Source organism: Gottfriedia sp. NPDC057948 (assembly GCF_042887255.1).
In the GTDB taxonomy this organism is placed as follows: Bacteria; Bacillota; Bacilli; order Bacillales; family Bacillaceae_G; genus Gottfriedia.
In genome coordinates this window covers 88,512-142,977 of the sequence record NZ_JBHVPN010000013.1, presented here as the reverse complement: position 1 = coordinate 142,977, position 54,466 = coordinate 88,512, and the positions used below count along the sequence as shown (strand labels likewise).

Sequence of the window (54,466 nt, the reverse complement as noted above, 5' to 3'; positions counted from 1 at the left end):
GTATACGCTGCTACTCCATCCGTCACGTAACCGATAACGGTACCAGCTTCATTTACCGGCGGAAATAAATTATTTTTTAGTCCGCACATTTTTACAACATCACTTTCCCAATTCCTTTTCCCAATATCAAATATCCCTGTAGTACAGCCATTTGAAGGATCCACTTGTAGTTTCCCTGACAATTTATAAAGAATCCAATCATTAATCATCGTCATGTAAGTGGCTTTTTCATAAATCCCCGGTAAATTATTTTTTATCCACAAAAGCCTAGGCAGTGCCCCTAATGCAAACATTTGACCTGATAACCTATAAATCTTGTATTCTAATTCAGGATCCAATTCCTTTAATGCTTTGACTTCATCCGAAGCTCGAGCATCTACATTTGCACAAGCCCAAATCTCCTTACCCGTTTCATCATAAAGGACAATTCCTTCCCTCATACTCGTGGCACTTATCGCTTTTATATTTTTTGCGTCAACTCCTGTTTCTTCAATAACAGACTTTACACACTGAACGACTAGCGCCCAGTTTGTTTCCCAATCAAAATCCATAGATCCTGGATACTTTTCATTTGATAAATGGTTCCATTCTATTTGTGAAAACCCAACTTGATTTCCTAATTGATCAAACAAAACAACGCGAATACTACCGGTACCAGCATCAAATGCCAGAATATACGCCATTAATTTATTTCACCTCCATATTGAGTAATGAAATAGATGTAGCTTCATCTGTTATTAACGTCGTAATATACTTTCCTTTTAAAGCTCCATAGATAGAATCAATTTTTTTCTCTCCACCATCCACGGCTATAACATTTAAGGCTCTTAGACTCTTCAAGTCTGTTCCGATTAATCTTTTATGGTGTGGCATATCAATAAATTTGCCATTTCGATCGTAAAATTGACCTAAAATATCGCCGACTGCATTCTGATGTATTATAAAAGTCTTCCTGAATAATCGTGGCATCGGGATATATACCGCCAATACCAACAATGATATATTTTATGAATTTAGCCAGCTCGAGAATGTCCTTTATTGAAGGTTCAGATAAGAATTTTTCTGCCATTTCTTCGGTTGAAGCTAAAAATGGAGCAGGAATTACATGTATATCCTGGAGCTTTACCAAACCACCATCTTTTTGTGGACGATTATGGAGATAGTAATGAATTATTACTAATGGTATGAATACAGTAGTTGGCTTGAAATTCTAAATGACTGATACAGATAGAAATTTTTATCTTTAGTAAAGAATGCTTCTCTTTTTACTTTACTCTTAGTGATATAATCATATTCTTGAAAATTAGCGAGAGTTTCAATTGGGTGTAAGTTAATATCCTCAACGTTTACAACTTCATTTTCGATACAATATTAACAAATTCACCAAGTAACCTTTGATAATTTTTAATGTTTGTCTCCGTAGTGTTGTTAAAACGTCTGTCATCCAAAAAATTTTATACCAAAAATTCAACAGCATAAAAAGACTACCTCCTATTTTTTAGGAAGTAGTCTATTCTTTAGAAATAATTCATTAACGTGACTAGTTCTCACATTAACTCAAAAATATCTTTAACTATTTCACAAAATTTATGCAAAAAAGTCTTACATCATGCCGCCCATATAGTTTTAAGATGTAACATTTTTAACGACGGTAGAAGAAAGACCCGTCTAATTAGCATTCTTCAGGCATCATGTGTAATATCTTTAACCCTAATTTACTTCGTTTTATTGGACTTCGTTAGTAAAATGTTAGCATGTTGTTAGGAGTCAATGATTTGCAATTAACTTTATGTCTCTTATAACAGAAGCGGTGCAAATTCCGTTTGCATCGCTTTTAAATCGCAGTTATACAATCCACATGCGCAGAGTGTATGTGGCAACACATGAGATGCTGGTAGGATTCATAAAAAACAATGTTTATATGCTTGGAAATTACTATCATAATCCTAGACCATTGTCTTATTTTTTCCATAGCATACGTATTTTCTTTTTTCACTTAAGGATAAGTTAATGATAACTTTAACATACACCCACTTTTACTTTTAGGAGACTTGATTTTACATTGATTTTAGAGTTCGACTTTTTTGTAGAGTTACTTACATTACTTTGCAATATGAAAAAAGAGGCTTCCAACAAGTTTGCGCAACTCATGAGAAACCTCTAATTTTAGGAGATAAATGATAGAAAAATGTTAGCATTTCGCTCCCCACTTACATAAAAACCCTCATATATCAAGGGGTTTGGGCAATGATTACATCATGCCGCCATATGTATAGTGTAATTAACAATACTTGAAATGTTGATGAGTTTTACTCATGAAGATATCAAGTATAACATCATGGAATAATTAGTTTTTTTATTTTACTAATTATATTACTTTCCAATTCATTCATATAAATTAATAAATTATCATAATCTTTTTCAGCCTTTTTATACTCTGGCATTTCTTTTAATACCATAATTATCTTTTTCTCATATGGTGCAAAATCTGAAATAAAATCTAGATCGTAATAGGAAGAGCGTTTTAATTCAAAGTACTTTTCAAATATATAAGTTAATGTCACTTGATGTTTTACATCAAAACCTTCATATTCAAAGCCTTCTGGAGATACCGCCGTATAGTTTTGACCTACATCACACCATAAATAGGGAGTATTTGTTTCTAAACAAATACTCAAATCACTATTTAGTAAAAGGTCATATAAATTGTCATCTTTATTATTATTTAAAGGTCCATTTTTATTTCCTATTTGCACGTTACAAACAACTTCTTTAATATTTCTTTCTTGAAGTTCTGCATTAATCACTATAGCAATAGCGGTGCTAGCATATCTATTTACCTTCTCTTTATAAGAGTTTATATTTTTTTGAAGTTCCAATATTAAAAGAATTAATTCTCGATCTTTTTCCTCGAAGGCTAAAAATAAATAACTTGTGCTTATTTGATGCAGTTGATCAAAATTCATTTTCTTAGAAGTATTAAATTTTATTTTCTGATTGTGCTTAATATCATTTAAAATAGGTTCATAACTTTCTTTAATAAGCATTGAACGTTGGCTAAAGACCAATGAATTTTTTGCAACCCTAACAGAAATAACCGAAACAATAATTGCAATTAAAGATAAAATATTAGAGAAAGATAAAATATCAGAGATGTCACTCATTTCAAACAAACTTTACTCCCCCACTTTATTAACATATTTAGATTATGTAAATTATAAGATTGAAATCAGTAAGTGTTTCATTTATTTAGCAAGAATCAAGGGAAAACAATTATAGATTTTTTATTATATTTTTTTCATAAATTCAAACAACTGATTTCTGTATACTAAAATTCTATCTTTTTCCTTTAAAAAATCCTTGGAATTTAGCAAACCTTTTTCTTCAGTTAATCGGATAAGCTTCGCCTGAACTTTTCTATCATGCATTTCAGTGGTAGAAATAATCAATTGAGAACCGGATGGTTGATTATCTCATACAAAATCCCAAATTGTATTAATTTTATTTTTTGCTGGTTCCTGCTGGAAAATTGCATCTAAAACAATTGGAGCACCTACTGCCTCAGGGTTCTCAGACAAAACTGAATACAATGAAAAAACCTGTGCTAAAATTACGCATGGTAAATCATTTCCACCGCTATCAAAGTGAGTGTTAAACTACCATTGAGGAATTAGAAGAACAAGAAATCCCTAAATATACGGTAAAGGAAGAGCTAGCAGTACTGTTGCAAACATCCGCTCATAAAGGATTGGATTTGGATTACTTAAACTTGCATGTAACAAAGGAAATGAAAAAAGAGTCTTCTCATAAATTTGCTCAATTAATGAGAAGACTCTAATCGGGCGAGAAATGTTAGCAAAATGTTAGTATTGCTCTTTACCCTTATTAAAAAACCTTGTATATCAAGGGTTTTGGGGCCGCCCATTCCACCCATACCCATGTCATTGCTGGAGCATTTTTCTCAGAGATGTCTGCTACTACTGCTTCAGTTGTTAAGACTGAAAACCAAACTACTGAGAATTATCACGTAAATTCATTGTCTAAAGTAATAGACTACTTCACTATGTAATGTTTACTTTTCAAGTATAAAGTAGTGATAAAAATATGTAAAGCTGTGATAATGAAATGAGTATTATCATACTAATATAATTATGTAATAAAAAACTTTCTTCTTATTATATACTTTGATGATTTAAAAACTTAGTATTTCTATGGGGACTATATTTTTATCTTTATATGTATATTTATCTACTGTTCATCAATGAAATTGGTAAAAAACAGAAATCAGTTTCCTACTATTTACAGTAGGTGGGTTAATATAGTAGAACTTTTCTAATATTACTGAAATTACAACTACAGACAGACTAAGTGATAACTTTCAAAATTTATTCCCTTTGTGATAACATTTCTTTTTGCTCTCTACGTAACCATTCGATGTATTCTCTACCATATTCATGCAAATACTCTTTACCATAGTCGCACTTCAATTTTATAAATGTCTTTTTTCTTTTTTTTCCCTTAAGGTATATTTCTCTTCTGCCAATTGCAGTTTCTAGGATTTTATAGGAGTTCTTTTCATTTAACGAATCATCTTTAAAATCCTGATAAGACCGACCCACTTCATCTTCCAGTGATTTCCGTTCATCTTCAACTTCTTCCCAAACCCCTTGATAAGCCTTATTATACTTTAATAAAGATATCATATTTTCTCCTCGTATTTTACCTTTCCTAACTCCAGGTAAATTTGTTCGAGTATTGACTTGGATAAGCTGTTTACTCCTATCAAAAGAAAAATAAAGTAAGTTTTCTATATGATCGTAATAGGGATGTAAAATTGGTATATACCAATTTTTATTCTTAACTAAAATTCCATTACAGATAGAGCAAGATACAATAAGATTAGCCCAATGTATACTTAAAAATGGAAAATTGGATATCGGTAAAAAATGGTCCATATTACTCTTAATATCAGCACTTATATATTGTTGATCACAATAAGGACATACTTTATTTCTTCCTTGTTCTTCTCTCACCTCTTGTCTACTTTTATATAATTGATTAGGATTATATACTTTCCAAAAAAATTTACTATTCAAAATTGATTTATAAAGGTATTCAAAAGCACCTTCAATCTCATCTATCGTTGTCTCAGAAAGCAGTTTTGGTGGTCTAACTTTACCTTGAAGAATTAAATGGTATTTCTTAGAATAGACATGAAAACTACTTAGAACACTGCCGATTCGTTTACAGCGTGAAAGTGCTAACATACAGTCTTTGAATTTATTTTTGTATTTTTTATAACTTGCTAACGCTCTCAATTTATCACTCATTTGACTTTTTAATATCTCATCATGAGTACTTATTCCCCTATTTCGAATTGCCCAAAGTAATAGATCCTTTACAAATTTATCTGTAAACTTGTATACTTGATATTCTCTTGAAACGCCAATTTTCCACATTTTTACTCTCCTAAAAACTTCTTATACTTCTGGTATAATCTATATTTTTCAGTAGTTGTACTTAAATCGTTATATAATTGTCGTGCCTCATCTATTTGTTTTGAATTAGGTCGTGGTCGATCTAACAACTTTGTTATTTGGTTTATTATTTTTAATGCACTAAGACTGGATAAATCTTTTAATTCAAATACATCCTGTAACATCTGACTTGAATGACCTCCAAGTGTTCTATCCTTTGGTTTGTACTGCTGTATACGCCCTTCTTGATTCCTTAATCCAACTATACATTTCATAGGGACATCGGAAGCAATTGCAGGTGAGTGCGTAGCTATTAAAACGTGTACTTTATAATCACTAAACAGTGATGTCAAGTATGATATAAACTCCCTTGTCCACCGTGGGTGTAAGTGTGTTTCTGGTTCATCAATTAAAATTATAGAATTATCCTCTATCTCCATTACTAGCGGAAGAAAACGAAATAGCATAGTGATTTCACCAGAACTCATTTCAGATAATAATACGGGATTTCCGCTTTCACTTTCAAAAATGATGTCTTTGATAAAAGGTCCAATAGCGTCGAGGCTTAAAAGTTCTCTGTACAATTCAAATAGTTCATGACTAAAATGTTCTACGGCTATCGCAAAACCACGCCCCCGATAATTCGGAAACAAATGACGACAAATTTTATTCAGTTCTTTCAATCTTCCATTTATTTCTTCGTATAACTCAACAAGCCTATCCATATTAATATTATGAGGGCGTCTATAGTTAGGATTTTTTATAATTCTAGGTATTTCTCTAAGCTTATCAATATTAATTATTAATCCAATAGCTCTTCGATACTTAATCTTATGTAGAAGTTCATAATAACAATCGAGTTTCTTTTTTTCATTTGAGGTAATAAAAAGTGATTTAATAATCGCTTCAATTACATTATCAAGGCTCGAATATCCTCTATTACTAGGTCCGAGGAGTATATATTTCGAATTATTTTCCATCTCTTCTCTTTCTGCATCCCCCCAACCACCTGGGGAATATGCTAACCATTGATCATAAGGATCAAATGCAGAGAACGAAGATACAATCATCTTTGATGGATATTTCGTAGGATACGCCCCACTTGAATCATATAATACATAATCATCATTGATTTCATATTCTACTGAACAAATAGGTCTCTCCATGCTTTTCTTAAATTGTGTAGGACTAAATATACTAGTTAACAATTGAAATATAGAACTCTTGCCCACTCCATTCTCACCGACTAATATAGAAAGGTTTAATTCTTCAAAATAATTATGAGATGGTTGTGAGAAATTGATTTCCAAATCCCCAATACTTCGAAATGAATCTATTTGTATCTTACGTATAAACACTGAATAATCCTCCTCCTATAAATTACTTAATGGCATAATCTTTTTAGTTTATTATATAAACCACCTCTATTTTACTAATACTCATAGTTTCATTGGATTTAAGATTAGTTCTACCTTACGCAAACTTCATAAATACCCTACTCTTGGGTGATTCTCCAGGAAAATCATACCATAGCAATACGAAATAAAGCAGCACTCTTTGAATACTACTCTCATTGAAAAATTTTGACGTGTGTATAGACCTACTATGTACTATTTCCTTTAATGTAAGTCAAAATAATGTGGGAAATCCCCCCCTCTTGCATATTCATACTCAAATTATTGGATGAAAATGAAGGACAGTATTCACCATATGAAATTATTAGTTTCTAAAATCGTACTAATTTAGGGATTGTTTTCCTTTAACCAATTCTAATTGTCCTTCTAGTTAATATTTGATAGTACTTAACTTCTTTAAACAAATAGAATCCATCTATGAAAACTGCCAGTGTTTATAGACTGTTAATATGCTTTATGAACATCAGTAAGCTGCATTCATCCGGTGGCTTGTAATCATTCAAATTAAATTCGGTTGGCACCTTGAATCGGTCTTCAAGAATGGTAAGCCCGGTCATCCTTGACAACCGAAAATGACGAATTTCCTCACGAAGATCACAATGTGCAATTAGTATCCATGATCCTTTAACAAGCACAAGTCCATAAGGAGCCACTACACGAAAACTATGTCGATTTCCATCCGCTTCGGGTATTTTTACCTGCAACAGATATATTAGTTGTACTATGCAGCAATTTTCAGAAATTAGTTAAAAGCTTATTAAAAAGATTATATACTGATATACATAAGGGGGAATATTATGAGCAATTTATTCATTATTGGAAATGGATTTGATTTAGCACACGGTATAAAAACGACATACGAAGACTTCAAAAACTTTTTACTACTTAAAAATCCTAATCTGTTATCTATAAGTGAAGAAGAACTCGATTTCTACACAGATATATCTGAGGATAGTGACAAAATTTTTAGATTACTAATCGAAGCAATAGATGAAACCGAAGGTGGATTATGGTCTAATTTAGAAGAAACGTTAGGCACATTAGATTATAATGCATTTCTAAGTTACAACGATTACAAGAACCAAGAAATTTTGTTAGAAAACTTAGAAACACGCGCTGATGTATTTAAGGACCTATTTTATAGCTGGGTTCATGAGATTAATATGGATGGGGTTAAACTAAAACAAGCATTTAATTCTTTAATTATAACAGGTGACCAATTCCTTACTTTTAATTACACAAGGACTTTAGAAGATATTTATAAAGTTCCGGAAGATGTTGTATTTCACATACATGGAGAGGCTGGGGATCCGGTAGAGTTCGGTCATGGAGCAGATTACAGATCTAATTCCTCAGAAGAAGAGCAAATGATTCATGAAAAATTAAGGAAAAACACTGGTAAAATAATAGAAGACTACTATTATTTTTTTGAAGATCTTCCGAACCATCAAATAAAAAAAATATACTCATTTGGGTTTTCCTATAGTGGTGTAGACCAGATTTATTTAAGCGAAATAATCAATAATCTTAATGATACTAGTGGTATCACTTGGTTATTTAACAGTTACGATGCAGAGCGTATAGAAGATTATAAGTTGATACTAGAAGAGTGTGGATTCCAAGGGAATTATGACACTTTCAGCGTTTAATCACAACACGAATCATTTAAAGTTCTAACGGTATATCCTTTAGAATGTTCAATACTTACTGCAACTAGTGAATGGCTAGTTCTTACTCGACGGGAATCCCACCCGTTATATGATACGACCTAGGCTCGGCCGCACATGCACGCGTTAGTTATATAAAGAAAAGCTAAGACCACATTTTAGTGGTCTTTTTCTTTTGCTCAAAAATCAACATTTAAATTTAACAGAGCCAATTATAAATAAGTAGAAAAAATTATCTAACAACAATTATTTTATAGTTGATAATTTATAATAATTCTTTCCGCCAGGCGTTTTTTAGAGAACCAATCTGAATTTATTAATTGTTTAACATCCTGAATCGTGGCATGTAATTGAAATTTGGGATGGGAAAGTTTGTTTCCCAGAATAGGCATAGAGTGATTGAATATAATTAGTAATCTTGCTCTATTGAGCAAGATTTTTTGTGATTTTTCATTAACTTCCGGAAGACCATTTACTAACTTTTCCTGTTAACAGAAAAGGGACTACTAACAAGTAGCCTATCTTTTTTTACTATCAATCTATAATTCTCCGGAGTTGCAACTCAGTTATTAATAATATCCAATTTCTTTTACTCGTATATTAGGAAATATTAACAATTCATTTGATCCACTTTATGTATTAGGTCAATTTTTAAAACAAGCCTTACAATGTCTCCAACTATACGGTTTACTAATTTCATCCGCATTAAAAGTAATTGCTTCTAAATTGTCTGAACAGTATTTTATATATCTAGTAGTGTATGTCCCTTTACGAGTTGGAACAGTTAAATGACGACATCCAACTAAATGCAGTACATTCCCTGTTTTTCCTCCTGCATTGTTAAATACAAATCCCTTTATATTCTGTTCACACCAGTTTTCATAAGCTTTTTCTTGATTTTTAAAGGAAATAACCATAATCGTCACCTCTTATTAACTTTTATTACAGCCATTCTAAATTCAATCCCAAAGAATAAAACCACCATTTTGCAATTTCCCTTTTTTACATTTTGGACAATCATACTTGAGTAATTCTTCTTCACTAACTACATTCAATTGTTTCTTACATTTGTAACATTGGTAAGGTACTTCATAGAAAATCCCATCAGAAAATTTAATTTTAACGTATAGTTTATTTTGAATTGAACAGCCTTTTTAACATGCAAATAATTCTTCAAATGTTTGTTCTTCAATAATCTCTTTACCATCAATTTCCCTTAACAATCTTTTTCTTAAAGGTAACCTTTTATAAAACTATCTGCAATATCTATCATCCAAGCCCCTAAAAAAAATTCTTTTTTAAATTCACAGGATCCACATGATAATACAAAGCCATGTCCCATAATGTCACATCCTTTTCTACAAATAATTCTTTATTACTTTAATTGAATTTGCACCACTAGGTGTATAAATAATTTCAAATTTATAGCGCACTTAGTTACATCATCTGTTTTTTAAATATCAATTAGGATCTTATTACTTAAGCCCTTGAGTTTTTGTTCTTATACTTATTTTGAAGCGAACAGGAACTTCAAGGGCTTTTTTGCGTTTTGAGGGGGTGGAAAAGATAATTTACAGTGATGACAGGTTTTATTTTTAGTTTACCTTTTTTGAATTTTTATCGCTTTAGTATCAAAGCACCGATAAACTTTCAGTTAGTTTCTGAAACAGTGTATATATTGGATAATCCATTAGATTTTTTTGTTGAGATTGATCAAACCGTTTAAAAAACCAATCTGCCTCTGTTTTATTCCCTAATAATACATTTGCACAAAATTGAAGATTGTAATTTCCTGTATTAGATAACTTCATTTCTATTAATCTATCTTTATCTTGTTCTGTAAGAGTACCATCTAATCTAATACTAACTTGCAACTTATTTATAAGTAGTATCTGTTCGCTTTCCTTACTTAAACCTGACTTATAATGTTGTAAAATAAAATTAGCAAGCATAAGCAATTCTTTCTTTTGAGTTAAGTCATACGCACTCAAACACATTAAACAAAAATGATTAGTATTCCCGAATATATTTTCATTAATAAATGGATCGAAATGTTTAAAACTTTCTGTTATAACATCAAAATTAATATTTTCGCTATTGGCTAGACTATGAACGCTTAGTTTCGCAAATATACTATACGGGTACATGACATTATCAACCTGAATTTGTGTATCTATATTTAAAATATCTTTACTATAACCATCGATTAATGATTTATCTGAAGGATCATAGAAGAAGTTAAAATAATTCCCACCTAACTCATACCCAATAAAACCAAGAATTTTATCATTAAAGTTTAATTTACTAAAATCTTTCTTTAATACTAAATCTGTAAACACCTCAATATTATCTATTAAATTTTGTTCATCCATAAATACAAGTGAATCTTCTACGTCTAACATCTTATAGACTTTTTGAAGGTTAATAAAAAGTTTATATAGTTCATCAATTCTATTTACCCAATTTTTATCCTTTATTTTACCATCTTCGATTACTGCCCGAAGTTCAAAAAAATGTATTTTTTCTCCTAATAAGATAGCTTTTAATATTGGGAGGACTTTCAATTGTGTAGAAACTGAAATAAATTTATCAATTTTAAATTTAAATTTTCCATTTTCCAATATTATTAATTCGATAGAGTTTTCTATAAGCACGGAAACTTGTTCAGGTTCTTTTGTTATTTCAATATTAGTCTTAATTTCATTACCATTGATTATTATTGTTTCCTCATAAGATTGCATTTCTGAAGTTACTCGTGCAATGCCTATAGGAATAGTCAATGTACCCATGACACCATACATAGTAAAGTCATGTTCATATATATAACTAGTTTCTCTATTTGCGGGATTAAAAGTTAAGCTAGTAAATTTAAATGAATCGAACTGTTCAGGGTTAAATGAATTGTTTTCTAGTATGACTCTTGGTTGTTTCTTAGATTCATCTAGGAATAAACTACAAACTCTATACAAAGTAGTTTCGTTTAAAGGACGTAGTACAATGTTTCGTTTGCCTTGATTTCCATATTCATTAAGTAAGTATCTTAATTCAGTTGGAAGTAATTGTTTAAAGTATACTTTAGCTTCTCGACTTCGATTAATTTCAACTACAAAGTATACTACACCATTTGAATTATAATAATTTTGTAAATCCGCAATCTCTACAGGGAAAGTACGATTACCTTCAGTAAATTTTGGGGTATAAGTACCTTTTACTTGAACTGGTACATGACCCTTTAATGACTCTTTTTTTTCAGAATCATCTAAAAAAACATCTATTTTCCCGTCAAACGAAATACCTTTATCGCCAATAGGAATATCAGCTCTTAGATCAAATTTAAGTGCTTCACTAATTATAGCATGTACACTAATTACTTCTAATTTAGAATTTGAGATGGGGGATTTTCTTGTTTTCATCTACTACCTCCAAACGATCTATTTGAAATCAAAATCTCTTTTAAATTTTCTTATTACTACCCTTTCACATAAACCTGCCTGAACAAATTTATTATATATTATAAGTAATATATCATTCTTTATTGAACTATACTTCCATTTAGGACAATAAAAAAATCGACTATTCGGCCGATTTTTTATACAACATATGCATGCGTTAGCCATCCATGAATCCTCAGATTCACAACAGTAAAAGGAAGTTTATATCATACTCCCATGGTAGTTGAATAAGTTTTAAATAAAACTGCCTTTTCCACTGAAAAAGAGTAGAAGGTGCAGAAATGTTAAAAATTGCAGCTGTTTCTCTGATTGATGTTCCTTGTTCGTTCATATAGTTAAGTACATCTAGTTTAAACTGAAAATTATATAGGTATAGCTTTTTTGAAAAGCTCTTTCACCATGATACCTATACTTTTGTAACCATGTTTGAAATACAGAATAGTCTACTCCGATAGAATCTGAAATCTCTTTTTGAGCCTCGTTCCCTTCTAAGTAACGTTATACGGCCATTAATTTCTGATCATTTGTAAATTTAGTCATAAAAAATGCACCTCCAAAAGTTAGACTGTGTCTAACTTTGGGGGTGCACTTCAATCGGACTCCCTGTTTTTTGTCTAACTATCCTATTTTCATCCTTACAGATAAAAAACTTTATTATAGCAATGTCACTGCAAATGAAACTATAGTTAGCCCTGCAAAAATATAAGCCGATACGTACCATTCTTTTTTTTCTTTGACTCCAGCTACTTCTTTTAAAATTTTAAGAGATTCTTCTATATCATTAATTTCTTCTTCTAAATCGATAATATGTTTTTTTGATTCTTGAATATCTTCTTTTGAAAATTGAACTACTTGTTTATTTTCTTCATCCGAACTTTTAGATTTCCATTGTTCTAACTTATGAGGAAAAACCTTCGGCAGTACCATCCCCAATATAGAGATTGCTACAAGTGCCATTAGTATCAATGTGATTGGATGCCACCACTGCTTAGAATGAAGAAAATATATAATCATAAATATTGCACCAAAAAATGTACAAAAACATGCTGATATATTAGAAACTTTTTCGAATTTTTCCCAGCCTTTAAATGTTCCACCATTTATAGTAATAGCAACCCCATAAATAGTTATAAGAACACCTGCCCCAAAACTGCACCATACTAAAACGTCAAAAAAACTACTAATCGTTTGATTATTTAAATTTTGCGCTTGCAGTTTATCATCTTTTATAATTTCTTGTACAGATTCTTTTACAGCTTCCTTTAAATTTCCCCTTGTTATTACTTCGATCATTAATTTCTTCCCCTATTTCCAAAATTCTCACAACTTCTTTTTATTTTCTACACTTGAAGCAGCTTCTTTTTTATGTTCCAGCTCTAATTGCCCCTGTTCTCACCATTCACCGTTCAATTATTAAAGCCTTTCACTCAGGTGAAGGCCTTGTTTTGGGTAGTATATTGTTGGTATCAAATCCAACAAAGCTTGTAAATAATTAAAATATGAATATCCTCAATTCAAAATATTTTCTAAAACAATAGTAAAATATGAGGGGTATTGTAAAAGTCTTTCACGAAATTCCTTTTCTTCATTCTTAATCGCATTTTTTAGAACTTTTTTACTCATTGGTATATCTTTGTAATTTAATACTAAACATAATTCTAAAGAAATAACTCGATCAGCAAAACCTAATTCATAAAACATTATGCTTAATAAATTAGGCAAACCATACTTTAATTGTTTTTGCAACATCCTAAGGTTGTCAATAATATCTTTATTTTGACTACCTGTTAAGGATTCAATAAATTCTGCAACAGCCCCAATAAGAAGCATACCTTCAAATGAAAGTACATTTTCACAAATTTCTACAAGATGATCTATTTTAAACATTCTTTTCTGTTTTTTAGTGATGAGTCTAATATCTTTTTCTTTTAGAATATTAAGTAACTCAAAGTATGGTTCTCCGTTAATCCACCCTAAAGCTATATCCTTTAAGATTTCTGGTTTTTCACATTTATTAAAAATATCATTTTTAATATTCGCTGATAATAATGGCCATAGAACATTAAGAAATTCTTCCATGGTATTACAGCCCCTCAGTTCTTCTAAATGCATTGTAGACCATTTTTCAATTAACAATGCAGTTTTTACTCCATACAACATCTTACCAAAAATTTTCTTTTTTGAATTTTGAGGAACATTTACAGAAATGCTATGAGCAAGTAATTTAAATAGGGAAATAATCTGTTCTTTTAACTGTTCGTTAGCTAACGAATAAGCGAGTGTTCCTTTAGCCAGTGTGCTTATTCTATTTTCATCTACATCATGTATAATATCTTCCCAATTGGCCATCAAAAAACTCTCAATTGATGAAATAGCTTCTATCTTAGATATAACTTGTCGAGTCAGTCCCTCCGTTGTGAACCCATCATTTGCATATACTGTTGCAATTCTATCCAACCCTTTGAAAACTTTGTCAGGATCCTCTAAATATGATTTAAAGAACTTTAAGTAATCAATTTCGTATATAAACTTTCTGTCATCGCTAAACAGTGGATCAAATATTTTTAACAGTGAACTTCCAATAGGTTCTGAGTTTTCAGGATCTAATAACTCCTTTACTTGTTTCCAACGCCATTTATCTCTACTACTATTTCGTTTATCATAAATACCAGGATCCGCAAAAAGTATACTCCCCTCTGTATGCATACCCGAACGACCGACACGTCCAATTAAATTATGAAAATCACGAACTTGTATCTTTTCAGTACCTTGATAAAGACTTGTTACAATAAGGTATCTAATTGGAAGATTAACTCCTTGAGCTAAAGTTGAAGTACATATAACAAATTTGGCAGATCCTTCTTTCATTGAATGTTCAACAGCAAGACGAATTCCAGAAGGTATATTTCCATGATGTGTTAAAATCCCAAGTTCAGCACTTTTAGTAACTGCCTCTGCTAAACCAAGATGACACTTATATAAAAAATGTAGTTTCTTTATTTCATTTATTTCTGAATATTCACTGGGTTTTTTTATGTCTAAACCACGATCATAAGCATCTACAACTTTTTCACAAAGACTAGATACACTATTTTTCTTTCCACAAAATATGGCTACACTTCCATTTAAAATAAGTTTTAACCCTAAAAATAAAGAAACAGTATTACCGTCATTTTTTTCAGGAAAGATTCTTTTATTTTTTTCTCTCCCTTTTAGCCTCAGTTGTTGCTGTTCAATTATTCTTGGTACAAAAAACTCATCTTCATCGGGATTTTCTTTATTTACAAATTCAAGCTTCCCAAGACGATCAAGCCAACTTGTAAAAGCTACTGTACGATAAGTAGGAGAAAGATTAATACCAGAAACTACTTTGCTTTTTTCTCCATTAAGCCAAGAACCCACAACTTCAGCATTACTTATTACGGCTGATATTAATACTTTTTGTACTCTTGCTGGCACCATATCTTTTAATGATGTAAGAAGTAATTCATAATTAATTCCACGTGCCCCACTATCAAACTGATGACCTTCATCATAAATTAATACCCCAACTCTTTGAGCCAATTCCGGAAAATTGCGAAGTATGTAAATAAGCTTTTCTGGAGTTACAACCAGGATTAGTTCATCTCTAAGTATTGAGGTAAGATCGAAATCAATTTGAAGTATATCAGACAATTGATCTATATTAATAGAATCATTTTGAAAAGAGTTTTTAAGACTATCACTAATTTCATGACATAAAGCTTTAAAAGGAGCTACAATTATAGCTAATGATGTTCGATTTGATAAAAAGGCGCTACGTATTATTATTTCTGTTGCTTTAGTCTTTCCTGCACTAGTCGGTAATTGAACTACTGCCGATTCACCTCTAAAAACACCATTTCTTCCCAAGAGATGTTGAGCAGGCCAGAACTCTTGTATAATACTCCTATTCCTTAAGATAACTTCCCATCTCTTAACATCAAGGTCTGAATATTTAGGTAAACATTTCCAACTGGAGTTTTCTATTCTTTTTTTTACTACAGCGCTAACTACATCAGCAAAAAGTAACTCTCTTGGAGTACCGTACTGGTAAGCTTTATCTCTTAGCAGATCAATCACTTTATCAATCTCTTCCTCACCATATCCTGAGTCATAAAAATTACTTAGCAATTTTGAAATTTCTACTATTTCACTGTTGAATTGTCCTTTCGCTGATTCTAGATACCTTGAGTAATCTCCAATAAGAAGCCAAACTAGTAAAATATCTAAATTAGAACACCCTAAGTTAAGATTATCCTTATTAACACGATTAACTAAAACAAAGGCGCTTCCTGGCAGGTCGCATAAATAATATGAAGCTGCTCCTAACAGTAAAACATATGTATCCAAATCAGATCTAAGATTAGTTTGTAAATATGCATCAAAAAAATGTGCAGAAAATTGAAGGTTATCACGTAATTCATTCACATACTGTTCATTGGTATGTTCTAAATTTAAATGAGAAGAAATATCTCCTAGTAAACCTATTGCTAAAGTGAAAAGATTTGATGGGTCATTAGTAAGATTGATATGGTATTTTTCTTCAACACCGTATTCATTCATTTTTGCTTTTGATCGAGTAGCACCTAGTAGTTGTTTTGAGCGTTTTTCAGGCTTCATCAGCTGCCCTCCTATATAACTCATGAACGAGATCCATCATATCTTTACCATGAATAACCAATAACTTTAGATTGTTTTGATTTGGATGATTGTTAGTAGATGTATTAGAAATTTTTAAAGGCTCAAAAAGGTTTGAAGAAAATAATGCAACTGCTCCAGAAACCTCATTATATGGACGATCTATCGGATTTTGAAACCTGTCTATTTTAATAGCCTCTTGAAGTTTGTTTTTATAAAATAGTTGTTGTTTAATTGCATTTAAAGATTCAGCTTTTCTAGTTTGATCCTTAGCCGAATCAATAACTGCATCTTGAAGTCTTGTCTTAGCTGTTTTTCCTGAGAATTGCGCTTTGGCCTCAAAGATTGCTAGTGTATCTTCTGGCGTATCTTCTCCGTCTTTAATAATTTTAAAAGCTAAGGTATCGCAACCTTTGGTGGATTCATTACTAACTGTTTTTGAGCCATATCGAGTACGGGGTACCCAGAAATTAAGAATAAACTCAAGATAATCAGCTACTAATATTTCACTAAAATCCCCAGCACGTGTACTAGGGCCTGGAGCACGATTGGGATCAGGAAATTTAATTTTATTTAAGAATTCAGTTTTTGAGTAACCATAGCCTTGTCTATAAAAATCAATTTCTTCATCTAAACAATAGTGTTGTCTAAAGTGCTTTGCCCAAATTGATAAAACTTCTTCATCACTTTCATGTTTAAATTCAAAAACTTCAATACTCTCACCTGTAGAAGTTGTAATATTTTTACCCGTATTTGCAAACCACCTAATGTGTTCTGGTATAGTTGAAATCATATTTTTCTATTTCCTTCAAACTCCAGATACGATTTATTTTCGGTTATATTTACAATTACTGTATATTCATTGACCTTCTCAACAGATCCTTTTATTCCATTCTTAAAAAGGATATGATTACCTAATTTTGCGATTTTTTTTGTCTTGAGAATCATTTTATTTCCTCCAATATAAAAAGTATATTTAGGCTTTTTTCTTTATCGAAAAACTCTATAAATATATTTAATAATCCCATTTTACGGGTAATAATAACTAGTTGAAAAATATCAATAATGACGAACCATAAGTAATCAAACTAATTTTCATACTTTTTCAAATTAGCTTCTATAAATAGATTATCAAATTTGGAAATATACGGAAATAGAAAAAGAAGTATTTTTTGGATGAATAAAATGTGTGGAGTAGCACTTTTAATTTTTTAGTAGTAAATCAATAAGTAGTAAAATTTCCCATTAACCTTTTAGCAACTCCTGCTTTAATCCTTTTTCAATGGTTTATTTTCCAGTTCACAAAACTTTACAAATGATAATAACGATAAAAACATTGATACAAACAATAAAAACAACAAAAATATCATATAAAATAAAACATATGTTAATAATGACAATGATGTTGTTGTTAACATTAATTTTGAATATGATGATTTCCTTCAACATCTTGCTTCTGCATACTTAAGATTGAACGCTTCTCATTTCCTTAAGTTTTTACCAGGTTCTTGTTTAAGATTGATAATACCAAAGTCTTCTCTTTGAGCTAGATTTAGTCTAGAACAAACAAATGGTAACTTAAGGTCTCTTGTTATCTTTGTTGAGATGATCTTTTATATGTTAAAAATGATTTCGTGCATCTATTTAAAAAATGTTAAATTAAATAAAGCAATTTTTTGTAGAATATAAAAAAATCATAACCACCAGTTAAACTAATGGTTATGACTTATCAGAGTCATGTCATTCTATTGTCTTGTTAGAAATTAGATTTTTTAGCTTACTTTACTTTCATCTACAGCATGTTGCCAACTTGGGTAATAATGCAAAGCACTCCGCATTAAATCAGGGTAATATTGTTTTACCTCTTTTTTTCGTAGAGAATTCCCTTCGTTATGTAACTTCTTGATCTGAGTAATGACTTCCTTTGATGTAAATTTGACATCCATTCTTCATTCCTCCCTTTCAAAGTTATCATGATTATCTTTCCCTTTGGCTTACAAATTTAAACGATAAACATAGTCTCAAATACTTTATAACTATATTTCTGAAAATTCTAACATGTAGAATACTTATTGTGAAGTAATTTGCTCCTGTCAGATAGTAAATAAAACAAACTACCTAGCCTAGAACTCTTTTTAGTATTACTTCCGTCCTGTCAACTGCCCGACATACTCAACATCATCTATCTTCCAGCCTTGATCCTTTACATAAATCAAGGACGTTTTGACAATGACCGTTTCCGTATTACTGACATTATTAAACTCTGTACTTAACTTAAATTCATTAAAAAATTCAGCATCAGTCTTTGTAGATTGGTATTCAAATGGCTTTAATCCTACTAACGTGGATTCTACTGATTGATCTCCACTCGGAATATTCAAACCTGAAGGGTGTGTTGCTTTATATCCCTGATCAGTCATAAATGGTTTAATTTTTTGATATCGCTCAGCTGTTGTTTGATAGGTGAAAAAGTTTTTTAGAAACGCTCGGTTTACCTCTAATGCATCCGTGTTCTGGATCGAGGATAAAGTCATAATTTTCTCCACATAGTTTTTTTGGTTGGTCCTGACCTCTTGTAACTGTGTGCGTAAACTGAATACATACACGATTACGATAACTGCAGAGATAAATCCTATCATTAGCAAGATGCCGTTTTTCTTTTGAGTTGGATCCATAAACCTCTCACCTCCCTTAAGGAATCCTTCTAAAACCCAAGAAAGGGTATAATTTCTTCCATTCTTCAACGGAAGAATAAGAAGTACCGTTGCTTCCATTTGCATTAATGAACTTTCCATCTCCTACATACATTCCAACATGGGACGGTCCTGACTTATACGTAGAGAAGAAAACTAGATCCCCTGGTTTAATTTGATTTTCAGGAACTGGTATGGTTTTGTTGTATTGTGACTCGGCTGTCCCGTAAAGATTGATTCCAACTTGAGCAAAAGCATATTCTAGTAAACCTGAGCAATCGAAACCTCCTGATGCTGGTGTTCTACCTCCCCATACATAAGGAAAACCAAGAAATTTTTTCATTATATTATGGACTTCCTCCACATCAAATCGTTGGGTACCATCACCTACGACCACGATACTTCCATTTTCAGTATTGTAATAGCGAAGCACATGCTCTACATAATTGACATCACCGTAACTTGACCACCCCAACTTCTCAGACATTATTTGACTAAATTGGGAGGCAACTTCTTCGGAATAACCACCTCGCTCTAACGCGTACTGGATAAAGCTATTTCCAAAGTTGTAAGCTTGCAAAGCAAGGCGAATATCACCTTTAGCTTGCTTCATTACTTCCGAAAAATATTTCACTCCGATTTTTATGGAATAGTCAGGGTCTGTAATGCCCCCAGGAGGAAGTCCAATTGACTCCGAAGATTGCATCACATCTAACTGTCTTCCCCCTGATTCTTGTTGAATCAGAGCCATGATAAGTCCCACATACTCACCAATTCCATATTCCTCTGCATATTTCCGAATAAGTGGTTCATATCGCAATACTTCTGCTGAGACTTGTGCAGTTCCTCCGGCTCCTTCTCCTGACATGCCTGATTCAAATTGGTTCTCTCCACCTAAACTAATAGAAAGAAATAAAGCGACTCCGAAAATGGATGTGAGAAGAAAAAGGATACCTGTGAGTATCCACGTAAGAGGGTTTTTAAGAACGGCAATAGTGCCAGCAACTTTAGCACCTTTCTTCAAAACACCTTGCATATGCTCTCCTTTCTAAAAAGCAATTCTGGCGCAAAAATAAACAATTTACTCCGCATGAAACAAGATGTAAATACTTCAAAATGTTTTTCTCCAACATTACTTTCGTTGTTTCGGTTTTCTACTTTTTGATCGCTTGACCGTTTGGGTAGACGGATTCGCCTTTCTATTTTTGATCTGTTGATCGGCTTCCCACCTTGTGAGATATTTGTCCGGTTCTCTTGAAGCTGCTACCTCATTTTGACTTTCTATTCTGCCTGTCTGTTTACGATATAGAGCAGGCTTCTTTTGATCGATTCCTGCTGTTCGTTTGGTTGATGTTCCAGCTACCGATATTGTGGATGTATTTTTCGAATCTTTATTAGTCTTTTGTTGCATTTGATTATTAAATGACTCTTGTTTTTGTAGGACATTTTCCCCTACTGCTTTTCGATATTCCGATCGTTCATCATTTGCTATAGCACCATTTGTATAAGTTTTTCGCCCTGCACTTCCCGACAATAGCTCATCATGACGTTTTTTGCTTTGATGGTTTCTATATGCCTTACCCACCATTCTTTTAACACTCTTGAAACCTGTTTCACCAGCATCACCCATTTTGTTAAATGAGTTAGTTGTAACTCTTTCGACTACATGCTGACCTTGAACCATTCCGGTAGAGACAACCTCAAATATTTCAGTCCGATATTTGAATAAGCCCCAAATCGTAATACAGATCAGGAAGACGACGAATGCATAGCCTTCTACTCCATTAGTGACTTTGACCGATTCATAAAGCAATGTAACAATCCCAGTTATAACAGCTATTAAAAGTACTAGTCCTGCTTTCATCATTAGCACACCTACTAACTTTTTACCGTGATTGAATGCACTTTCACTGTAAGAAGGTATTAATGAAAGAACAAGTGGAATTGCCGTAAAAATCACTAATGCTAAAAACCATACTTGAAGCAAAAACTTAAAAATCCCTAATAACAACACTGGAATTGAAAGGGCAATGGTAGAAATAATCGTGATGATCAGATATCCAAATCGCTCTCCACTAAAATCTGGTGACATTTGTTTATTGTCAAAGTTTGATACCTCTTTACTAACAATCCTTTTTCTTTCCTCTTTTCCCTCTTCCGAATAAGGCTTAATTTGAAGGAGATTATCTACTCGATTAGGATTATCAATATTTACCTCAGTTTCTTTAGTTGTCCCGTAGTTTAAAAGTAAATATGGACGTTTAACCATCAGGTTAAACAATTGATTTTCTAAAACTGCTATTCCTTCTTTCGGATTGTAGGCTGCGTTGCTATCAAATTCATCGGAACTGATAAGAACGTTTGCTGAGCTAGCAATCCCTTCAAGTTCAGCCCCTCTATCATTTAGCCACTTGATATTACCTGTTGTATTAGAGTAAAACCAAAAGGTGAGAACCATAATAGCCAACGCACCAATGATTGCCTTTACTGCATAACCAACTTGTTGATTTACAAAATAACGCCATGCTGCAACTCCCCCTACCAAAACAACAAACAGCGATAAGAAAGTCCCTGACATGATTTCATAGATTCGTTCACTCATAATACCTGCTTCACTAGCAATAGTACTAATTAAATCGAATGACATTAGTTGATTAATAGAATAAAGGGTAAAACTAGCAATCGTTTTATTTAATCCCCACATTCCTTGATTAATGGCATGTAAGGCATTATCACCAGTGTCTTTAAGACCATCACCAATGTCTGCTTCCATTTTATAGTGATCAAGAGGATATTCCTTGCTTTCTAGGGTCACTCGCCCCACAGATAATTCCTTTTTTTGAACAATCGATGAAGAATCCTCGGCAAGTGAACCTGTTGGCATTAGGAGAAACAATAACATTAAACATATCCCTAATCCCCGTTTCAGGAAGAGCATCTAATCCCTCCTTATTTACAGTTAATACAAGCTTTTTGTTCAAATTTTTGTTTTATTTCATCACGGCTAATATCCAAACTTTTACTTGTATCGACTTTCCATACATCAGATTTTTTACGAAATAAAATATTGTCTTCTACCGCATTATCACCATTCGGATTATCAAAATCTGAAAAGACATAATATTGGTCTAGTTTATCGTCGTAGTATATTTCAAAGCTAATATCATTATATTTCAGACCTGAATTAATTTTTTTATCTCCTTTGTAGGCTTCGTATGAACCCTTCTCATAAATAAACTCCTGCTGTTTTGCATAATCTCTGTCAAAGTTTGCTTTTTCCCATTCATAAGCTACTTTTGTAATCTCTTTAGGGGAAGTACTAGCACTCTGACTGCACCCTGCTAAAAGTGCAATCAAAGTAGTAATAGAGATTAATAATTTTTTCATCAGATAAACGCCTCCTCTGTTTCTGCTCTGCCTCGATCGTTTTCTTTTGTGTTGAAGGCATGAATCCATTCGTCAAACAATACATCCGTTTGAATTTTGGCAGTACGACCATACATATCCTCTACAATACATTGACCTTCTGTCAGATTTTTTAGCATATCTCGATTTGCTTTGTTATCTTCCATACCAAGAAATTCAATGATATTCCCTGCTTCTTCTGTCGTCTTTGCCTTAAAAGCAAATTTAGTTCCAATATTTTCTTTGATTTGTGGTTTGTTATATTCATAGGTCGATTGTGTGATGATATATACAGCTGATCGTAAGGAACGACCTGTACGTAACAATTCATTTATAAGCCGGTCACCAGCACCCGTATTCATAAGCATCCACGCTTCTTCAAAAATCGTTAATTTCACGACCGAATCATCACGAGCAAACTTTGTTGCGAATTTCGCTAATGGCTGCATGAGAGCAACAGCAATGTGTTCATCCCGCGTGACAGCCTTTTCTCCTTCGTCTGGAAGGTTTAAATTTTGTATCTGTAAGATATTGACTTGTTCACTTAGACTAATCCCTTCCACGTTACCTTCTGAAAACATAAGTTTCGCTATCCCATTTGTGCCAATCTCGTAAAGCAAATCACCTACATTTTTAACGTCTTGATCATCAGATGATTGCAGGTAGCGAACGACTTTTAAAAGCCCTGGCTTACTCTCCTGTTGCATAATATATCGAACACTTTTATAGATGGCGGTCTTCACATTTCGTTCATTGGACTGTAGTTCAGATAAATATTCAAGAACACCTACTGCTGCATCCTGTGCTTCCTCTCCTTCGAGGAAAGTAAGAGGGTCCAGCTTCCCTGCATCCTCCTTTTCACCCGATAGCGTGATATAGTTAAAACTTTCAATTAACTCTTTGAAAAATGGAGCTGTGTAGTTCATTTCTGGTGTTAGTGCCTGCTTAAATTTCTTTTCGACCTCATTTTTTGGATCCGTCATGAGCACTTTGGCTCCAAAGAAGACCGAATTTAGTAAGATATCTTTCAAAAGATACGATTTTCCCATCCCTGTTGGTCCTGAAATGGTAACATGTGGGGAAGAATATTTAGACCCTTTCAACCCTAAATGAGCTAGGAATGGATGATAAAATACGAGAGATTGAGAGCTTTCAAGGCTTTCTCCCGCGTGTGATATGTTTTTCCCTAAATAAAAACCGACTGTATTCCCAATTTTCCTTGTAAGAGAGAACAAAGATTCTGCAAATGATTCTGGTGTTAAAATCTGTTCCCAATCCTCTGCTACAATTTTTGCTGCTGGTATGGATTGATGGAATAAAAGGAGCTGATCGGCTAAAGGCTGTACAAGTTCAATTTGTTGGTCTTTAAAATCCATTCTCAATCTTCTGGCTCTTTTTCGCACCTCTTCCTTTGTCTTACCATAGACGACAAAATGGACGTGTGTTCGAAGAAGAGGTTTTCCTTGATTTTTAATTTGATTTTCTAACTCATGTAACAGCTCTCTTCCGGTATTAATTAAACTATCATCGTCTTCATTTGCTTCAATAAGTTGAGCGTCTTGATCACGAAATCGTTTTTTGATGGTAATGGTTTGACTTACATCATCTTTCATTTGCTTATAGACGGTTCGCATATTTAATTCGACTGGAAATTCGTAGGACTGAAAAAAATACGCCCACTCTTTATAAGTACAATCAATGGGAAATTCGGAAACGGGAAGAAACGCACACCAAGATTCCCCATCTAATTGTTTAATCTGCACATATCCAGGCTTACCTGGGTCAAGTATTCCTTCTGTAAGGCTATACATACTGCCCTCTATAGTGGTTGGTTTCTGACCTCTCACAAACTGATGTCGAATCAGATAGCGCAATTCATTTTCTTTTATTCGATAAGCCCCTAAATAGTTTTGAAGGGTTGCAAAAGCCTCTTCTTCCGATTCTTTAAATAGACTGACTGTGTTCTCGTCTACCTCCCGTCCAGCAATTCCAGCAAGCTTTTGTAAATAACGGTTCATACTTTTAAAGGAAGAAGAAAACGTATGAATCAGACCCTCATCAAGCTCACGGCGTTTGAGTTTAACACCGACAAAGAATTTATACTCTACAACATGCTTCGCTTCTTCACGCAAAATATCTTTTGCACGATTAGCATAGTATTTTCCGATTTCGGCATAATTGCCTTCATACTGCTTTTTTAGATGATCCAGTCGCTTATCAATATCAATTGGTATTGGAATAATTTTATAATCAACTTCCTCAAAGGCGGCTAACTGCCAAGCAAGTCGTTGAAGTCGGTTAACAAGATGATTTTCAGCTTCCTCTTCATTCACGCCTACGGTGTTTTCGTGTAAACGATAATAGGACCAGGCTTCCATTTCATGGGTATAGATGACATTTTCTTTATACGAATGAATTGGGAACTGTAGCATGAATCCACCTCCTTATTGAAATCGCTCATATATTTGTACTTTTTTCATTTGGGGTTGGTATACGCATTTATGGTTACTATATGAGAAACGTTTCGAAATTAGATAGCGAAAATAGCCAATAAAGAAACGATCCAGACGTTTACCATCTAATTTACTCCGACAAATTGCTCCAGCGATTAACCAAGGCAACACGGCATAAAAAGCCAGTTGAAGTGTAGTCGGTAAAATTTGATTAATACTTCCTCTAAAAAGAAAGAAAAATCCAAAGATCAGAACGGATACAATGATTTGTCTAATTTCGATTCCCCTGGAAAAAACAATGGATTTTTCTCCTCTCCCAATTTTCCAGATTTTTAAAGGGTATTTAAAGAATTTTCGGTAACTGTAGGCTTGCGATCTCAATGAAGACCACCACTTTTTACTTGATGCCAAATAGCCGTTGCCAAACTTTCAAACTCACCTGGATTCGCGACAATTACATAACAAATAACGGCGAAAATAAAGCTTGAGAAGAACTGTCCCCATCGTTGCGAAATGAAAGCTCGCACAATCATAATAATCATAATGATAAACACAATCGCTGCGACCTGACTTGAAACGTAATCGGTTAGACCAGTAATATCTGGTAACATGGACATCATCCTCCTATAGTGTGTTTTAATTTTTGAACGTAAAATTTATTCTTTTCTTTCTTCACAACAAGCGTAAAGGGGTGTTTTGTTTGTATTCCTGTATTCGCTTCCTGTAAAAGGACAAGTGTCTTTACAATGTATTCCCCCTCTTTTACTCCATCATATACGATAAAATCTTCTAGTCCCTTATACTCGTAGAGATCTTTAAGCGATTCAGGATTATCCATCAAATAGGACATTTCCTGGATAGAATCTGTAGTATAAGAAGTAAAGAATTGTGTGGAAAATTGTTTTAGTTTATCTTCCAGTTGCACATTCTTTTTCGCTTGATCCGTTTGATCTTGTATGGCTGTAAGTCGTGCTTCACTCGGAATTGCTTGATAAAAAGGTTGCTCTATCACGTTAAATGAATTTCGATCTGTCCCCAGTCGGACGACAATCAGTTGATCTTTACGTCCCAATGATTCAACTTTAGTTATCACCTTTTCTTCTGTTACAACTTTATCCTCACCTTTTTCATTTTTCTTTTTCACTTTTACTTGTACTTTTTTCGAGTTAACATTGAATAGTTCATAATTGATACGATACACATAACTAGCTGCGTCTTCTTTAACATCCTTTACATCATATAAACTAGCACTCTTTAAAACTCGTTTTCCTTGAAACGCTGAAAGATTTTCTAACTTTCCAACCGTTAACCCTTCAGCAAGAAAACCTTGCAGTGTTTTTGCTCGTTCTTCTCGTGCCTTTTTATCATTAGATAGATTGATATAGGTCTCAATAAACTGGCCAGCATACGCCTCACCGGCTGGGGAATTCGCAAATCCCACCTTATGCAAGCTAGCAATTTGCGCTTTTGCTTGGTTTTGGTAACCGTTCACTTTCTCGTTTAAAAACCCAGTCCGAGCCCATGATTGAAAGGTAAAAAAAATAACACCTACTATCCCTAACCAAAATAAAATCGTAAAGGCCATCCTCCCATTCCATCGAGAAGATTTTAAACGTCTTTCATCTTTTAACACTTTTTTTCTGCCTTGATCTATATTCCTTTTAAGAACGCCGAAAACATTCATTGAATCCCTCCTAAGTCTAATGCGTTTCGAACATACACTCGACGGAAATAGGTATCTTGCTTTTCTTCCTCTACCATTTTTCGATTAATGAATATTTCACCGATTTGTAAGTTTTTAATGTCACTTGGATTGGCTTTGAATCGTTCGACGTTACGTACCGTACCCATCTCTGCTTCATACCTCAAATGTGGATATTTCTTTTGGATTTGCTGTGTGATTTCCTGGTCGGAATACGTCCCAAACACTTTTGCGATTCGCTCTGCATCCTTCGATGAATTGACACGTCCAGTGGCAAGTATGTTACAGTTGGATATGATTTGCTCGGTCATAACCGGGTCAACTGCATCAATATCAGACAATGTTTGAGTTGAAATAATGCACTCGAACCCTGCTGAGCGTGATTTATTAACAATGTCTACAATTCGACGATCCGCGTAGGCGGAAAATTCGTCGTATACACCAAAGATTGATTTTCGTCCCTTTGCCTGTCGGTAAGCGACTAAACTATTCACGTCCAAGATAATCATTTTGCCAATTTTGCGAATATAATCGGCGTAACGGCTTCCGGAAATACTAAAGATCACGACATCGTTGTTATCTGTAATTTTTTGGAGATCAATTCCATTTTCACTTTCGATAAATAAATGTCCTAGATCAGATTCTAATAACTCACCTAATTGCATTTTTAGACGAGTCAGACACCCTTCCACAATCTCTTCCGGAAATTCATGTTCTAGTATCGTTTTGATTTGTTTCATTCCCTCTTGAAGTTTTGTGATGGAACGGCTACGCTTCTCTACAACTGTTTTCTTAATCATCTCGACCTTTGGTTTAGTTGGAGTGATAAAACCGCTTAAATCGTCATCTTGGGATTTGTGTTCATGATCCCCGACTACAATCTCTTCTTCTACTTCAACTTCGACTTCTTCTTCAATTTCTTCTTGCGTACTGTGTTCTTTAAAAAATTCGTTCAGATTCTTAAAATTGGTTAATCGTGCAATCGTCTTAATCTCTCTTGGCGCACCCGCTTCATCGATGAGTTTGACAACCAATTGGAGATAACGAGACGCAATATCGGTGTAATAAGCTCCATCTCCTTCAGAAGAAAAGGAAAATAGCGACATTAATTTATCTCTTGTTTCTGTGGGAGTTCCATTCTTGATGGGATTATAAGTGAAGTGGTCCATTTCAGAAAATAAGTAAACGTTTTTCCCATATGCTTCACATAAGGATTTAAAATCAAGCATCGATTTTCGTTCACCTTTTCCATCAACAAAGATAATCGGTTTATCTTGCTGCAATGCTGCTTCCATTAAAGAAGCAATTAACGTAGTTTTGCCTGTACCTGTTCCTCCTGTAGCAAGCATGTGGTAGTTTAATTCGGTGGAGTTCAGTGATACACGTTCTTTAAAATCGGTGTACCCTATAAAAACTTCTTTTGAAGGTTTTTCTCGGTAGTTCTGTTGCTTTTTATCCAAAAATTTTACTCTGTTTTTGCGAAAAGCTTTATATTTCCATTCAGATTTTTGCTTTTGTACTTCACCCGACTTTGTTATCACTTTCTTTTTCCAAAAAAATGTTGCAAAGATGAAAAAAACGAATGAAAATAACAACGAAATTGCGACTAACACGACATAAGATGAAGTCTGTGCTTTCATGACATGACCATCATTGAACAAGCGTTCAAGTCCAGTTGATAGATAAGGGATATTCATCTCAGAAATAATACCAAAATACGTAAGGATTTTTCCTGATTGAAATTGCCATACAAGAAGCAGAATCCCTACCAAAAGTGCACCATATGATAGCCAGGCTCTTTTAAATTGATAGATGATAGCAAAAATTAGCATTCCAAGTATTGCAGGAAAAAAAAAGAGTAACGCAATCATCCCAATCAAGCCATAACTTACAATTTCACCAATCATCCGGTCTGTATCAGTTTGCTGTGATTGTTCCTGGCTCCTCGCCATTGAATCCACTTGGCATCACCTCTTCCCACCGTTCTTCTATGATAACAGAAGGAATTTTACGTACGGATATTTTACTTGCATTAATGAATCGTTGCTTCGCTTGATTGATGACATTGTGTATTTTGACATCATCTGCAAAATAAATCACTTGGTCATACGCATAAGGTTGGTCTTCTGATCGTTCACTCGAAAGTAATTCATCAAAGTACTTAAACTTTTCATCATATCGTTTTCGTTCTTTCTTATTTAGTTCTAGTTCTACCCAAGTTGTTGTAACTTTTCCTTCAGCTGACTTAAAAAAGAAAATAACATCAGGAATTCGGTCCCTATTTGCATTATAAGCCTTTAATTTACTCTGATTATCCCCTTGTCCAATTACCGAATAACGAATTTCTCTTTCTGTACGATATTTAAATTCAATCCCTTGTTTTATGGCCTGAAACTCATAAAAGAGAACCAAATCAGTTAAAAGAAGATCATGCTGCATCGTATAAATGGACGCCTTTGTTGGAACGGTTGCACTGACATTCGTTAAATTCCTTGCTTCAATTGTCCCCAAATAAACACCAACTTTATGAGCAATCATTTCATGCTTTACATAATTCTTACCTTCTAATTTTCTTAACCGTCTATAAACACGATGAATATTAGGCTCTTGAAATTTCAACATGATCTGTTTTGCTGTAACCATTCCATTTCTCATTATAAAGGTAAGGTACTCTAGATCCTTTTCTTTTAACGAAGTATACTTCAACATCGGATACATTCCCCTTTTCTAGCAAATATAGGAACCACTCTCCTGTTTCATATCGATCTTATATACTTAATCCTTGCGTAAAAGAATACAAATTAAACCGTAAATTCAATCGTAATTATTAGTAGCAATTTTTTAATTGAAACCTACAATAATATTCCATATCAAACTACTAAAATAGCTGAACACGAAGCTGTAAATCTTTTTAAAATATTGAATGAATATCCATGGAATATTTGTTTTATACAATCAACCTTAGAACTAAACCCTCTAACAAATTCCATTCATTTAAAATATTAATTTTGTATCATACCTTTTTTGAACTTTTCTTTCCCTCCATTGATCGTAAACTTCATCATGATCTTGAACTCTTTTTTTCACTGGAACTTATTTATTGGCCTTGAACTTTATCACTTTTCCTTTTACTTGAACTTCCCCCTTTCATCAAACTAACTTTTAAACCATCTCACTCATACATGGATTGGCTCCGGCTTTATAGAGTAGCAGAAGACCTCGGCTATGTTTACGTTGTATAGGCGAGGTCTTCTGCTGGTTACGAATATGAACAGGAGCCAATCCTGCCTTTGTATGAGTGGAAAAGACCTCAATACACTACCATAAAGAAAACAACCATTGATTTTCTTATGGATTATGTATTGAAATCTATATAAATTGCGAAAATTCTAATTTCCCAACATTTTACAATACGTACATCTGTTTCGCAATTCCAATCATTAAAATTCGTTCTGTATGCCCATGTAATGAAATTTAAAATAAGAAGAACCTCCTATAATTTCCCATTCGTACTACGTTAATTCACACAGATCTTATAAAAAAACACTGTTTTAGTATTATCAATCACCTTATACCAGTATAAAAGTCATGATATTATATCCCACTATTCCTTAACTAACAGTCAAAATAAGAATGCATAAGAAAATGCATATCTATCACAAAAATTTCATTTATATCTAAAAATTTCATTTACTGAACCACTACTATATTCATTAGCTAGCCTTCATCAACGTAAATAAAAACAGCAAATACCCACTACGTAGGACCCTATCGAAAAGAAACTTTACATAAACATTCTAACCAGATAAGAAACCTCTCAAATCTAAAAAACAAATAACTCCCCAAGTTCTTAAACCAAAAAACAGATAAAATATCCCTGAATCCAAACTAAGAAAAGGAGAATATAGATATGTATTGGCAGACTGGCTTAATAATTCTAACCGGTATTTTGTGCTGGTGGCGATGCTCCAGAACGATAAATTAGATTCAGTTCATCCCAAAGCAGATCGACTTCTACTGACGAGATGGCTAGTAAGTGTTTAAATAGTTTTAGTTCAGGAAAAATTTCAGCAAATGTTAATTGTGCATTTTTCACTTGTTCTTTACGTAGTAGCAACAATCTTTTAAAAAGCATAGTTCGGCTAGCCACTTTCGTGATTGCACCACGCCCTTGGCCAATTGTATATTTTTTTAGTTTACTAGAGCGCTTCAGAACTTCCTTTAGAGAGGATACTGCCATTCCAAAGGATTCTGCAAGCATCTTTAATGAGCCCTCTAAAAATGGTGTTTCGGGGCTTGTCCTAGCTTCTAAATAGGAAACGATGTCTTCTTCCCATTCGTTATAATGAGAACGCACTCGATTCTCGCGAGGTTTTTTAAACTTATACCAGCCTTCTCTTCCTGAAAATTGAGCTTGTCCATCTGTCCATAATTCAAGTAACCCCTCAACATAAGAACGTTTGGCACCTTTGTATTTACCAGAATACGCACTTTTTAATGTACGTTCAAATTCACTTTTTGATAAAGGTTGTGCTAAATTACTGTTAAACTGGTCCAATTCATCATATGCCTCTTCATACGATTTCTCGCTTGCATAATTGGCAATAGCCATCGTTAAAAGAGCGTTATTACGGCTGGCACTATGATGCCCTTTTTCAATATCCGTTGTACGGATGAGTGCATGATACCAGTCTGAGGACGTTTGATCGAATGTTGATGTATACTTGTTGTAAACAACACGTAAAAAGGTCCTTTTTTCTTGCTCTTCATAACCTTTTGACCATGAAAGCAATTGATTAGTATTTGCAGGTACCTCGTAAAAATCAAGTGTATTATCTTCTCTTGGTATACGAAAAAAACCAAACGGTACACAAGCTGTATCGATTGGGACATACTTACTTAATGCCTTTCGAATGTTTTCTGATAAACGTTCTGCTACTCTGAGTGCCTTGTAATCTTTGTTATTATGTATGTAAAACGGTGTGTCTAAGACAAAAAAAGATTGAAATCCCCTTGGAGTTTCCAAAAGGAGATTTGGACGAGGTAGGCCTAATTCTTCACATCCTAAATAAAGAGCATACAAATCGACGTTTTTTGTGTCGATGTCAAACCCAATGACATTAATCTGCTTAAGATTTTCACGTGTGTGCCCCTTAATCACTCGATTTTTGAAATTGTAATATGTACCACCTCGGTACGTGTTCGGTGTCCAGTGTGATAATTGCTGATAACGGTCCTGTAACGCTTCATAAGAGGTAACAACATAACCTTTACCATTAATAAGATCTTCTTTAGTAGGCGACACGAATACCGCACCCTTACGGTACAGTTCATTCTTTTCAACTTTCTCGTAAGCTACAACTCTATCAAATGGTGCACGAGATCCTTTTTTCTTATATAAATGCAGGCTGTTATGGGTCATGAATTGAATGATTTCAACTGGTGATATGACACTTCTCATTTTATGATCTAATTCATGCATTTCCATTTCGTACACCTCCTTTAAATATATATAAGAATGCTAGAATAATTTGTTGAAATAAGTATATCGAAATCGATTTTTGAAAAAGTGCCCTCTCTAAGCAAAATGCACCAAAAAAAATAAACCCTTGAAGCCTAGAGCCACATGGGTTTAGAAAAAGTTTAAATTTATTTTTCTATGCAAGTTCCGCTGAGATTTTGCACCAAATTAACAGAAAATGAAACAATTTTGATAAAAGACAATTTATAGAGATATTGAAGAAAATTCAGTTCTATCAATAGTTTCAGAGATTTAGTATAAGAAAAATGCAACACAGGTTTCGCTGACCCAAACGGATCTGTGGTGCATTTTTTGCACACAAGTTCCGCTGATTTTTCAACATTATTCCTCATAAACCTATGTGTTTTTTATAAAATCAGCTCATAAAAAGAATAAAAATGTCGTTGTATCAATGATTTATCTGGTATACAGGTTCCGCTGTCTTTATTTTTAAATGCACCAAAAATGGAGCAATCCCATCAAAAATAGTGCACGGGTTCCGCTGATTTACTTTTTAAATGCACCAAAAATGGAACAATCCCATCAAAAATAGTACACAGGTTCCGCTGAGTCACTATAAAAAAGCACCAAAATAGATTATTTCCATAGAAAATACTATTCAGCTTCCGCTAAGTCTTAAGTGGTGCATTTTATGAAGATATATGAATGAACCCTTGAGCATTTCCGTTTTTTCACTTCTTTCTACTAATTCCACATTCTATATAATTCAGTACCTAGATCGCGTTCTAATTAATGGAAAAGAAGCTAACTTATATTATAATGGTACTTTGCATATGCAGCTTTATTACAAAAAGGAAGTAATATTTTAAAAGTGGAGGCGATTGATAAAGCCGGAACTACCCTTTCGATTAAAGTCGGAAGCAAAACAATCGGAACCGGTAAAGCCGATTCTAAAGGAAGTTTCAGTATAAAAGTAAAATCTCAAAAGAAAACCTTCTTGAGTACTACTACCTATAGTGGGGCATCATTCTATCAATTAAAGGAGCTACTAACTTGAGTAACTTGGACAAAACATTTGTAAGAGACTATTCTATAGTTGAAAAAAAACTGCAGCATTTAACTAACCTGCCATTCTTTCATATTTTTAACTTCCCTTCATGTTCCGGTATACCTATTGGTCTTTTCCTCTTCGAACTGAGCTTTGGAATATACATTCTCCTAACTGGAACAGGGCGATAGTATTTGCTTTTAAGTCTCCTTACTAAATCCTCTATATTTTCTTCGAGCTTTCCACTGTATTGTTCTTTAGTTGTGCCATTTAGGTAATAATTTTTCTGAGTTCATTTTATATGTGTAACTTTTTACAATTAAAAAAGGTACTCAAAAGTATTTTTGACTTTTGAGTACCCTTTTATTACTTATAAAACTAGTCGATTATAAACCTAACTCGCTCTTTACAATTTCTAATGTTTTCGTTTTATAATTACTCTTTGGTTTTGGTGCTGTTTGTACGGATGGATTTTGCATTAAATAGTTCTTTTCAACGAATGCAAGGTCTTTAGCATCTATTGTTCCATCATAATTAATATCTGCACTTCGTTTGTTTGTTCCCCAATATGTTTGAATATATAGTGCGTCCAGTACATCGATGACATCATCACCATTTACGTCTCCACCAAGTAATGTTGGAAGTGTTATCTTTTTAAATTGTCCCATCAATTCTCCATTTTCATTTTGCATTCCAATTTTGAAATCATAAAAACTTTTAAAATGTCCTGGAACATTTACAGTCATTCGGAGTGGTTTGTCAGTAAGCGCTAAATGTAAAGCTTCAATTTTTCCATACTTAGTAAAGATTTGATTATACATATTCCCCTCAGCATCTTGTATTGATACATCTGCCCCTACCTTACTGTAATCTCTCCTACTATCAAACGTTCCACTACTAGTTAATAAACCTTGTGCATTTAAAACAGATCTCATTTTCGAATAGGTCGGAACGAAATCAACAAAAGGCGCATTTGCGATAAGATAGTTTGTCTTACCTGTTCGATTTACATATGAGCCAGATGTATATACAAGGGAGCTATCAGGTCTTATGTCAAAATTATAATCCTTTACTTTGTAAGTAACTTCCACCAATGGGATATCTCCATTTAAAGTTTGCGTATTAGTATCAGCAGCTTCAACCGTTACACTACTTGCTGAAGTTTTAGTTAGTTTCATTTCTCCTAGCTTACTAGAATCAGGATGCAAATTAATATTTTCAATATTTAAATAATCTGAAGCAACACTTAAATTTACTGTACCCTTTTTAAAATCAACAGCATTTTTCAAGACAATTTTTGAATGAATTAAGTCATCTGGTTTTGCAGTGTCTTTATCTACAACCGCAGTCAAGTACGGTGTACCTTTTTTTACGATTTTAATTGTCTTAGGTATAATACTGCCGTTACCTGAAGGGTCAGTTACAACTAATTGAACCATTTTAGCTCCTGTTCCAATCGGTACATCATATTTAAATGTACCATCTTTGTTTACAGGTATTTCTAGTGGTACTTCACCTTGTGCTAGATCATAGACTTTGTTTGCAGACTGGTCAATCTTCATTCCAGCTGCTTTATAATTCTCTATATCTTGATCAAATACTGAGCCAGTTATCGTAACTGATTTTTGCCCTTCCTCATATTCAATTACATCTCCTTCTGGTCCATCGATTATGTACTTAGGCTTTCTATTATCAACTACTACATCACGAATTTCTGTAAACTGTTTTCCAGTATCAGTTGTAGCAAGCATTTTAATCTTATAAAAGCCATCCTCTGCAACGACACTTTTAGCACTTATTCCAGAGTTAGCAAGCGGACTATACGTACCATTAAAGAGATACATATTAACTAAATCACCTTCGTTTAAACTAAATCCATCTACTGTTCCAATATATCCTATTTCCTGATTCGTTTTTCCATCCTCTAAAATGAAATCAATATTTCTTACATTGGATTTCATTTGAACTTGAGCAGTTATAGCCTTAATTGTGTTAGGACTTGAAGATCCATCTCTATAACGGTCTTCTGATAACCCTAGTGATGATGTTTCGAATAATCCTATCCCTTCTTCAACAGCATGTACTGCAAATGGAATTTTATATGTTTCCCCGGGATCATTCTGATTTGTATAAACGATATATCCTTCATAATTACCTTTCTCTGCTGTTTTCGGTATGAAGATGGATGCCTTCGTATTTTTTTGTGAATTTGCAGCTAGTTTAATAGTTGGTTCAATGGAAATTTTTACGCCATTTTTGTCAGCATCTTTTGATCCTCTTAAACCTGATTGAAATTTAACTGCTACATCAAATGTTTTTGTTTCATCACCTGTATTTTTAATGACAACTTTACGCTCTTCATTAACATCGTCGCTTAAATCCACTGAACCAAAACTTAGAGCACCTGTTTCATCTTTAATTGTTTTTTCTTTTCCATTTTTTAAAATTGGTGTTTCATTTTGAACTTTCATTTCAATCGACGAATGAACCGCTTTATATATATCCGCTCGCCCTGCTCCCGATTCAAATACACTATAGTCCTTACTTAATGGATCAGCTGTATTCATAAGAATGGCTTTAACATCACTTGGTTGCAGACTTGGTTTTGCTTGGAGTAAAAGTGCAGCCATACCTGCAACATTTGGTGTTGCCATCGATGTACCTGATAGACGTTCATACGCGTATTTATAATCGTTTGGCGTATTTTTATTAATCATATAAGCTGGAACAGTAGAGAATACACCAACACCTGGAGCAGTAATTTCCGGTTTAATATCGTACGTAACACGGGCCGGCCCACGAGAACTAAAATCTGCTAACATGTCTGCTTTTGTTTGGATTTGTCCAAGTTCATTAAAAGTAAATGTACTTGTTGTATTGATTTTAGATTTCAAAGCTAGGCCTTGGGCATTCGTTAATGTGAATGTTGAAATATAATTTAATCCTTCACCTAAATAAGAAGGGATTAAACCTTCATCTGGATTATTATTGAAAAGTAGGGCTGCTGTTGCACCGTTTTGTTTCGCAAATTTTACTTTATCGCCCAAAGTAATATTATTTCCGCGACTTATTAATACAACTTTACCTTTTACATCTTTGTTTTTATAATCAGTCGATGCGCCATATCCAACATCAATGATTGAAAAAGTTTGGCCATTCAATTGCTCAACATGATCTGTGTAACCTTTCGCCATTTCTTGCAAGTCAGCAGAAGTTGTTTCTGTACCTGATTGAAGTACACTCTTATATGTATGTAAATTATTTGGTGCATTACTTGCACCTACAGTCAAGGCAAGTGCTGCAGTACCTGGAGAACCTAATGTGTACAGATCATTTCCGCTGTTTCCTGCAGCGATTACTGCTGTAACTCCGCTTAGTACCGCTTGATTAATTGCTATACTTGTAGAATAAAGAGGATTATTAATTCCTGCACCTAAAGATAGGTTAATAACGTCCATTCCATCTGCTACCGCTTTATCGATACCTGCCAAAATACTAGCATCATAACCAGATCCATAAGGTCCTAAAACACGATAAGCATATAAGTCTACATCAGGTGCAATACCTTCCATTTTATAATCGCTATCATTCTTTCCTTGACCGGCAATAATTCCTGCGACATGAGTTCCATGTTCAGTATAATACGATGCTCCATTTGCCCAGTAAAATTCGGCTACACCAGATTTTTTCCAATCTTCATATGTAGTTTCCATCGGGTCATTATCATTACCGACAAAATCATATCCACCTTTATATACATCCTTTAAATCTGGATGATTATAGTCGATACCTGTATCAATGACTCCAACTTTAACTCCTTTACCAGTAAAGCCTTCCTGATGAAGCTTGTCTACTCCTAGAAAGGAAAGAGCTGATTGATTACTCGATCCTCCAGTTTGCATTCCTTCTTGATTGTTATCTACTTCTGCATGAACTTCTTCATTACTCCAAACTGCTTTAACAGCTTTCGATTTTAATAAGTTTTTAATTTGATTTGCTGGTAGATTCATTGAAACACCATTAAAAGCATGCTTATAGGATTGATTTACTTTATATTTAACTTTTTTATTATTGTCTTCTGTTAATATTTGTCCTAAATCCTTTGAAAAAGTTGCATGATCTTGATCAACTAAGCTAGTTGCCTCAGTCTTTGTTAGCTGTTGACCCTTTAAACTTGATTCGAGTTGAGCGACTTTTGCTGGTTTGTTATTAAATTCAACGATAACGCTCGTTTGAGTTGTAGCATCTAAATCAATATCAGGATTAACTTGTAGTCCTGTCTCATTACTCGTTGAGAGCTGATGAAGTGCTGCCCTCTCGGCTGGTGATAAATTTGCTAGCATTTCATCTACTTTCGAAACTGTTTCAGCTTTTGATACGGTTGTTACATGGCTTAGGGAGCCAAGAAAAAAGCTGGAATATAATGCTAATACTGTAAAACTTTTGACGAACTTACTTCTAGAAATAGTTCTTCTCATTTTCAACCTCCAAATTTTCAAAAATAAAAGTCTCTTTCATTATTTGTTATTCTAAATATTCAGTCAATTGGGTTATTCGGTTCCCTATTCATTCAACTTTTAAATGTTTTTCGATATTTTTCGAGGTTTTTCATCAAAAAATTCAAGAATAGTTTATTAACTTATTTCCTTTTTTTCTATGACTCTGTTATATTTCAACACGATAAAAAGAGGCTAACACAAAAAGTCGTTTTTCAACGAGCTTTTGAGCGCCTCTTATGATTACTTATGCAACTAATCACATGTTTTAGTTGAATAAGAGTAAATTAAAATTGAATTTTTAATTAACATAATCTACTATGAAATATTATTTAGCCCAAGCTGATACTGGCTAATATGTATTCCTTCGCCAGCCTTATTTTAATCCTAATTGGGTTAAAATACTGGAATATAAAAACCTCTAGCACGAAAAATTGATAAAAGACCGACAGAAAAAATTGTAGCAATACTTGTAGAAATAATTATATTTTTCAATGTCATAATAGTTTTCTTCTCTCCTGTTAAATATGAACTGATCATTTAGCTCATTAGTTTGTTTAACTAACTAACTTACCCATTAGTTTATTTGTTTTATGGTTTATCATTCGGTGCAGTCCAATATTTAAGTCCTTCCATTGCTCTTTCTCGGTCACTCATATCATCATTTCCCAATGTATCATCAAATTTAAGCGATAATATATGGCTCGCTTTTGCTAACCTCTTGTATACATTATATCCATCAATAAATTGAGTTGTTTCTTTTTCGTACTCTGCCTTATTTTTCTCAATCGCATACCAAGAACCCATTTTAGCCAATGATACCCTGATAAGCTCAATTTCCTTTAACACCTCAATTATTTCTTCACCAGAGTATGTTATTTTCTTATTTTTCTCTAACATTGAATTATCTCCCCTTAAATTTCTTTTAAACAAAACAGCTCCTGAAACCACAACTAAGGTCAATAATTCCACTTTTAATTCTATAATCCTTCTTGAACTAATCTGCCATTTTGTTGAATAAGGAAATCAACATTTTACTTTAACGGAGCCTAGATTTTAATAGGTTTTTTACCTACTATGATTAGTCATTCGACACATATCACTAATGAAATACCAATGTTTCCAAGTGAATTTCTATTAAAAATTTGATTCAATATGTAAATATGATGTAATTCACTTAAATTAATATGTCTCTGTTTAATTTTATTTTTGATAATTTAATAAAAGAAAAAGACCACATTTTTATGGTCTTACTCCTGTTTATGCTGAATGATTCATTTGTTTTCTAATAAATTATACTTCAAAATATTTAAATTAATAGTATGAAATCTATCTTAAACTTCTTCTAAATCCAGCTTTCTCAGCATCTTCTTCAGTACAAAACATTACTTCTGCATTTGTTCTTGTATAAAATTGATCACCTGGTTCATGATATATTTTTTCTCCATTATATGTAGTTGTATTACCCTTAATTTGAGGGTTAGAACAGTTTCCGCTAATTTGTTTCATATGAAAATAGTGAAATGTGTAATATCCTATTATTAAAACCACACCTATAATTAAAATTTTTCTGCTGTTACTCATTAGAAATAGTTACCTTCTTCCATTTTAAAAGTATTATTCATAGTAATTAGATGCTCGGAATGATTAATTTATCTGAGAATATAACCCTCTAAATATCATTGCTAACCGCATTATTAAGCAATATTATTGAACATCTAGCATGAAACTAAAAATGGCACTTATCTTTTAAATGATTCCTCCTAAATGCTACTTTTATAATATTTAATCTTTTAAGAACCTTTTAATAAAAATCCTAACTAATTATCAAAAGAAGAGTAATTTTGGAACCTCTTCTATTCATATGTGTTCTTAATTAGATATTCGCTAATAAAAGTAAATATCCCTTTTTTAGATATATGTACACCTTTACATCTTAATAAACAGTTTGAGATATGCTTTAGATTTACAGTATTTTGCACCTTACAACCGAACCCGTTAGGATAATCCGCTTGCTTATTTTATTATATAAATTTCTCTATTAAGAATAGTGTAAATGCTATATAGTTAAAATTATCTGAATATTATCTAAAAAGACAATTAAAAGGAGATGGAAATGTGGTAGAAAGGTTACTTGCTTTTGCAATAGATTTTATTAGTGCAGCAATACCCTTATTGATAATTGCATGGTTAATTACTTTAATCTTTAAGAAGTATCGGAAAGAATTCCTAGTCGGTGCGGTATCGTTAGCACTTTTATCTTCCTTAACTCAACTTTACAAGTCATTTGGTAATAATGATAAACTTACTAATGTTGAAACAAGCAAAAAATCATCACAGAAATCTATTGTTTTCACAGATGAAGAAAAAGGTAGAATAGAAAGGATTATCATTGGAATACAACAGGATGATCCTTCATTTCTAACAAAAGATGTTCATAAGGAATTTTGGTCCATTTTAGAAAGTCAAGGTGAACTATCTAAGAAAGAGATTGCTGATTTGAAAGATGCTTATACTAGTGCTACAAGAGATATGCAATATTTTTATGAGGATGCTCTTATTTCATTAAATAGTGGGGAGCCATTTATTTCAGAAAAAAGAAAATAACTTGAGTCTGAAATGTTAGGCAAAGGACTTATTACACAAGAAAGACTTGATAAGAATCAACAATTACTTAAGAAAATTGCAAATGGAGAACCTGTTCCTGGGCAAGACGGGAAAGAAGTTGTATTAGATGAAGTCCACATAAGATACATAGCAGGTGGATTTTCTAAAATAATGTTAAATATTGATATGTTATTTACAAAATAAACTATTTGGAGGAAAAGAACGTGATAATTACGATTATATGCGTCGTGTTATTCTTAGTTTTTGTAGCATACCTATTTGCGCTGATGCGTGAAACAAAAGAACAATATGGAAACCTTTTTGGGTACATTGCAGTTGGAATATTAGCTTTTTTGGTAATTGCGTTAATGGTAAATAAGTAAAAATATAAAAGGACAAATAAAAAAGAAGCAGCGGGTTATCCGTCTGCCTTTTTTCTTTAGAAGATTACTAGTCTTTTACATTTTTAAGATCAGTAATTAAATATTCAAAGTTAGAATCTACATGAGACTATAAAATTAAACTTCCCTTAATATACTAGCATTGTTCTTTACTTGCATTGCACACGAATAATGGAATAAACAAATAAGGCAACCTTTTGTCTGGATCTGAACCTAAAACATCAAAGAATGCTTTTTTTCATATGATAACCCCAATTGGTTACCAGCCTCTATTTCAGAATCCCCAAGGAAAAATATGAAAAGATTAGTGATAGAAAATGAATTATAATTAGAGTAAAAGAAATGGGGGCGGAATCATGAGGCTAACATTAAAACAACAGGCGTTTGTTGAAGAATACATTCGAACTGGAAATGCTACTCAATCCGCAATTAACTCTGGTTATAGTAGAAGCACTGCTTATGCAATTGGAGCTGAAAACTTGAAAAAACCTCAAATTAAAGAATGTATACAAAAGCGCATGAGTTCCATACAAGATGAACGAATTGCCACTGCGGATGAAGTATTACGATATTTAACGAGTGTTATGCGTGCTGAAGTAACTGAAGAAAAGTTATTGTTCACAAAGCAAGGCCATGACTTTTTACAATTGCAAGTAAATGTAAATGATCGGAATAAAGCAGCTGAACTCCTAGGGAAACGATATGCGTTATTCAATGAGAAAAAAGAGATTAGTGGAAATGTAGGTGTTCATATTATAGATGACCTCCAGTAAAATGGGGGTTATTTTTTTATTAAAAAGTATCCATCTTATTAAACTAATGGTAGCCACTATAATAAAACTTGTCGATAAATTATTAATTCTAAATGAATAGAAAAATAAAAGTTAATTCATATTTCAAGTTATAATTTATGTATTAAATACATTAGAAAATAGGGAGTGAAATAATGAGGAGAAATATCTTCATTTTTACAGCAGTGATTTTATTTGTTGGTATCATCGGTGGAGCAATTAGTTACGCATCTACGACAAATAAAACTTATTATGGTTGTGTAAGGAAAAGTGATGGAGTTTTAAGAGTCATTAGCAAAGGTAGTAAATGTAAGCAGTCAGAAACGTTTATTCAATGGAATCAGAAAGGTGATCCAGGTGCTACAGGTCCTAGAGGTCTAAAGGGTGATAAAGGAACTAATGGTATTCAGGGTCCAAAAGGTGCTACTGGTAATATTGGTCCTCAGGGTCCTCAAGGTGACAAAGGAGATACAGGAGCCATTGGACCACAAGGTCAAAATGGTGGGGTCTCTTTAAGTTATGGGTCAATGTATTATAATTATGATACACCACATGGCCCTACATTGACTGCTCCCTCAATATTTACTTTTCCGAAAGATTACACAAAAAATGGACCAGCAAAAGATATAACCTATGATTCAGATGGTATTATTGTTCAGCATTCAGGTGTCTATGAAATTTCTTTTTCTATTACTGATTCAAATAATGGTTCACTAGTAGCAATAGTATTGTCAGGAAACAATCCAGAGACTATTAATGCTCCAATTACTAATTTGGGTAGAGCATGGACCAGCATGTCGGAAACAATACAACTGCACGTAAATGCTGGAGAAAAAATACAAATAATGTTCCAAGGACCTAATTCACAAATTACTCTTGTTTATGCTTCACTTGTTGTTCGCCAAATTGATCAAGATTAAGAAAATAAAGTTTATGAGGGTATTTGATAATGAATCTATCTAGGGGCGTAGATATGTATTATTTGCGGAGAAAAAAGAGCCTATCATTGCGGTAGGCTTTTTCTTTTCTTATACAACATACGCATCATTTAGTTGAATAAAGAATTAATCACTTTCTACTTCACCATAAGATAAAATATGAACTTCAAATCTTATATTCAATTCTGCTAACAATTGTAGCATATTAGGGTTAAGTTCAAATCCCATTTGTCCCGAGTTTGAACGAACACTGAAGAAAATATATACATTATGAATTTTAGAAAGTTTACGAATAAACTCTTTAGATTTATCTAGCTTTAATAAAAAATCATCTAATACTTCATATAAATGTTCATAACCATCTTAATCAACATTATAAGTCCATAAATCATCTTTCATTTTTCTTAACGAAGTGATTAATGTACCTTTTTTATTTATTTTAGTTGGAGTAAAACCCAAGCTTGCTGTAATTTCCTCGAAATCTAATTGATCATCTCTAATATTTAAACTAAAAAAACCTTCCATCATACACCTTCTCAATATAGTAAGTTTAGATTTTTATGATTATATCTCTATTATAACTCTAATTCCTTATGCAACTAAACTGCCATTTACTTTAATAAGAAAAAAGCTACCGAAGCAGCTTGGGGTTGTCCAACTAAAGCATGCGTTCGTATTATAAGGTCATCCAGTTTTTACTGGTTGACCATTTTTCATATGGTTTTATTATTATGGTAGCCGGGGTAGAACGTTGCATGCGTGGGGCTTTGACCCCGTTAACTAAACAGTTCGCCCCCTATTTGTAGAAGCATGATTTGGGCTGGTTGGGACTTAGATCTCGTATAACAAGCGAACCTATGACACTGCAAAAGGATTAGGGGTTACCGGTGAATTATTTTTTAGGAGGAGATAATTTATGAATCCAGTGGTTGGTCTGGATATTGCCAAAGGGGAAAGTCAAGTTCAAGCATTTTTAGATAAGGGGCATCCATATAAACGCAGTTTTAAAATCGCACATACACTTGAAGGGTTTGGTCAATTACATCATTTTTTTATAGAAATTGAGAACCTTTCTAAACAAAAACCAGTAATTGTATTAGAGTCGACAGGACACTATCACTCACCTATTCTTCACTTTCTAGAAGAACATAATTATTTGTATATTGTCGTTAATCCATTAATTTCTTATCGAGCTAAAAGCACGAGTTTACGAAAAGTTAAAACCGATGCGATTGACTCGTATCACCTCTGCGAGCTGTATTACAAAGAAGAATTAGAGCCATATAAAAAACGAGGCATTCAGCTTCTAAATCTTCGTAATCTAACTCGACAACACGATAGTATTACTGGGATGAGTTCACAAACAAAATTACAGTTCCAAACAATACTTGATCAAGTGTTTCCTGAATACACTAGTGTATTTGGAGACCTATACTCGATTGTTTCCCTCCTCACTTTACTGGAATTTCCAACGTCAAATGATGTTCTTAACGCAGGAGAAGACCTACTTTCTGAGAAGATCAAGTTGTATTGTAATAGCCGTTCAAAATCTTGGGCAAGAACAAAAGCTAAAGATTTAATAGCTGCGGCAACAATAAATCCATTTCAAACAAACTTATATCACAGTCTTGTCATAACGATGGAAATGCACATTAAGTTGATTCTTCAATACAAAGAGCATCTATCGAAATTAAAGCTTGAAATAGATGCCCTTGTGAAAGAAATTGAAGAATATAAGATTATCCAAACGATTCCCGGTATAGGAGAAAAAATCGCTGCAACGATTATTTCAGAAATCGGAGAAATCGATCGGTTTAATCACCCTAAAAAACTTGTAGCATTCGCTGGAGTTGATCCAAGCGTCTTTGAGTCTGGTAGATTTACAGCAACGAAAAATCGCATTACAAAACGAGGATCTAGCAGACTAAGACATGCCTTATTTATGGCCGTTCAATGTGCCATTCGAGACAGTCGTAAAAAGAAAACAACCGAAGAAATCATCCCGAGAAATAAGAGATTAAGAGAGTTTTACGACAAGAAACGTAATGAAGGAAAACCCTATAAAGTAACAGTTATAGCTTGTGTAAATAAGCTTTTACACTGGATTTATGCCTTATTAAAAACCAATACCTCTTTCCAAGATATAGATTAAATGTAAAGGTAAGGAAAGAAATACAAAACCTTCCAAAGTATAATGGTTGGAAGGTTATTTGGCATGTTTATTTTTAGTATAACATGTGTTTTATAAGATTTTTATTGAAAAATATTGACAACTATTAGCTGGTTTAGTTCAATATATAATTTGTTTTAGTAATCTAGATTATTAATCACCAATAGGGCGATTGAAATAAGTGCTATTAATATCCAAATGACTCTGGTTAACTTTTTATTTTGTCGGACACCTTTCTTATCTAATATAAAATAACCACACAGTAATAAAACAAATAAAATATTAATTACCCAACGCACTACAATTCCTCCATTTTTATAATTCCTTAATTAATTATACACTTCATTCGACTTAGATAATTTGGGGGAATTTTAACTTTTTCCATAGAATTCCACATTATCGTTATTGAACTAAACTGCCATTTAGTTTCACAAAAAAATCGACTATAAAGCCGATCAAGTTGTGCAACTAATGCATGCGTTAGTTGCATAATTTGTACATTACAAATCTATTTATCAAACCATTCTTTTATATATATTCCATAGTTTGTTTCAGCAAATTTCATTGCTTCATCGATTGTGTCAAGAAGATAGTCATTTTGTACTTCCCAATTCTTGTCACAAAGGAATATATATAATATCTATCGTCATTCACATATTGTGCAATTGCTAATGCTGTTATTGGTACTTTGGTTGTTGTACCATCTTCTTCCTCAAATATCATTAACTTCAAATGTTTATTCGAGTCATTAATTGTGTGTTTTAACACAATTGCACCGTCTAATTCATTTGGAACAAACATAGTTCGTCTCCTTTAAAATTAATGCATACTAACTCTATTGGTTTTAAAGTAATGCATGCGTTAGTTACATTAGAAAAACTTATAGTTCACATCTCTTCCCAAACATAATTTGGAATGGTTGCAATTAATAATATGTTTTGGAATACATCTATATCCAATACAATATTATCTTTAGCCTCATATACTTTCTCTATCTTTTCGATAGTTTCATTTCCAAAATCAAATTCATAAATTGCAGCACCTCTATCTGTTATACCAAATAAATTCTGTCCTTTTTTTATTAATTTAAAAATCTGTTCATCAACTTGTAGTTTTTTCCATTTACTTCCACTGATGTCACGTATCCACAATCCACTATCGGTAGTGATTACGATCCTATTCTTTAGGATTTTCATATCCCAAGGAATACCTACATTTTTTGGGATAGATATTGCATTCCATTTATCTTTGTTCTTCAGATGAATCTCCCTATTTTGAGTTAAGATAAATAACTCTCCCTTATCTGAGATTTGAATTGTGTGAAGGGATTCAGGAACTGTATGTTTTCCCCAACTATCCCCTTGAGTTATAGTTGTGTAAACCATACCATCTGATAAAACTGCAATGTTATTATTCAAAGAATAGTCTATGTTTTCAATTTCCTTTTTTAAATTCAATATTTTATTCCCTTTATTTTTACTAGTTACATTTGACCATATCTCGGATGCCGTTGATACATACAATTCTTCTTCAGGGTTAAACCAAGCGTATTTTACATACTTGCTTATTTCTAAGTCAGTCCACTTTTTCCCAACGTTTGAACTTACTCTAAGAAACGGATGATTGGCTGTATTAAACTGGGTTGGTTTTCTATCCCCCCAAGTAACCAAGTTTCTTTTCCCAGCTGTGATTCCCATTAATGCCATACCTTTTTGGGTTATCTTAGAAGAATTTGATTCTTTTTGTAAAGATATCAAACCACCACCAAATGGGACTTTGTGTATCGCGCCTGTCACTTGCGCGTTTTTAGGGTCGAAGCTAATTCGTGTAAATAATTTATTTCTATCAGTACCCAAAATGGTTATACTTGGTTTCCCTTCGATAAGATCAAGAGTATAATGGTAACCTGTAGCCCAATCCAATCCTTTCTGGAGACCATATTTTTTTTTTGCTATATTTAGTAGGTATGGACTATCAAACTTAATATCCTCCAATTTTATCGTTCCATTATTATCCCCTACATGCTCACGGCTAAAGGATATTTTCCCTTGAGAAATTCCTATAGATAATAATTTTTGATTTGATGCACTAAATTCCATATTCCAATAATACCGTTTCCCAGTTTCTCCCTTTGAACCTTCCAAATTTTCGTCGACACTTGTTATTCTCGTTAAAGAAGCATTTTTATTCCATGTTTTTGCTCTATTTAAGCCAAGATATATTGCCTCCTTAAGTGTTAATTCCTTGTTATCTATTCTTTTAATTGATGCCTTAACCACTTTTATTTCGATACTAATTAGAGTTAATACTATGGCTAATATAACTAATTTAGATGCTACCTTTTTAATACTTAACAAGGTGAAACCACCATCCATCCTATAACCAAAATAAAAAACCAGTTTTAACAAAGGGTTTGTCAAAATTGGTTTTTTATTCAATCAACTTACCACTTACTTAATAAAAAAAAGATTATTCGAACTAACTCAATGATTTTCAACTAAAGCATGCTTTAGTTGAAGAACACAAACTGCTTAATTGCAGTTTTTTTATTGAAGTAAATGGCAGATTAGTGGAATAAGAAAAGGAATTTTTTGCAAACTCATTGAATCTAAATATAGATTTGGATACGTATCGAAGAAAAGAAAAATAAAAGCAGAAAGGTAGAATTAAAAATTATGTCATTACGATTTTTAAGAAATATTATTCTTTTTATTCTTATTCTAGGTGTGGGCATGTGGCTGTTTATCGATGGCTATAAGTTCGCAATTTATGCCGGACCTATTTTTATAGTAACCAAAATAGTATGGGATTTGATTGAAAATAAAGTTAAAAAGAAAAAACTTAAGCAAAATTAATAATTGTGTATGCATCTATAAAGTGAAAGCTGTTTATTCAACTAAAGCATGCTTTAGTTGAACAATGAATAACTGCTACGGCAGTTTTTTTTATTCAAAATAATGGCAGGATAGTTCAATAAGAAAGCAGGAATAAAGTACGGAATTAATTACTAGAATAGTACAAGCAAGGGGGCGTAAAATTGAAAAGAAAATTCATTTATGGAATGTCTATTTTATTTGCAATTTTATGTATAGGGTTGTCTGCTTGTCAAAAAAATAAAGAAATTGTAAAAGTTAGTATTACAAGAGAAAATCTCACTATGAACATAAGCAGCGAAAAGACATTGAATCAAATTGAATCAATTCTGGCAAATGTTAAGTGGAGTCCAGGTACACAAGTAAGTTGGGCAAAAGAAGAAGATTGCAAAATCGTTGTGACATATAAGAATGGTTCAAAAACAAGTAAAACTGAATATGGAGTATGGTTTTCAGGAATAGAAGCTGAACTATCCAGTAGTGAGTCAGACGAATCATATGGTGAGTTAAACAAAGAAGATACAAAGAGACTAAAAATGATAGTAATGAACAAATAATTTATTGTATATATGATGAGTTCTTATGGAACTAACGCATTAGTTAGTTGAATAAGCACTTTCAATTTTCAACCTCTAAATTAGTAATTTTTATATTAATTAATTACACGAATCCTAACATAATAAGTTGCTATTTTTCCCGTTTCAAATTCAGACAAGTATTGAATGATATAATGCCCAGGTTTTGTAATAGTTTGAACGGTCGATTCAGTTTCACCACGTAAAAAAACATTTTCATCTACATTGTAAATAGATACGTTGGTAGCATCAGTTGATGCACTATTTTTATAAGTAATAGGATGGTTTGATTGGACAATTAATTCAGGTTCATTTTGTAAATGTGTATTTAGTTCATTTACGCTTTTAAAATAAAAATTTTTTGTTGTACCTTTTCCAAAAGCACTATAATCATAATCTTTTGCTTTCAATTCGTATGACTTATTTTCAATATTAATTGAAGCAGTTGGTACATTTGGAGAATAAAAAAAGCTATAATAAACAAGAAAAATTAATACGAATGCACCAATAAATCCCCATGATTTTTTTGATTTAAACATTTAGCTCCTCCATTAGTAACAGTTTTTACTGTTAAAAAAAGACCGCCGAAGCAGTCATTCATTGTTCAACTAAAGCATTAGTTAGTTGCATAAGGAATAAGGTTGTTAGTTACCTGTGAACCTTACCAAGAGGTATATAAAGAATATAATAACCACTAATATAATCATAGGAAAGCATCCTATTTTTGATATTCCATTTAAATCACCAGACATTGAATTGTTAACTGCATCATTGAGGTTTTCAACTGGATTCTTTTTAATTTTCATAGCAACCTCCAAAAATGATTTACTCCAATCTTTTTATTCTCTCTAAAATAAGTTCCATATATTTACAGCAAATCCTTCTTCAACTAATCTGCCATTTACTTGAATAAAAAAAACGAGCTGCAAGCAACTCGTGATATGCAACTAAAGCTTGCGTTAGTTGCATAACTTATAAGTTATTAACTTCATAAGCAGTACGGATTCCTCCTTCAATAGCCCCTTGTATCCATCCTTGAGTAGTTGATGCATGAGAACCACCAAAGTGAATTCTTCCTTCTGGTGTGCCAATAAAAGGACCAAGCTCTCGTTGTTGGCCTGGTTTATACATGACAAAAGCTCCACCAGCAAAGGGAAATTGAGTCCAACTGTGCGAATACCCTACTAAAAATTCTTTATATACAATATCCCCAAAAATAACCGCAAGATTTTCCAATGACTTTTCAATACGCTTATTATTGGTCATATTGTCCCAAATGGAGGCATCATCTTCCCATGTATAACTTGCTATCATAACACCAGTTACATGTGAATTATGACTTGGAAAGTATGAAAACTTGATCGGTAGATCAGTGGTTAATTTTCCACCAAACAAACCAAACTTCTCCCAAAATCTTGTTCTAAATTGTAGAGCAACTTTTGTTGAATCAGCATAATGTATCTCTCTAATAATTTTCCATTTAATATAAGAAATAGAATCATAAGGATACACCTCTAAAAAGTTAAATAGTGTAAAAGAGAGTGTAGAAATCACATAGTCACATTCATATTTATTACGTTTTGTAAGTACTTCATTTTCTGTAAAGAGTGTCACTTTAGACTCACTTTGCACAATTTTTTTTACTCTTTCATTAAGTTTAATCTCATCTCTAAGTTGAGGTAAAAACGCTCTTACAAGTTGGTCGGTCCCACCAGTTATTTCATATAACTTCAAGTTGGGTGTTAATAATATCCCTAATTCCCTCAATATTGCTGTAAATGCAAGTTCTGGGAAACCTTCCAAACCTACAATTGCCTTAATCATATCAATTGCTCCAGTCGACAGTGAAGGACCGATCGGATTATACTTTAAAAAATTCTCCATTGAATATTGATCATACATACGAATAACAACATCCCAGTTTTTTAATGGATCTTGATTTATGAAATCTAACAATGGACCTATTGCTGAATTAAGTAATTCAATTGCCGTTTTTCCCTTTTCATTTGGTTCAACAGGAAATTTTAAGATATCTGGATTTGATTCATAAGTTTTTTGATTTGTTAGTACATTGTTGATGTAAATCAGATCATTCGGAGTACTATTAATAAATTCATTTACAGGTAAATTAAATTTATTTATTAATGCAATTGTTAACTGGTGAATAGAAGGAATACGCATAGCACCTAGTTCGCCATATTGGTAATCAAGAAATGGCTCTCTTTTTGTAAAAATTCGTCCACCAATTCTACTATTTGCTTCTAAAATAGTGACTTGATGCCCTGCATTTTTTAAAAGTGACGCAGCAAGTAAACCTGATATTCCAGCACCTATAATTGTTACTCGCTTTGGTGAGTTCGTTTTATTCAATCCATTTTGAATTATATTTATCATTTGCTCCATTGAGAGGACTTCTTGAACCAAAGAGTACCACCTCATCTTGTAAAAAAATTGACTATCTTTAAACACTATTCGATTTCAAGAGAAAGTAGAATTTAAACACATTTTTAATATGTAAGTTAAAAGCATTGAAATTCCTATTTAAATTATCCTTCCTTTATGCAACTAAACTGCCATTTTGTTGAATAAAAAAAATCGACTAAACAGCCGATCTTGTTGTTCAACTAATGCATTATTTAGTTCAATAAGCTTTATTACACATTCACTTGAATATCTGGCTGTTCTTTAGGTTTCTTTTCTAGAGCTGTTACGAGTATATATCCAAAAATTAAGGCAGCAATGAAATATATTTCACTAGACAAAAGCACAGTGCTTATATAGTTTGGTAACATCAGGATACGTGCTTTGGCATAAATCAAAGGATACAAAGCAATATATATTGCAGGCACACCCACAAATACCAATTTTTCTAATTTGAAAGACCATCTACCACTTTTACTGTTCTCTTTAATTAAAGTTGGTAACCCAAGGAATATCCCAATGATGATGTATAACAAAGGGACATAAATTATATATGAGATAAAATTATAAGTTTCAGCCGAATGTTCTTTCAACAATCGTTGAATTTGTAAGACAATGAAAATAGCAATAAAGAAACCAACAGAGTATAAGAAGTAACGAATTGCTTCCTTCGACGAAATAAAAATCCCTCCTTTTTAGGTTTACCTTTATATATTCCTCAGATCACCAATTATACCTTTTTGCTTGGGAATACAGTAATTGTACTTCTGCTCGTTAGTTCAATAAGGTTGTGTTCAATACTTAAAAAGTTTTGACTATGTTGTTATAAATGTTCAAAAAATGTTATGCAACTAACGCATGCGTTCGTATTATAAGGTCATCCAGTTTTTACTGGTTGACCATTTTTCATATGGTCTTATTATTATGGTAGCCGGGGTAGAACGTTGCATGCGTGGGGCTTAGACCCCGTCAACTAAACAGTTCGCCCCCTATTTGTAGAAGCATGATTTGGGCTGGTTGGGACTTAGATCTCGTATAACAAGCGAACCTATGACACTGCAAAAAGGATTAGGGGTTACCGGTGAATTATTTTTAGGAGGAGATAGTTTATGAATCCAGTGGTTGGTCTGGATATTGCCAAAGGGGAAAGTCAAGTTCAAGCATTTTTAGATAAGGGGCATTCATATAAACGCAGTTTTAAAATCGCTCATACACTTGATGGGTTTGGTCAATTACATCATTTTTTATTAGAAATTGAGAACCTTTCTAAACAAAAACCCGCAATTGTATTAGAGTCGACAGGACACTATCACTCACCTATTCTTCATTTTCTAGAAGAACATAATTATTTGTATATTGTCGTTAATCCATTAATTTCTTATCGAGCGAAAAGCACGAGTTTACGAAAAGTTAAAACCGATGCGATCGATTCGTATCACCTCTGCGAGCTGTATTACAAAGAAGAGTTAGAGCCATACAAAAAACGAGGAATCCAGCTTCTAAATCTTCGTAATCTAACTCGACAACACGATAGTATTACTGGGATGAGTTCACAAACAAAATTACAGTTTCAAACAATACTTGATCAAGTGTTTCCTGAATACACTAGTGTATTTGGAGACCTTTACTCGATTGTTTCTCTTCTCACTTTACTAGAGTTTCCAACGTCAAATGACGTTCTTAACGCAGGAGAAGAACTACTTTCGGAGAAGATTAAATTGTATTGTAATAGTCGCTCAAAATCTTGGGCAAGAAAAAAAGCAAAAGATTTAATAACTGCGGCAACAAAAAATCCATTTCAAAAATATGTATATCATAGTCTCGTCATAGCGATGGAAATGCACATTAAGATGATCCTTCAATATAAAGAGCATCTATCAAAATTAAAGGTTGAAATAGATGCCCTAGTGAAAAAAATTGAAGAATATAAAATTATCCAAACGATCCCCGGTATAGGAGAAAAAATCGCTGCAACGATTATTTCAGAAATCGGAGAAATTGATCGGTTTAATCATCCTAAAAAACTTGTAGCATTCGCTGGCGTTGATCCAAGCGTCTTTGAGTCTGGTAGATTTACAGCAACGAAAAATCGCATTACAAAACGAGGATCTAGCAGACTAAGACATGCCTTATTTATGGCTGTAAAATGCGCCATTCGAGACAGTCGTAAAAAGAAAACTACCGAAGAAATCATTCCGAGAAATAAAAGATTAAGGGAGTTTTACGACAAGAAACGAAATGAAGGAAAACCCTATAAAGTATCAGTTATTGCCTGTGTAAATAAGCTTTTACACTGGATTTATGCCCTATTAAAAACCAATACGACTTTCCAGGATATAGCTTAAATGTAAAAATAAAACAAGAAATACAAAACCTTCCAATTCATAACAGATGGAAGGTTATTTGGCATGTCTATTTTTAGTATAACATGTGTTTTATAAAATTTTTATTGAAAAATATTGACAACTATTAGCTGGTTTAGTTGAACAAGACATACACAAAGACCGAACTAAATCGGTCTTTTTTTCTTTGGCAAAAATAAACAATATTCTTTAACAGAGCTAAATAAAAAAGCCAGCTTTAGGTTATCAAGACTTAAATTTAAAAAAACTTAAAAAATAAAGAAGAGCACATATTAGTCATATATAATATGTGCTCTTCTTTTATTCCATTAAAGTGCCCTTTAATGGAAGATCAAGATAATGATTATGATTGCTGCCTTTAGCTTATTCAACTAACGCACTCCGTTAGTTCTTATAGTTAACCATTAAATAACTCCCACTCAAAGATGAGTTAGGAGTTATTTGTACACATTACTTTTTATATCAGTTTATTAGAAATGCTAGTCAACATCCTTCCAAGTCCTTCTATCTATTATGTCGGAAGCTGTGGTTTCGCCGATACCAAATTTTCGTGCAATGGCTGCTTTAGACATCCCTTCCTTATGAAGTAATCTGATTTCTTTCACTTGTTCTTCGGTTAATTTCTTCGTTTTATTACCTAGTTTTTTGAGTGCCTTTTTCAATTCCTCCGGTCCACCGAAATCGTATAAATGAGTTTTGACATTCTTCCAAGTTTGACGGTGAACGATACTAAACACCACGGATTGACTTACGCTATACCTTTCCGCCAATTGTTTAATGGTAATCTGTCCGGCCCCATACAGCTTTCGTATTTCGCGGACTAGATTTTCAGTGAGTTTACTAGCGTGATTCTCTTCGCCCTTTGGTAACTTTCTATTCAATAATCTTTTTTGTTTGTCTTCTTTTGTAATCACGATTCCATCGTTAATGTGGGACCAGGATGTACCGTTAATAAGGCTTAAAACGACACCTTCTGAAACGCCAAACTTTTCTGCAATTTGTTTGGAGGTTAAGTCCGTCATTTTATAGGCTTTCCGTATCCGAATTGCTATTTCTTCCGTTAACTTAGTGAAATGATGATTTTCTCCTTTAGGCATTTTTGAAGGCTTATTCTTTTTCAGCTCCTTAATATCATAAGAAAGGCCATCATCGACATGATCCCACGATTCTCTTCTTACAATAGAACCAACCATCGTACTACTGATGCCGTATTTTTCTCCAATCTCGGTAAAGTTCATTTGGGTTTCAACGTAAAGGCGGCGAATCTCACAAATATCATGATTTTTTAAGTTAGTTAAGGGATGATCCTCTCCTTCTTTTGCTTGAACTAATCCTGTTTTCCAGGCATGCAACACATTTTCATGATTAGTGACGACTT

At 33.1% G+C, this 54,466-nt stretch carries 43 protein-coding genes and 4 pseudogenes (1 of these 47 running past the window's edge); 10 read left to right on the top strand and 37 right to left on the bottom strand.

Going from position 1 to position 54,466, the window contains the following annotated elements; all coding sequences use genetic code 11:
- The 6 genes and pseudogenes from ACFVRR_RS17770 to ACFVRR_RS17745 form a co-directional block, all read right to left on the bottom strand.
- On the bottom strand, positions 1-683 hold a 683-nt coding region (locus ACFVRR_RS17770), incomplete at its 3' end, for an FGGY family carbohydrate kinase (protein ID WP_387331276.1).
- Positions 684-687: 4 nt separating this feature from the next.
- A pseudogene (locus tag ACFVRR_RS17765) lies at positions 688-1,069 on the bottom strand (sugar-binding domain-containing protein).
- Positions 1,070-2,336: 1,267 nt separating this feature from the next.
- Positions 2,337-3,173 (bottom strand): hypothetical protein, encoded by an 837-nt coding sequence (locus tag ACFVRR_RS17760; RefSeq protein WP_387331274.1) that lies wholly within the window; start codon positions 3,171-3,173, stop codon positions 2,337-2,339.
- Between the two features lie 1,212 nt (positions 3,174-4,385).
- The gene (locus tag ACFVRR_RS17755; RefSeq protein WP_387331272.1) at positions 4,386-5,459 is read right to left on the bottom strand and encodes an HNH endonuclease family protein; all 1,074 of its coding nucleotides are present in this window, start codon (positions 5,457-5,459) and stop codon (positions 4,386-4,388) included.
- Between the two features lie 2 nt (positions 5,460-5,461).
- Positions 5,462-6,835 (bottom strand): AAA family ATPase, encoded by a 1,374-nt coding sequence (locus ACFVRR_RS17750; protein ID WP_387331270.1) that lies wholly within the window; start codon positions 6,833-6,835, stop codon positions 5,462-5,464.
- Positions 6,836-7,335: 500 nt separating this feature from the next.
- A pseudogene (locus tag ACFVRR_RS17745) lies at positions 7,336-7,587 on the bottom strand (helix-turn-helix transcriptional regulator); the annotation flags it as partial.
- A 102-nt stretch (positions 7,588-7,689) separates the two neighbouring features.
- Between ACFVRR_RS17745 and ACFVRR_RS17740 the strand changes: the two are divergent.
- Complete coding sequence (locus tag ACFVRR_RS17740; protein WP_387331268.1) at positions 7,690-8,541, top strand: bacteriophage abortive infection AbiH family protein; 852 nt, start codon at positions 7,690-7,692, stop codon at positions 8,539-8,541.
- Positions 8,542-9,203: 662 nt separating this feature from the next.
- Here ACFVRR_RS17740 and ACFVRR_RS17735 read toward each other — a convergent pair.
- The 19 genes and pseudogenes from ACFVRR_RS17735 to ACFVRR_RS17645 form a co-directional block, all read right to left on the bottom strand.
- Complete coding sequence (locus ACFVRR_RS17735) at positions 9,204-9,476, bottom strand: hypothetical protein (RefSeq protein WP_387331266.1); 273 nt, start codon at positions 9,474-9,476, stop codon at positions 9,204-9,206.
- Between the two features lie 714 nt (positions 9,477-10,190).
- On the bottom strand, positions 10,191-11,972 hold the full coding sequence (locus ACFVRR_RS17730; protein WP_387331264.1) for a DUF4365 domain-containing protein: 1,782 nt from the start codon (positions 11,970-11,972) through the stop codon (positions 10,191-10,193).
- Between the two features lie 220 nt (positions 11,973-12,192).
- Positions 12,193-12,354: pseudogene (locus ACFVRR_RS17725) on the bottom strand (helix-turn-helix domain-containing protein); the annotation flags it as partial.
- A 311-nt stretch (positions 12,355-12,665) separates the two neighbouring features.
- Entirely contained in the window at positions 12,666-13,304 is a 639-nt protein-coding gene (locus tag ACFVRR_RS17720; RefSeq protein ID WP_387331262.1) for a hypothetical protein, read from the bottom strand.
- 216 nt (positions 13,305-13,520) lie between these two features.
- On the bottom strand, positions 13,521-16,652 hold the full coding sequence (locus ACFVRR_RS17715; RefSeq protein ID WP_387331260.1) for a DEAD/DEAH box helicase: 3,132 nt from the start codon (positions 16,650-16,652) through the stop codon (positions 13,521-13,523).
- Complete coding sequence (locus tag ACFVRR_RS17710; protein WP_387331258.1) at positions 16,642-17,463, bottom strand: Hachiman antiphage defense system protein HamA; 822 nt, start codon at positions 17,461-17,463, stop codon at positions 16,642-16,644. Before ACFVRR_RS17710 ends, ACFVRR_RS17715 begins: the two co-directional genes overlap by 11 nt.
- Positions 17,460-17,618 (bottom strand): DUF2187 family protein, encoded by a 159-nt coding sequence (locus tag ACFVRR_RS17705; protein ID WP_387331256.1) that lies wholly within the window; start codon positions 17,616-17,618, stop codon positions 17,460-17,462. The genes ACFVRR_RS17710 and ACFVRR_RS17705 overlap by 4 nt, the downstream gene beginning before the upstream one ends.
- 824 nt (positions 17,619-18,442) lie before the next feature.
- Positions 18,443-18,616, bottom strand: coding sequence for a hypothetical protein (locus ACFVRR_RS17700; protein ID WP_387331254.1), 174 nt, complete (start codon positions 18,614-18,616; stop codon positions 18,443-18,445).
- Between the two features lie 195 nt (positions 18,617-18,811).
- Positions 18,812-19,345, bottom strand: a complete 534-nt coding sequence (locus ACFVRR_RS17695) for a hypothetical protein (protein WP_387331252.1) — start codon at positions 19,343-19,345, stop codon at positions 18,812-18,814.
- Positions 19,346-19,361: 16 nt separating this feature from the next.
- Positions 19,362-20,231 carry a bifunctional lytic transglycosylase/C40 family peptidase gene (locus ACFVRR_RS17690; protein WP_387331250.1) on the bottom strand — a complete coding sequence of 290 codons (870 nt, stop codon included), beginning with the start codon at positions 20,229-20,231 and terminating at the stop codon, positions 19,362-19,364.
- Between the two features lie 264 nt (positions 20,232-20,495).
- Positions 20,496-22,301, bottom strand: coding sequence for a CD3337/EF1877 family mobilome membrane protein (locus ACFVRR_RS17685; RefSeq protein WP_387331248.1), 1,806 nt, complete (start codon positions 22,299-22,301; stop codon positions 20,496-20,498).
- Positions 22,302-22,312: 11 nt separating this feature from the next.
- Positions 22,313-22,750 (bottom strand): hypothetical protein, encoded by a 438-nt coding sequence (locus tag ACFVRR_RS17680; RefSeq protein ID WP_387331246.1) that lies wholly within the window; start codon positions 22,748-22,750, stop codon positions 22,313-22,315.
- Positions 22,750-25,200, bottom strand: a complete 2,451-nt coding sequence (locus ACFVRR_RS17675) for an ATP-binding protein (RefSeq protein ID WP_387331244.1) — start codon at positions 25,198-25,200, stop codon at positions 22,750-22,752. The genes ACFVRR_RS17680 and ACFVRR_RS17675 overlap by 1 nt, the downstream gene beginning before the upstream one ends.
- Positions 25,201-25,212: 12 nt before the next feature.
- The gene (locus ACFVRR_RS17670; protein ID WP_387331242.1) at positions 25,213-25,602 is read right to left on the bottom strand and encodes a TcpE family conjugal transfer membrane protein; all 390 of its coding nucleotides are present in this window, start codon (positions 25,600-25,602) and stop codon (positions 25,213-25,215) included.
- Entirely contained in the window at positions 25,599-25,838 is a 240-nt protein-coding gene (locus ACFVRR_RS17665; RefSeq protein WP_387331240.1) for a TcpD family membrane protein, read from the bottom strand. Before ACFVRR_RS17665 ends, ACFVRR_RS17670 begins: the two co-directional genes overlap by 4 nt.
- A complete protein-coding gene (locus ACFVRR_RS17660; protein WP_387331239.1) occupies positions 25,838-26,905 on the bottom strand; it encodes a conjugal transfer protein in 1,068 nt (355 codons plus the stop codon). The genes ACFVRR_RS17665 and ACFVRR_RS17660 overlap by 1 nt, the downstream gene beginning before the upstream one ends.
- Positions 26,902-28,875: a type IV secretion system DNA-binding domain-containing protein gene (locus tag ACFVRR_RS17655; RefSeq protein ID WP_387331288.1), complete on the bottom strand. Its 1,974-nt coding sequence runs from the start codon at positions 28,873-28,875 to the stop codon at positions 26,902-26,904. Before ACFVRR_RS17655 ends, ACFVRR_RS17660 begins: the two co-directional genes overlap by 4 nt.
- Positions 28,841-29,632: a hypothetical protein gene (locus tag ACFVRR_RS17650; RefSeq protein ID WP_387331237.1), complete on the bottom strand. Its 792-nt coding sequence runs from the start codon at positions 29,630-29,632 to the stop codon at positions 28,841-28,843. The genes ACFVRR_RS17655 and ACFVRR_RS17650 overlap by 35 nt, the downstream gene beginning before the upstream one ends.
- Positions 29,633-30,860: 1,228 nt before the next feature.
- Entirely contained in the window at positions 30,861-32,411 is a 1,551-nt protein-coding gene (locus ACFVRR_RS17645) for a primase C-terminal domain-containing protein (protein ID WP_387331236.1), read from the bottom strand.
- An 865-nt stretch (positions 32,412-33,276) separates the two neighbouring features.
- Here ACFVRR_RS17645 and ACFVRR_RS17640 point away from each other — a divergent pair.
- The gene (locus ACFVRR_RS17640) at positions 33,277-33,462 is read left to right on the top strand and encodes a hypothetical protein (RefSeq protein ID WP_387331234.1); all 186 of its coding nucleotides are present in this window, start codon (positions 33,277-33,279) and stop codon (positions 33,460-33,462) included.
- Between the two features lie 377 nt (positions 33,463-33,839).
- Here ACFVRR_RS17640 and ACFVRR_RS17635 read toward each other — a convergent pair whose 3' ends face one another.
- The 3 genes from ACFVRR_RS17635 to ACFVRR_RS17625 form a co-directional block, all read right to left on the bottom strand.
- Complete coding sequence (locus ACFVRR_RS17635; RefSeq protein ID WP_387331232.1) at positions 33,840-37,931, bottom strand: S8 family serine peptidase; 4,092 nt, start codon at positions 37,929-37,931, stop codon at positions 33,840-33,842.
- Positions 37,932-38,540: 609 nt separating this feature from the next.
- Positions 38,541-38,849 carry a hypothetical protein gene (locus ACFVRR_RS17630; protein ID WP_387331230.1) on the bottom strand — a complete coding sequence of 103 codons (309 nt, stop codon included), beginning with the start codon at positions 38,847-38,849 and terminating at the stop codon, positions 38,541-38,543.
- A gap of 429 nt (positions 38,850-39,278) precedes the next feature.
- Positions 39,279-39,533, bottom strand: coding sequence for a sunset domain-containing protein (locus tag ACFVRR_RS17625; RefSeq protein WP_387331228.1), 255 nt, complete (start codon positions 39,531-39,533; stop codon positions 39,279-39,281).
- A gap of 534 nt (positions 39,534-40,067) precedes the next feature.
- Here ACFVRR_RS17625 and ACFVRR_RS17620 point away from each other — a divergent pair.
- From ACFVRR_RS17620 to ACFVRR_RS17600, 5 genes are all read left to right on the top strand, one after another.
- On the top strand, positions 40,068-40,556 hold the full coding sequence (locus tag ACFVRR_RS17620) for a hypothetical protein (RefSeq protein ID WP_387331226.1): 489 nt from the start codon (positions 40,068-40,070) through the stop codon (positions 40,554-40,556).
- Between the two features lie 12 nt (positions 40,557-40,568).
- The gene (locus ACFVRR_RS17615; RefSeq protein ID WP_387331224.1) at positions 40,569-40,760 is read left to right on the top strand and encodes a hypothetical protein; all 192 of its coding nucleotides are present in this window, start codon (positions 40,569-40,571) and stop codon (positions 40,758-40,760) included.
- A gap of 20 nt (positions 40,761-40,780) precedes the next feature.
- Positions 40,781-40,939: a hypothetical protein gene (locus tag ACFVRR_RS17610; protein ID WP_387331222.1), complete on the top strand. Its 159-nt coding sequence runs from the start codon at positions 40,781-40,783 to the stop codon at positions 40,937-40,939.
- Between the two features lie 374 nt (positions 40,940-41,313).
- Complete coding sequence (locus ACFVRR_RS17605; protein ID WP_387331220.1) at positions 41,314-41,730, top strand: terminase small subunit; 417 nt, start codon at positions 41,314-41,316, stop codon at positions 41,728-41,730.
- 173 nt (positions 41,731-41,903) lie between these two features.
- Complete coding sequence (locus ACFVRR_RS17600; RefSeq protein ID WP_387331218.1) at positions 41,904-42,668, top strand: hypothetical protein; 765 nt, start codon at positions 41,904-41,906, stop codon at positions 42,666-42,668.
- A 144-nt stretch (positions 42,669-42,812) separates the two neighbouring features.
- Here the strand turns inward: ACFVRR_RS17600 and ACFVRR_RS17595 are convergent.
- Positions 42,813-43,211, bottom strand: a pseudogene (locus tag ACFVRR_RS17595) (DUF4279 domain-containing protein).
- 391 nt (positions 43,212-43,602) lie between these two features.
- Between ACFVRR_RS17595 and ACFVRR_RS17590 the strand changes: the two are divergent.
- Entirely contained in the window at positions 43,603-44,838 is a 1,236-nt protein-coding gene (locus tag ACFVRR_RS17590) for an IS110 family RNA-guided transposase (RefSeq protein ID WP_387331216.1), read from the top strand.
- Positions 44,839-44,993: 155 nt separating this feature from the next.
- Here ACFVRR_RS17590 and ACFVRR_RS17585 read toward each other — a convergent pair whose 3' ends face one another.
- The 3 genes from ACFVRR_RS17585 to ACFVRR_RS17575 form a co-directional block, all read right to left on the bottom strand.
- Complete coding sequence (locus ACFVRR_RS17585; protein WP_387331215.1) at positions 44,994-45,155, bottom strand: hypothetical protein; 162 nt, start codon at positions 45,153-45,155, stop codon at positions 44,994-44,996.
- 262 nt (positions 45,156-45,417) lie between these two features.
- Complete coding sequence (locus tag ACFVRR_RS17580) at positions 45,418-45,657, bottom strand: hypothetical protein (RefSeq protein WP_387331213.1); 240 nt, start codon at positions 45,655-45,657, stop codon at positions 45,418-45,420.
- A gap of 86 nt (positions 45,658-45,743) precedes the next feature.
- Complete coding sequence (locus tag ACFVRR_RS17575) at positions 45,744-47,294, bottom strand: hypothetical protein (RefSeq protein WP_387331211.1); 1,551 nt, start codon at positions 47,292-47,294, stop codon at positions 45,744-45,746.
- Between the two features lie 599 nt (positions 47,295-47,893).
- Between ACFVRR_RS17575 and ACFVRR_RS17570 the strand changes: the two genes are divergently transcribed.
- Positions 47,894-48,286 carry a hypothetical protein gene (locus ACFVRR_RS17570; protein WP_387331209.1) on the top strand — a complete coding sequence of 131 codons (393 nt, stop codon included), beginning with the start codon at positions 47,894-47,896 and terminating at the stop codon, positions 48,284-48,286.
- Positions 48,287-48,381: 95 nt separating this feature from the next.
- Here ACFVRR_RS17570 and ACFVRR_RS17565 read toward each other — a convergent pair whose 3' ends face one another.
- The 4 genes from ACFVRR_RS17565 to ACFVRR_RS17550 all read right to left on the bottom strand — a co-directional run bounded on the left by ACFVRR_RS17565 (position 48,382) and on the right by ACFVRR_RS17550 (position 51,321).
- Positions 48,382-48,843: a hypothetical protein gene (locus ACFVRR_RS17565; protein WP_387331207.1), complete on the bottom strand. Its 462-nt coding sequence runs from the start codon at positions 48,841-48,843 to the stop codon at positions 48,382-48,384.
- A gap of 105 nt (positions 48,844-48,948) precedes the next feature.
- Positions 48,949-49,110 (bottom strand): hypothetical protein, encoded by a 162-nt coding sequence (locus tag ACFVRR_RS17560; protein WP_387331206.1) that lies wholly within the window; start codon positions 49,108-49,110, stop codon positions 48,949-48,951.
- A 166-nt stretch (positions 49,111-49,276) separates the two neighbouring features.
- The gene (locus ACFVRR_RS17555; RefSeq protein WP_387331286.1) at positions 49,277-50,707 is read right to left on the bottom strand and encodes a flavin monoamine oxidase family protein; all 1,431 of its coding nucleotides are present in this window, start codon (positions 50,705-50,707) and stop codon (positions 49,277-49,279) included.
- A 251-nt stretch (positions 50,708-50,958) separates the two neighbouring features.
- Positions 50,959-51,321 (bottom strand): hypothetical protein, encoded by a 363-nt coding sequence (locus ACFVRR_RS17550; RefSeq protein ID WP_387331204.1) that lies wholly within the window; start codon positions 51,319-51,321, stop codon positions 50,959-50,961.
- 513 nt (positions 51,322-51,834) lie between these two features.
- Here ACFVRR_RS17550 and ACFVRR_RS17545 point away from each other — a divergent pair.
- A complete protein-coding gene (locus ACFVRR_RS17545; RefSeq protein WP_387331202.1) occupies positions 51,835-53,070 on the top strand; it encodes an IS110 family RNA-guided transposase in 1,236 nt (411 codons plus the stop codon).
- 497 nt (positions 53,071-53,567) lie between these two features.
- Here the strand turns inward: ACFVRR_RS17545 and ACFVRR_RS17540 are convergent, their stop codons facing one another.
- Positions 53,568-54,466: the 3' portion of a helix-turn-helix domain-containing protein gene (locus ACFVRR_RS17540; RefSeq protein WP_387331200.1), read on the bottom strand. It continues 301 nt past the right edge of the window; only the last 899 of its 1,200 coding nucleotides appear in the window; its start codon lies beyond the right edge, outside the window — the gene reads right to left on this strand; its stop codon occupies positions 53,568-53,570.

What these genes read in the sequence shown, in the direction of transcription:
- ACFVRR_RS17755 (WP_387331272.1), bottom strand. Translation starts at nt 5,459, where the DNA reads ATGTGGAAAATTGGCGTTTCAAGAGAATATCAAGTATACAAGTTTACA.
- ACFVRR_RS17740 (WP_387331268.1), top strand. Translation starts at nt 7,690, where the DNA reads ATGAGCAATTTATTCATTATTGGAAATGGATTTGATTTAGCACACGGT.
- ACFVRR_RS17735 (WP_387331266.1), bottom strand. Translation starts at nt 9,476, where the DNA reads ATGGTTATTTCCTTTAAAAATCAAGAAAAAGCTTATGAAAACTGGTGT.
- ACFVRR_RS17730 (WP_387331264.1), bottom strand. Translation starts at nt 11,972, where the DNA reads ATGAAAACAAGAAAATCCCCCATCTCAAATTCTAAATTAGAAGTAATT.
- ACFVRR_RS17720 (WP_387331262.1), bottom strand. Translation starts at nt 13,304, where the DNA reads ATGATCGAAGTAATAACAAGGGGAAATTTAAAGGAAGCTGTAAAAGAA.
- ACFVRR_RS17715 (WP_387331260.1), bottom strand. Translation starts at nt 16,652, where the DNA reads ATGAAGCCTGAAAAACGCTCAAAACAACTACTAGGTGCTACTCGATCA.
- ACFVRR_RS17710 (WP_387331258.1), bottom strand. Translation starts at nt 17,463, where the DNA reads ATGATTTCAACTATACCAGAACACATTAGGTGGTTTGCAAATACGGGT.
- ACFVRR_RS17705 (WP_387331256.1), bottom strand. Translation starts at nt 17,618, where the DNA reads ATGATTCTCAAGACAAAAAAAATCGCAAAATTAGGTAATCATATCCTT.
- ACFVRR_RS17700 (WP_387331254.1), bottom strand. Translation starts at nt 18,616, where the DNA reads ATGGATGTCAAATTTACATCAAAGGAAGTCATTACTCAGATCAAGAAG.
- ACFVRR_RS17695 (WP_387331252.1), bottom strand. Translation starts at nt 19,345, where the DNA reads ATGGATCCAACTCAAAAGAAAAACGGCATCTTGCTAATGATAGGATTT.
- ACFVRR_RS17690 (WP_387331250.1), bottom strand. Translation starts at nt 20,231, where the DNA reads ATGTCAGGAGAAGGAGCCGGAGGAACTGCACAAGTCTCAGCAGAAGTA.
- ACFVRR_RS17685 (WP_387331248.1), bottom strand. Translation starts at nt 22,301, where the DNA reads ATGCTCTTCCTGAAACGGGGATTAGGGATATGTTTAATGTTATTGTTT.
- ACFVRR_RS17680 (WP_387331246.1), bottom strand. Translation starts at nt 22,750, where the DNA reads ATGAAAAAATTATTAATCTCTATTACTACTTTGATTGCACTTTTAGCA.
- ACFVRR_RS17675 (WP_387331244.1), bottom strand. Translation starts at nt 25,200, where the DNA reads ATGCTACAGTTCCCAATTCATTCGTATAAAGAAAATGTCATCTATACC.
- ACFVRR_RS17665 (WP_387331240.1), bottom strand. Translation starts at nt 25,838, where the DNA reads ATGTCCATGTTACCAGATATTACTGGTCTAACCGATTACGTTTCAAGT.
- ACFVRR_RS17660 (WP_387331239.1), bottom strand. Translation starts at nt 26,905, where the DNA reads ATGAATGTTTTCGGCGTTCTTAAAAGGAATATAGATCAAGGCAGAAAA.
- ACFVRR_RS17655 (WP_387331288.1), bottom strand. Translation starts at nt 28,875, where the DNA reads ATGGCGAGGAGCCAGGAACAATCACAGCAAACTGATACAGACCGGATG.
- ACFVRR_RS17650 (WP_387331237.1), bottom strand. Translation starts at nt 29,632, where the DNA reads ATGTTGAAGTATACTTCGTTAAAAGAAAAGGATCTAGAGTACCTTACC.
- ACFVRR_RS17645 (WP_387331236.1), bottom strand. Translation starts at nt 32,411, where the DNA reads ATGGAAATGCATGAATTAGATCATAAAATGAGAAGTGTCATATCACCA.
- ACFVRR_RS17635 (WP_387331232.1), bottom strand. Translation starts at nt 37,931, where the DNA reads ATGAGAAGAACTATTTCTAGAAGTAAGTTCGTCAAAAGTTTTACAGTA.
- ACFVRR_RS17630 (WP_387331230.1), bottom strand. Translation starts at nt 38,849, where the DNA reads ATGTTAGAGAAAAATAAGAAAATAACATACTCTGGTGAAGAAATAATT.
- ACFVRR_RS17625 (WP_387331228.1), bottom strand. Translation starts at nt 39,533, where the DNA reads ATGAGTAACAGCAGAAAAATTTTAATTATAGGTGTGGTTTTAATAATA.
- ACFVRR_RS17615 (WP_387331224.1), top strand. Translation starts at nt 40,569, where the DNA reads ATGTTAGGCAAAGGACTTATTACACAAGAAAGACTTGATAAGAATCAA.
- ACFVRR_RS17605 (WP_387331220.1), top strand. Translation starts at nt 41,314, where the DNA reads ATGAGGCTAACATTAAAACAACAGGCGTTTGTTGAAGAATACATTCGA.
- ACFVRR_RS17600 (WP_387331218.1), top strand. Translation starts at nt 41,904, where the DNA reads ATGAGGAGAAATATCTTCATTTTTACAGCAGTGATTTTATTTGTTGGT.
- ACFVRR_RS17590 (WP_387331216.1), top strand. Translation starts at nt 43,603, where the DNA reads ATGAATCCAGTGGTTGGTCTGGATATTGCCAAAGGGGAAAGTCAAGTT.
- ACFVRR_RS17580 (WP_387331213.1), bottom strand. Translation starts at nt 45,657, where the DNA reads ATGTTTGTTCCAAATGAATTAGACGGTGCAATTGTGTTAAAACACACA.
- ACFVRR_RS17565 (WP_387331207.1), bottom strand. Translation starts at nt 48,843, where the DNA reads ATGTTTAAATCAAAAAAATCATGGGGATTTATTGGTGCATTCGTATTA.
- ACFVRR_RS17560 (WP_387331206.1), bottom strand. Translation starts at nt 49,110, where the DNA reads ATGAAAATTAAAAAGAATCCAGTTGAAAACCTCAATGATGCAGTTAAC.
- ACFVRR_RS17555 (WP_387331286.1), bottom strand. Translation starts at nt 50,707, where the DNA reads ATGGAGCAAATGATAAATATAATTCAAAATGGATTGAATAAAACGAAC.
- ACFVRR_RS17545 (WP_387331202.1), top strand. Translation starts at nt 51,835, where the DNA reads ATGAATCCAGTGGTTGGTCTGGATATTGCCAAAGGGGAAAGTCAAGTT.